Source organism: Thermococcus profundus, assembly GCF_002214585.1.
GTDB classification, from domain to species: Archaea; Methanobacteriota_B; Thermococci; order Thermococcales; family Thermococcaceae; genus Thermococcus; species Thermococcus profundus.
Map to the genome: position 1 here is coordinate 1,376,549 of NZ_CP014862.1, position 54,606 is coordinate 1,431,154.

Below are 54,606 nucleotides of genomic sequence, written 5' to 3' on the forward strand. Positions count from 1 at the left end.
CATGAACACTAGAGATATTGTGATTATAACGTTTGCTAAAACGTTGAGGGTGGCGGTCAGGTACTCCCTCTCGCGGAGGAGCGAGAAGGTTTCATAGGAGAACGTTGAAAACGTACTCAAAGCGCCGCAGAAGCCGGTTCCGAAGAATGCCCTCCAGTCCGAGGGAACATCAAAGCCCCAGAAAAGGAGGCCGTAGAGGTAGCCGAGGATGAGACTGGCTATGCTGTTAACGAGCAAAGTTCCCACGGGAAGATCTCTGTAAACCGGCAGTATCCCCGAAAGGTAAAAACGTGCCAATGCTCCCAGTGCGCCACCAAAAGCTACTGCCATCGCGATCCTGCCGTTCATCCCATCACCACCGAAGCCCCTTTTGAATCCTTTTTAATCCTTACCCCCAAAGGAGAGGTAGTAGTGGATCAGTCCCTCAACCTCTGAGAAGTCCCGCTCAGGTTTCCCGAGCATTTTTCTTAAACGTCTGTTCTCAGCTATCATTCCCGAAAGCTGGATTGCGAGGTTCTGGTTGTCCATTGCCAGGTAGTAGGTCTTAAACTTCAGGGGCGACCATTTCCCCTCAAGCTCATAGAGCTCTCTTTCCAGCTCAGATATTTCTTCCTCAAGCTCCCTAAATACCCCTTCATTCCCCTCGCCCCTCTCAACGTAGCCGTGGAGGAGGATTATTCTGAGGGCTTCATCAGTACGAAAACCATAACGCTTTGAGAGCCGTTCGATCCTCTCAAACGTTTTGTCGGATATTTTGAACACCACCTTCCTCCAGCCCCTGCTCGGCCTGACGGTTATTTTCATCTCCTCTCCTCCAGCTCTTTTCTAAGCCTTTTGTTCTCTTCACTGAGTTCCATTCTGAAGGCCATCAAAAGCTCCTTGTCACGTTTGGCCTTCCCCTCGAACTCAACAAGCTCCTTGTATAAGCTTCTCATTTCCTCCAGCTTCTCTCTCAGCCTGTCCCTGTGCTCCCGAAGGTATTCGAGCCTGAGTGTTCTCAGCGTTCTCTCCAGCCCTTCTAGGTCGTTGAACCTCTTCTCAATTTCGCGCTTGTTTCTCCGCACCGCTTCAAGCTCCTCCGGAGACAGGACTACTTCCAATGCAACAGCCCCCTCTTCTTTTCCCGGTGATTCCCAACGGTTGTTCCCATTTCAAGACCTTTCAGGACTTCTATTGTCAGGGGGAGGGAAGACACCTCCTCTCTCGTGTGCTCCCCCTCAGCCCTGTAGTCAAACTTGTCTATGAAAGAGTTTATCCGTCTCCGAAGCTCTTTCAGCTTTTCTACTTGGATTTCCCGGAGCCTGTCCGCAGTTTTGGGACTCCTCTGGCTGACCTCCCGGAGAAGCATCTCGTAGTGCCTCTTGCAGAGGATTGAGTTTGAGTTCTCGTAATCTGGGAGCAGTTCTTCAATTCTCTCTGCAAACGCTTCTACCGTGTCCCTTTCCTTTCGTTGAATGAGTTCACAGAGGAAGCACTCCCCCTCATCCAGAGGTTTTTTCTCCTCCAGTGCGGCGATGTAAATGGAAAGGACGCCCTCGTAGATTATTGCCACCCCAAGGGGGCCCAGTAGAGGCTCCGAGTATGCTTTTTTGAGCGTCTTCCAGGCGTGGTACGTGCAGAGTCCAAAGCTCTCATGGAACTTTTTCCGAACCTCCGGATCGTTCACGTGCTCGTAGAGGATGGTGTCTATCTGCGACTCCTCGTAGGAGCGGAGGATCCTGCATACTGGGCAGCCCTCGTCCATAGCCTCGCGGAGGTAGACGCCGATTAGGTCCATTGGAATCACTCAGATGTGCTTCATCATTGAATCAACCACTGCAAGCGCCCTGTACGTGTTCTGGAAATTTGATATGCCCAGCTCAAGGCTCCTCCTGAAGCCGCCGTTGGAGTTCTGGAGCTGGCGAATGAACCAGATGTGCCTCCGGGGACAGGTGGGGATTTCACCCTGGAGCTCAAGCCCCCTAGTGGCATAAAACGTCGGCTCAAGGTATGGCGGAAGACTGTAGGGAACCTCAGTGAAGCCGCCCCAGTCGCCGCAGAGCTCACAATTTCTGAAATGGGGGCTCTTGGGTGGCCGGTAACCGAGGGAGTAGAGGGTGTAGAGGGCTTGGTAGGTCATCGTGGTCGTTGGTTGCTTTACTCCAAAGCCGCTACCCATCCTAAAGCGCATTACGAAGGTCCTTATTTTGTCCCTCTCCTCATCGCTGATCGGCTGTCCTATTGCCTTGAATGCCTTGACGACCCAGTATGTAGCCTCCAGCGGTGTTGCTGTCCCGAACTCCTCGCTCCCCCCGAGACCGACGGCGAACTTGTCTTCTAGGGGGTTGTACTTTGTGTAGACGATCTCCACATGCTCTCTGGCAACGTCCCCTGCACCCAGTATCGCAAGGGCCTCAAGGGCCATCGCTATGGCAACAACGGCAGTCTGCGGCTGAATTGCCTTTTCCAAGAACTCTATCGTCTGCTCCTTTTCGGGTACTTCAAAGCCTAGCAGGTCGTACATCTTGACGGCATAGTATGTGTCGTTGACGTTGGTATCATTGAGAACGCTGACGAAGCAGTACCCACCGTCCTCGTGGCGGCGTTTCTCCACGTAATCTAGAACCTTCTCTATGTTCACAAAGCGACCGAATTCCCCAAGCTTCGAGCCCATTCTACCGCCTCCCAATACCGGTAGAACAGGCGTCATCAGCCCATTAGGGCGGTTCGGGCCCGAAGCCCCGGGCGGACGCCATCGCCCGAGTTTTATCAAGGGGCATAGCTTTAAAAGGTTTCCGTTCGAGGGGTTTAACTTTAAAAATACCGAGCCGAAATCCCGTGGGGGAAGCAAGGATGGTGACTTTCATTCCATTTGGGGAAAAGCCAAATCGAGAGGGAGTGGAATACGCCCTCAGGCTCCTTCTCAGGGAGGGTCTAATCGATGAAGGAGAAGTCAGAAAACTAGAAGCCAGGAACGTTGCCCAGCTTAAGGACAAGCTGGAGCGGGACTGCTGCTACATCGTAGGAGAACATCTAGCAACCTACGCCGTGGTGGAAAAGCTCAGACCAGAGGCCGTACTCAGTGTGGATGCCCACACTGATCTCCTCCACGATTATCTCGATCACGGTTCGTGGCTGGCTTATGCTCTCGAGGAGAGGATCTTAGAGAGAGCGGGAGTTGTGGGACCTGTTCTCATGATCCCCACGAGCAGGAGGACCGACCTCTGGACAAGGAGAGTCAGGATCTATCCTGCTCTGCCGAGAACCAAGAAGGTCAGAGGAAAATGGAAGACTTACATCAACCTTACAAACCACGGGGTAGATGGAGTTCTGGACGATGCCAGAAGATACCTTGGGGAGGAAATCTACCTTACAGTGGATCTTGACGTTCTCAGACCGGAATATCGGATAGCGAGATTCCAGCACGGCGAACTGACCTTAGACGAGCTTCTTGAGGTAGTAGAGGGAATACGGAAGAGATTCAGGATAACGGCCTTCGACCTCGCGGAAGTCTCAGATAGGATAAAAAGATCAAAGCTGGGCAGAGAGGCCCTCATTGAAGTTTTCTCTGTACTAAGGGGGTGAAGGGTATGACGGGGCCAACTGACGAAGAGATCAGAAACGTTATAATGCCTCTGATGCTCTCAGGGGCCAAGATGCTGGATAAACACTGCCCAAAATGCGGTTCTCCTCTATTTGAGAAGAATGGAAAGGTTTTCTGTCCCGTCTGTGAGTATCGGGCCAAGAAGAGAATGGAGCGGGCCAAGGGCGTGGAGGAGAGGCTCCTGGAAAAACTCAACGAACTTGCCGGCTCACTCCCCTCGGACGTTGAAGTTCTTGAGAAACACTTAAGTGCCATGGAAAAGATAATAGATCTGATTAGGAAGTATCGTGAGCTGGAGGGAGAGAAATGAAGAACCGTAAAGTTCTGAAGGCTCTGGAAGGTGGGGCAAAGACCCTCAGGGAGATAAGTGAGGAAACGGGTATTCCCGAGATGGAAGTCAGGAGATACCTCCTCAGGTTTGCCGAGCAGGGGAAAGTGGAGAGCTTTGAAAAAGATGGCAACATATACTGGAAGCTGAAGGAGAAAAAACCCGAGGAAGAGGAATTTAAGTACGTCTGACTTCTCTTTTTTAAAACTCTGCCTAATTTTACAGAGAGAACGTGCGGAATCTATTGAGGTACCACAAAAATGCGATTAAAGAGTGAAGAAGGAAGAATCAGGCCTTTTTGGCCTTCTCCCAGTACTCGTTGAACTTGGCCTCGAAGAGCGCCCTGACGCGGAAGTCCTTGATCCATATCTGGGTCTCGTAGTTGAAGTACCTGGCCGCCATGTCCTCAAGGGCGAAGAAGACCTCGTCATCGCAGATGAGCATCGGGAGCTCAAACTTATCGAGAACCTTGAGCTCGATCTTCCCTTTCTTGGCGTAGTCCATGAGCTTTGAGGTCTTAAGCCTCGGAAGGAGGTTCTCGGCAACGAGTATCTGGGCCTTAACACCCCTGTCAACCGCGGCAATGATGTCCTTCTCAAGGTTAACGGCTATGTAACCGTCATCCGCCAGGAGGAGCTTCTCCTGAACCGTTTCAAACATCTCCTTGGTCTTAAGGGTGGCGTTCCTTATGCCCCTGACAACCCAGACCCTCTCAACGCCGTACTTCGGTATCTCGGTCTCGATAAGCGGGTTCATGAGCTCAAGGAGCTCCTCCTTGGCTTTCTTCTTAGCCTCAAGCTCTTCCTTGACGCGCTCCTGCCACTCCTCGATGAACTTCTCAAGGATGTTCTCTGGGTGAACTGGCCTGTACTTGTTGACCTTGCCGGGCTGGCTTATGGCAAAACCCTTCTTCTCAAGGCTCCTCAGAACGTCGTAGGTTCTCGGAGCGGGAACTTCAGAGACGCTGGCAAGCTCTGCTGGAGTCAGTACTCCAAACCCAACGAGGGCCACGTACGCCCTAGCCTCGTAGAGGTTCAACTCAAAGTGCTCCTGGAGGAGCTCTACCATCCTGTCCTTCACCACTTTTACCACCACCTGAAACTGTATGTTTATATATCCGATCTTGGAACATATAAGTTTTTTCCTAATCCCCTGCAGTGTTCACATCAATGAGCCATTTAATAATATCAATAACTTAGCTAGATCCTATCAAAGTTGCATGTATATGCAACACTATTACTACTGGGCTTACACTCCTTTTAAAGGTTTTCGGTTAGGAGGATATATCCACCAGAAAACTATACGCGACACAAAATCGAATGGAAGAAGAAACGAGCGGGTTCAGCATCCGATTCCCTTGACTCCGCAGAGTATCTCGTTATAAAGATCGTATAGAACCTTAAGGTAGTCTAGCTTACCTTCCTCAATGAGATCCATCTTCTCCTCCAGTGATCTCGTCTTCTCCTCGCTGACAAGATCCTTGTACTTTGTGACCAGATAGTGGTAGACCTTGATTCCCTTGTCCGTCGGGACGAGCTTCTTCCTCCCACGGGTCTCGAAAACGTAGTAGCGCTGGAGTAGCGTCTGGACTATCTTGGCGTAGGTGGAGGGCCGCCCTATCTTGCGCTCCTTCATCATCGCTATAATGTCCCCCTGGCTGTACAGCTGAACCTTTGGTGCCTTCCACTTCTTTGCTTCAACGACCTTAAGTTTAGCCCCTTCTTTGAGCCTCGGTAACTGCCTGAAGTTCGGCGAGCGGAGCTTCGTCCAGCCGTCCTCGATTATCTCCACGTAACCTTCAAGCTCGGCCTTTCCAACGCCTGCATCGATGACGGCCCGCTCCATGAGGAGCTTTGCCGCCTTCATCTGGCTCGTCATGAACCTTCTGAATATCATGTCGTAGAGCCTGTAGTGGTTCCTGGTGAGGTTCTTGGGGAGTTGGATTATCCCATCGCGGACGAGCTGCATCAAGCGGCCGGTGTCTATTGGCCTAGTCGGTCTTATGGCCTCATGGGTGCCTTCCTCGCCCCAGTGCCGCGGTTTGAAGTACTCCTCTCCTACTTCCTGGGTTATGTACTCCTTGGCGACCTCTATACCGGTGTTGCTGACGTGGGTGCTGTCTGTTCTGTGGTAGGTACAGTTGTGGGAGACTGCACCGTTGGAAAGGAAGTTCTCAGTAGTTGTCGTGAAGTCGTAGAGTTTTCCCGTGTAGTGCTCTTCTTCAACTTCCTTCACTTTAACCCAGGTAACACCCGCCTCGACGAGTGACTTGAGAAACTCTTTTTCCGGTCCTTCCTCTGCGTATTCAAGCACCTTAGCGAGTTTGCTCCGTGGGATCTCTCCCTCCAAACGCTTGAGCCAGTTCCAAATGTCAATTCCGGTTTCTTTTAGAATTCTGTTCTTAACGCCGTTTCTGAACTTCAGCTTCCTAAAGATTGAGGCGACCGGGAGCAGATCCTCCTCAAAGGCTCTCCGCGATGACCTGTAAACGGAATACGCCTCCTCAAACTGCCTTCTTCTAATTCTGAGGTATGGGTAAATTTTCTCTCTGAATTTCTCAAGACTTCTGTTGCTTATTATCAAGTCCCAGACTCCGGTGCGCTCATCCCGTCTGAGATAGTTCATGATGCCGACCTGGTAGAGGTAAACGCTGAGCATCCTGAGAACGTCGCCCCTCTTCGAGGTCAGAATCGCCCTGAAGTTCGGTCCCTTCCTGCCGTTGAGGATCGAGAAGGTTCCGTCCGTGTCAAAATAGCCAGCAATCATTGCGTTGATGTACTCCTCACGCAGTCCAAACACGAGCGGATGGAGCTTCCCTTCTCTTGCTCCCAGTCTCCTGAAGACCTCAGCGAGGATCGAGTTCGAGAAGCCGACCTGAGTAGTCGTTTCAAAGACGTAGAGGAACGGGAAAACCTCCTTGAGTACAGATTTGACATCCTTCAGAGGAGTCTGCGAGATCAAAACTTTGCTATTTCTTAGAGTCCCATCCCCAAGGACGAGGCCAAAGACGTACCAGAACCTCTCATCGAGTTTGAAGTTGGGTATGGGCTTTGAGCCGGCCCTTTGGCGGTAGAGAGACTTAACATGGGTCTCGTAGTCATCAATTCTCCACTCCTGAAGAAGGTGAAGTGGAAGGACATACCTGCGGAGATATTTGTACTTGGTGCTCGTTGGGATTCTCTCCTTGATTATCGGGGCAACCTTCTCGTTAAAGTACTCCTCATCCACCTCAACCATTACATCGGTTATCCCAAGCTTTATCAGGAGGTTGAGGAGCGTGTATTCCTCCCTTCCACGGTGCCCAGTGTTGTAGGCAAAAGCAACGTAGTCTCCCTCCCTGATGTTCTTAGCGGAGACCCAGCCGAGCTTGCCGTCCCTCATAACGAGGAGACCGTGGTCTGGAGTCGCCTTGATTTCGTGCCCGTTTTTGAGCTTGATGACCTTGAGCGGCCCGTTCCAGTCAATCTCCCAGAACTTAAGGGCTTTTGCTTCCTTCGGCTTGAGGCCGTTAACTGCTAGCAGGTTCCCCTCGGATCCCTCGACTGCCTCCTTTATCTCCATAATCCTTCCATCGGAAAGGCTAACGAGAGTATCAGGAGTGACGCAGAGACCAGCCTCAAACAGATCCTGTGCAAGTCTCATCGTTTCGGGAGCGGAAAGCTTCAGGAAGGTCGAAGCGTCCTTCAGCATGGCGTCCGTAGTGTAAGGCGGCTGGGGGTTGAACTCCTTCTCCTCGAGCTCGACCTTCTCGACGGTGACGTATTCCGGTGGCTCAACCTCTTTGCCATCCTTTCCTATCTCAACCGTAAACTGGAGGCCGTTTTCCAAGGTCAATCCGAGGAAGTAGGTCTCGCTCTCGCTGAACTCTTTATAGCGTTCGATTATCCAGCCTAGGACCGGAGTCTGAACCCTTCCGGCGGAGAGGTTGCGGTTCTCAAAGACGCGCTGGAGCTCCTGGCTCAGCTCGAAGCCTATCCAGCGATCCTCTATCCTTCTGACGATCTGGGCGTTAACCCTGCCCTCGTTTACGTCTCTGGCCTCTTGGATAGCCTTCATTATTGCCGGCCTCGTGACCTCGTGGAACTCTATCCTCTTGATGTTGGGGGTGTAGGGGCTGAGAACGTTCCTTATGTCCCAGGCTATCTTCTCACCCTCGGTATCGGGGTCCGTTGCGATGAGAATCTCGTCGACCTCCTGGGCCAGCTCGCGCATCGCCTTAACGTTGTCGAGGGCATCACGGACGTTAGTTGAACCACAGCGCGGACAGACACCTTTCTGTTCCCAGTCGACGAACTGGTGGCCGCAGTCACGGCACCGCTTTATGGTGTCGTAGACGGGGATGAACTTGAGCATGTTGCCATCGTTCTGGATGATGACACCGTGGTAGCCCTCGTTCGTCACGAGGTCAAACATGTGGCCTCCGCTCGCCAGAATCGTCAGCATCATGTTGCCTATGCTGACTTCATAGGCAACCAGATCGCCTATTCTTGTCTTGCTAGGCTGGCCGAAGAAGTTGGCTATGGTTCTGGCCTTGTTCGGACTCTCCACTATCATGAGGGCTGATTTGACGAGGTCTTTGACCTTGGCGCTTATCTTGCCCTCCATGACCAGGCGAACCTTCTCCCTGTCCTCGTCTATCTGCTTCAGAATCTCATCGAGGTCAAGCTCCTCGAAGGGCACCATCTTGAACTCCTGGAAGCGCCACCGCATCTGTCTGACGAGGCCGTTGAAGACCTTCTCGTTGTCCACTATGAGAACGCTTAAACCCTTGGTGATTCCGCCCGCGAAGAGCCTGCTCGTTCTCCCCGTTGCTTGGATGTACGTCCTCACATCGGGAATCTCGATGTACCACTTTCCTTCCTCTTCGGTCAGGCTGACGAACGGATCCTCGGCGAGCTTTTTGAGAACTTCCTCATCGTGAAGGGCCTTACGCAGGAATTCGACCAGCTCGCGGAAGACACCGAGGACGTGATTGTGGAACTCGTTCTCTATTGGCAGACCTTCAGCAAGGGCCTCCTCTATCTTGAGGAGCTCGAACTGCGGAATGTTCCTTATTAGTCTCCTCAAGCGGGCGTGTAATTTTTCAGCCTGCTTTCTATCTTCATCGCTCAGGAAGTCCATTATCTCACTGAGAAGACCCAGTGCGCGGTATATGGTGGGTCTCTCAAGGTCTATCGAAAACCTGAACTTCGGGACGCCGGTGAAGACGGCGTAGCGTATGAGGTGCGGCAGATCAAGCCCCCTGACGAGGGAGCCGTAGTAGGTGGCGGAGCCGACGAGGTAGTCAGCCTCGCCGTTCTCAAAGCGCTCTATCGCCTTTTTGTTCTTCGAACTTACCAGCTCGACCCTGAAGCCCCTCTCGCGGAGGTAGTTCACCAGCTCCTCAGCGTAGCCGAGTCCCTGGTCGATGGGGGTGAATATTATTCCACCCTTCCCTAGCATCGTGAGTAGCTCTTCCACGTGCCCCTTGATGTCCCTGGTGGGCTTGAGATAGCTGTCGACGACGTTCCTCAGCGCGCTCCTTCCTGAACCGACCTCGAAGCCGAGGAGCTCGCGGTAGAGCTTTATCCTGTCGCCCCTCGCGCTCCCTGTGGCGGAGGCGATTATCATTATCCCTATCTTGTTCTCGCGCTTGAACTCCTCTATCTCGCGCTGGAGCCTCGAGATCTCGGAGTTGAGCTCCTTTAACTTCTCCTCCCTGTCCTGGGCGCGGCCGTTCAGATACTTCGACATCTGCTTCTTGAGCTTGATTATCTCCCACGCCTTGCCTATGATATCGTCGTTGAATCCTAGGAGGTAGAGGGAGCGGTCTATGTTCTTGCTAGCCTTGAGGAAGGCATCAACATCATCGACGAAGATGAAGTCGAAGTGCCTGCCCTTTAGAACCTCGTCGAACTTCCTCGCCATCCACTGGGCGCTGGTAACGAGGATATCGTAGTCCTCGCCCTGGATTTTGGCAAGCATCTCCTCCTTCTCCTTCTTCCGGAGGTTGCCGTGATAGTAGGCGAGGTTGATCTCTATTCCAGCCCTCTCGGCTACCGCCTGAATCTTCCTGACGGTCTGGATAACGAGGGGCGTTGTAGGAACCACTATGTAGCTCTTCTTTCCTTTAGTGGCGTGCCAGACCGCCATGAAAGCTCCAAAGGTGCTCTTGCCCATCCCGGTTGGGGCTATGATCGAGAAGCTCCTCCCCTTGAGGAGTCGTTTCACCCACGTCCTCTGGGCGCTCCAGAAGGTAAAGCCGGTTGCTCTCTCAAAGAATCCCTCTATCTCGCGGAGGTTCTTCTCCAAGCTGTAAATCCGCTCCCACTCCTTGAGCGTGCCCTTCACCTTGAGGGCGTTTCTCACCGCGGTAATGAGTTCAAAATAAGAATCGGCGTGAACGGGCTCGTCAAGACACTCATCGCAGGGGTTCTTGTTGATGAGCCTTTCATCGGAGATTCTACCGAGGCAGTTCGGGCACATTTCCCGATAGATCGCCTTCATTTTCCCACCCTCTGGCTAAATCAAGTGTTTAAATCTCACTGCATCTCAACTCTCAAACGTTCAAACTCAGATTTAAGCCTTTCTGTGAGCTGGTAATCAGGAAACACTGAGGAGTATTCATCGAGAAGAGACTCAACAACGGCCAGTTTTCTAGGATTTCCAACCTTTTCTAAGAGCTTAAAGGCCTTAAAGAAAAGTTCGGCACTGAGGCTTCCGCTCTCGTCGGTTTCAAGCGAGTGTCGGAGTTCCTTTATAACAACTTCAAGGGCTAGAGATGGCACGGATTCAAGCATTGAGAGGGCACAAGCTTCGGGGAAGACAGAAGCACCTTCGGGGCAGTCAAAGTAGAAGCCCCGTTCATACGCTAGCTCTAAAGCCTCGACATGCTCACATGCGCCACCTTTAGGACAAGTACACCGGTTCTCGCCAGTCTCAAGATTGATTTCAACGGTGTATGGATAATCATCCAGAACTCTCCCGTACAGGGTTTTACCACTTCTAACCACCCAGAGAACCTTTCCGGCGTAGTACAGCCCCTCACCGTCCATAGATCAAGTCTCCTCGAGAGCTCAGGAGAATAGTAAAGAAAATCAGAGGCCGCTGAGCTTTCTAACTATCGGATTCTCGGCCTCTTCGGGCTTTATCTCCTCGACGGTCTCGATCCATATCTTGTTCCTCGGAACGCGGTGCTTGCTTCCTATCTCGGAGTAGAGTATCTCAACGACGTCATCCTTCTTAAGCCCGCGGTACTCCCTGGTGAACTTCTCCTTCTTTCCGTTCCTCTCAAAGACACCCTTAACGCGGAAGACCTTAACCTCCATTTCTCACACCTCCATCATCAGTCAAGGAAACCCAGAGCTTCCTCAATCTTCACAATCTCGGGTCCAGTGGTGAGGTGCCCAACGACGACACCGTGAGAGTTCGCCAGCAGACACGAGCCGACGAACGGAACTCCCATGTTGGCGGTTCCCACGTAAATATCGACCTTGAACAGGTCGCGGAGCCACTCGAGCTCCTCGTCGGTCGCCTCCGGGTGGACGAGGCCACCCCTGTTGGTAACCACACCGGCGCTTCCAACGGCATGGTAGTCCGCTATAATCCCCCGCTCAACCTCAACACCCAGGATGTCCTCGAGCTCCTTCGCCTCCTCCCTGCTGAATTTAGCGCTTACAAGAGCGGCCCTGTCATTGGCCAGGATCAGGTTGCCGAAAGCGGTGAGGGTGCTTTTGAACGGGACGACCTTCATGTCAATCCCGTACTCCTTGAGCTTTTGGTTTATGTTGTCGAGCTCGGCGTCCCAGGCGTACCAGGGGAGGACTATCGCGTTCGAGTTCCCGGCGGCAAATATTCCAACTATGCGAGACTTCATTACGCTGGTCTCGATGATCGGAACCTTGAGAACTTCCCTGAGAACCTCAAGCTTCTTTTCGCCGAGGCCCTCCCTAATCAGGACTACCTTATCGGTTGCAAGACCGTAAACGCCCAGATACGGTGAGTTCTCAAAATCGAGTCTTTCTATGTGCATGCTCAATCCCTCGCAAAAGGAAAGGATCATGCGAGGGAGACCTTAGCCACCCTCTTGCCGTCCTCCTCCTCAACGACGACCTTAACCCTGAGCTTGCTCGGGGGCTTCTCTATTCCCCTCTCCCAGATCTTCTCGTTGACGTCGGTGCCGATGATGACCTCCTCAGCCTTGGCGTGCCTGGCTATCCACTCGCGGACGAAGCGAGCAGCCCTCGGAGCCCTCTTCCACCTGGGGACCCTCTTCTTGACCTTCCTTATGGGAACGACGAATATAACTTCCTGACCGGGCTTGATCGGCATCTACATCACCTCACTCTTTAAGCTTGGTCCTTCTCCACATTCTCCTCTTTGGATGGGTCATGACCTTCCTGTTGGTCTTAACGATGACCCAGACCGGAACACGCCTGTTCTGCTTCGCGGCCTTGGCAAGCCTGAGCTTCTTTGCAAGCGGCTTGTTTCTCGCCATAACAACACCTCCCGGTTTAGTCATGTTATCGTGAATGCCTAACGTTCCTTCCGCCACCCGTTTTTAAGCTTTTTTGTGGGGGAACGATTGAAAAGAAGAGGTAGAAATCAGAATATCAGGGGAGCGCGGTACTCGCCCCAAACCTCGCGGAGCACGTTGGTAACCTCGCCGAGCGTGGCGAGGTGCCTGTGGGCCTCGATGATGTAGGGCATGAGGTTCTCATCCTCTGTGTCCGCCGCGTTCCTGAGCTTGTCGAGTGCCTCCTCGACCTTCTTACTATCCCTCTCGCTCCTGAGCTTCTTAAGGCGCTCAATCTGCTTCTCCCTGATGCTCGGGTCGACCTTGAGTATCTCGACGTCGAGCGGCTCATCAACGATGAACTCGTTGACGCCGACGATTATGCGCTTCTTCTCTTCGACTTCCTTCTGGTACTTGTAGGCGGAATCGGCTATCTCCTTCTGGATGTAGCCGCGCTCGATGGCCCTCATCATGCCGCCCATCTTCTCTATCTTCTCGATGTACTTCAGGGCTTCATCGTAGATGTGATCGGTGAGCCACTCGATGTAGTAGCTTCCTCCAAGCGGGTCAACGGTGTCAACGACGCCGCTCTCGTAGGCTATTATCTGCTGTGTCCTCAGAGCGATCCTCACGCTCTTCTCGGTCGGGAGTGAGAGAGCCTCGTCGTAGGAGTTGGTGTGGAGGCTCTGCGTTCCGCCGAGGACAGCAGCTAAAGCCTGGATTGCCACGCGGACGATGTTGTTCTCGGGCTGCTGCGCGGTGAGTGTTGAACCCGCGGTTTGCGTGTGGAAGCGGAGCATCATGGAGCGCGGGTTCTTGGCGTTGAACTTCTCCTTCATGATGTAGGCCCAGAGCTTTCTGGCTGCCCTAAACTTGGCTATCTCCTCAAGGAAGTTGTTGTGGGCGTTGAAGAAGAAGCTCAGCCTCGGAGCGAACTTGTCAACGTCCATGCCCCTCTCTATGACCGCCTTAACGTACTCGATACCGTCAGCTAGGGTGAAAGCTACCTCCTGGACGGCGTTTGCTCCCGCTTCCCTGATGTGGTAGCCGCTTATGCTTATCGAGTTCCACTTTGGAATGTTCTCGGCGCAGTACATTATGATATCAGTGGTAAGCCTCATGCTCGGCTGGGGAGGGAATATGTAAGTTCCCCTCGCTATGTACTCCTTCAGGATGTCGTTTTGAACTGTACCGCGGAGCTGCTCGGGCTTTACTCCCTGCTCCTCCGCAACGAGGATGTACATTGCCAGAAGGTTGGCGGCGGTTGAGTTTATGGTCATCGAAGTGGAGACCTTATCGAGCGGGATTCCGTCAAAGAGAACGCGCATGTCCCAGAGGGAATCGATGGCAACACCAACCTTACCGACCTCGCCCTCGGCCATCGGGTCATCTGAGTCGTAGCCTATCTGGGTCGGCAGGTCGAAGGCAACGCTCAAACCGGTCTGCCCCTGGCTGAGGAGGTATTTGTAGCGCTTGTTGCTTTCCTCCGCCGTTCCAAAGCCCGCATACTGCCTCATCGTCCAAAAGCGACCGCGATACATGGTGGCGTAAACGCCGCGGGTGAAGGGATACTCACCCGGAAAGCCGAGCTTTTCGAGGTAGTCCCACCCCTCACCGAGGTCCGAGGGGGTGTAAACGCGCTTTATCTCGAAGCCATCGTCCGTCATGAACTTCTCCTTTCTCTCCGGCCTCTTTTCGATGAACTTTTTAACGGTCGTCTCCTCCCAGCGCTTCTCTTCCTCCCGAATCTTCTTGAGTTTCTCCTTATCGAACGTCATGCCTATCACCTGCCCCTATTTGGGCACCGGAGTATAAAAACCTTTTACATACCTCAAGGATGCCCTTGATGTTGGATAAATTGTCCATCAGTTTCGGAGTTTTATCATTTCCTCTGGATAGCATCGGATAGGAACAGGACTCGGGGCTCTAGAGGAAGATTATTATTGGGAGGCACCTATGTCATTATAATGATAATCCAAAACGTCGGCCTCGACAGCTCCGCTCGCTTTGCCTTCCAGAGCCACGCCCACACAGATCACTTCGTCAGCGGGGAGGTTATCTTCGCCACCAAAGCTACAAAATACCTCAGCCACCTAAGAAAGGGGGGATTCTACCGGGAGGTGGAGTTTGGAAAGACATTCTACATAGGTGATTTCAAGGCAAAGCTCTACCCAGCTGGCCACATGCTCGGTTCAACCGGGATAAAACTCTGGCTCGAAAACGGCACGCTCTTTTACACGGGAGATACGAAATGGTTCAAGCTGAGAACTGCAGAGAAAAGTCGCTTCCCGCGGGCTGACTTTCTCATAATCGAGGCGACCTTTGGCGTTCCAAGCTTCACGTTTCCGTCGCCTAGGGAAGCCGAGAAGAAACTGGTCGCCTTCGTCGAGGAGGCCCTGGAAAGGGGAAAGCGGCCGACCCTCTACGTCAACCAGATGGGAAAGGCCCAGGAGGTTATGAAGATCCTCGACGTTCACGGAATTACTGTAAGGCCCAGCAGGGAGATGTTAAAGGTTGCAAGGGTTTATTCAAAGTTCGGCGTGAGCTTTGGGAACATATCCAAAGAGGGGGACGTGGTTCTACGCTCCTACCGTTCGCCGAGGATCGGGGACTCCCTTTCCCCCTGGGAGCTCACCGTTTCTGGGTTTGGAGGGCTCAAGTTGAGCAACCACGCAGATTTCTGGGAGCTGATGAAAATAGTCGAAAGGGTGAAGCCGGAAAAAATTTTCACAGTTTACGGCTTCGCCTGGGAGTTTGCGAGAATCCTTAGGGGGTTAGGTTACGATGCCCTCCCCATAGAAAGAGCAACCGATCTCGATTTGTTGGGAATTTTATGACCTAACCTATTCTTTACTGGATATCTTGCACCAAACATCAGCCTTGAGTATTGAATGTCCAACAATGGCCGCGAAAACTTAATATACCATTAACGCACTAATTATAACTAGGAAGCACGTATAGGTTCGTCCCAACCCGTATGATTGGAGTGGTGTTGCGGGCCGCGGCAGTGACGCCCGCCGCCCACGAGTCGCAGGTGGCCTTCCAAACAGCTGGATGGAGGTGGTGCGTCAAGCACCTGTTAGCTCTTTGCTTCTGTATTCTTGTGTTCTCTTCTTTCTCGCTGGTCGTCTGTAGTGTGTTTTTAATTGTCAACATCCCCAGGGCGCAAAATTTTTAAACCCTTCTTTTTTTAGTTACTAATGGTGAGAAAATAAGGGGGTGAGAAAATGGTCTGGAGGAGGGACCGCTACTGGGATCCATTCGACATAATGAGAGAAATACAGGAGGAGATCGACGCGATATTCCGCGACGTCATGAGAGGCCCGAGGCTCTGGAGCACCCGTGAGCCAAGGGAAGGCATCACCGAGATAAGCGAGACCTGGAGAGAGCCCTTTGCCGACATCTTCGATAGGGGCGACCGCTTTGTGATCACCGTTGAGCTTCCAGGTGTCAGAAAGGAGGACATAAAGCTCCGCGTTACCGAGGACGCAGTGTACATCGAAGCCCAGATGAAGCGCGAGAAGGAGCTTGAGAGGGAGGGTGCAATAAGGATAGAGCGCTACTACAGCGGCTACAGAAGAGTCATCCAGCTCCCGGAGGAGGTTATTCCAGAGAAGGCCAAGGCCCGCTACAACAACGGCGTTCTAGAGATCGAGATCCCCAAGAAGAAGCCCACCAAGCCTGAGAAGGAGGGCTTTGAGGTCAAGATCGAGTGATTTTGGATTTTTTCCAATTCTTCTGCCAGTATTTAGGAGGTTTTCTTAACTATTCTGCTGTGTCCCCATATGAATCCATTTTGATAACCTTGCTTAAGAAAAACCGAAAGATTTATAAAGGGTTAACCTTTTAGTAACAACAGGTAATCAAAAAGTACGAGGTGATGCTCATGAGTGAGAGAAAGGAGATCAAGCTCAAGGTTGCCTCTGCCTACCAGAGGGACGTGGGCAGGGGAATCGTTAGGATTGATAGAAAGGCCATGCGCGAACTCGGCGTTCAGTCAGGTGACATAGTCGAGGTCATAGGCACAAAGAACACAGCGGCAGTTGTATGGCCCGCTTATCCCGAGGACGAGGGACTCGGGATCATCAGAATGGACGGTACAATCAGGAAGAACTCGGGAGTAGGCCTTGGTGACGAGGTAACGGTGAGGAAAGCAGAGGTGAAGGAGGCAAGGAAGGTCATCGTGGCACCGACGGAGCCAATCAGATTTGGAGGAGACTTCGTCGAATGGCTTCACAGCAGGCTCGTCGGGAGGCCGGTTGTCAGGGGGGACTACATAAAGGTCGGGATCCTCGGCCAGGAGCTGACCTTCGTAGTAACTGCCACCACCCCCGCTGGAATAGTCCAGGTGACGGAATTCACAGACTTCCAGGTTAGCGAAAAGCCCGTTAAGGAAGTCAGTAAGACCGCGGCGCTCGGCGTCACATACGAGGACATCGGCGGCCTCAAGGACGTTATCCAGAAGGTCAGGGAGATGATAGAGCTCCCGCTCAAGCATCCGGAGATATTTGAGAAGCTCGGCATCGAGCCGCCGAAGGGAGTGCTCCTCTACGGTCCGCCTGGAACTGGTAAGACTCTCCTCGCTAAGGCAGTAGCAAACGAAGCCAACGCCCACTTCATAGCCATCAACGGTCCAGAGATAATGAGCAAGTACTACGGCGAAAGCGAGGAAAGACTTAGAGAGGTATTCAAGGAAGCTGAGGAGAACGCCCCGGCGATAATCTTCATTGACGAGATTGACGCAATAGCCCCCAAGAGGGAGGAGACCCACGGTGAGGTCGAGAAGAGGGTTGTCAGCCAGCTGCTCACCCTAATGGACGGCCTGAAGAGCAGGGGTAAGGTCATCGTAATCGGTGCGACCAACAGACCGGATGCAATTGATCCGGCCCTGAGGAGACCAGGAAGGTTCGACCGCGAGCTCGAGGTAGGCGTCCCTGACAAGCAAGGCAGAAAGGAGATACTCCAGATTCACACAAGGGGAATGCCGATTGAGCCAGAGTTCAGAAAGAGCAGGGTCATTGAGATACTCGAGGAGCTTGAGAAGAACGATGCCTACCGCGAGGCTGCCGAGAGGGCCGTCATGAAGGTCAAGAACGCCAAGGACGAGGAGGAGATCAAGGACATCCTCAGGGAGGTCGACGAGAGACTCTACGAGGAGGTCAGACACAGGCTCATCGACGGCCTGCTTGAGGAGCTGGCAGAGATAACCCACGGCTTCGTCGGTGCCGACTTAGCAGCGCTCGCCAGGGAGGCGGCCATGGCTGCACTCAGGAGACTCATCAAAGACGGCAAGATAGACTTCGAGGCCGAGCACATACCCAAGGAAGTCCTTGAGGAGCTCAAGGTCACCAGGAAAGACTTCTACGAGGCGCTGAAGATGATTGAACCAAGCGCGCTCAGGGAAGTTCTGCTGGAGGTACCAAACGTCCACTGGGACGACGTCGGCGGACTTGATGACGTTAAGGAGGAGCTCAGAGAGGCAGTTGAGTGGCCGCTCAAGTATCCGGAGGCCTTCATGGGTCTCGGCATAACTCCACCAAAGGGGATCCTGCTCTACGGCCCGCCCGGAACTGGTAAGACTCTACTAGCCAAGGCGGTCGCCAACGAGAGCGAAGCCAACTTCATAGCAATCAAGGGCCCAGAAGTCCTCTCAAAGTGGGTGGGTGAGAGCGAGAAGAACATCCGTGAGATCTTCAGGAAGGCCAGGCAAGCTGCTCCGACGGTGATATTCATCGACGAGATTGACGCAATCGCCCCGAGAAGGGGAACCGACGTGAACAGGGTCACCGACAGACTCATCAACCAGCTCCTCACCGAGATGGACGGAATCCAGGAGAACAGCGGTGTGGTCGTCATAGCGGCGACCAACAGGCCGGACATCATTGACCCTGCACTCCTCAGGCCCGGAAGGTTCGACAGGCTGATACTGGTTCCAGCGCCGGACGAGAAGGCGAGACTGGAGATATTCAAGGTGCACACCAGAAACGTCCCGCTGGCGGAAGATGTGAACCTCGAGGAGCTGGCAAAGAGGACTGAAGGTTACACCGGTGCCGACATAGAGGCGGTCGTCAGGGAGGCCGCGATGCTCGCCATGAGAAGGGCCCTGCAGGAGGGCATCATAAGGCCGGGCATGAAGGCCGACGAAGTCAGGCAGAAGGTCAAAGTAAAGATGAAGGACTTCGAGGAGGCCCTCAAGAAGATCGGCCCGAGCGTGGGCAAGGAGACCATGGAGTACTACAGGAAGATTCAGGAGCAGTTCAAGCAATCACGCGGCTGATTCCATTCTTTCTTTGTTTTCTATCCGAGCACAAATGGGGGTGGAAAAATGATCTACGGTGTTCTGCTGAGCATTCCGGAGAAGCTCGTTCCGAAGTACGAGGAGGAAGTTAGAAAATCTATCGGCCTTGGAATAGCTAGAGGAGATGTTATAACCTTCACAGAGGCCAAATACAAGGGCGATGTTGCCTTTGTGATGCTGGTAAGGTCCAGAAGGGCCGCGGAGAGAATGCTGTCCGAGCTCCAAAGCATGCCAATCTATGTGAAGGTAATTGAGATAGAAGGGGAGTCGTAACTCCCTCTTATTTAATTTGAGGAGGGGAGGAGCGTCAGGCTATAAGTTCCACTTCGTAGTAAATAGCTCTAAATTCCCTCATTTTTTCTCTCGCAAGCTCTTCAGCTCTCCTAATGTCGTTTGCCGGAACAACGATCTCCCACGGCATCTCTTTCTCGCGGTAGTACAGTATCCTGGCGAGCATCAGATCACCCCCAATGTATCACTTCGAGTGAAAGGCAATGTGGATCCCTTTAAAACCCTTACTGTACAAAAATAATCCTCAATGTACAAGATTTTTGAGGATTAAGTGGAGAAGAATGCACACAGAGGGCCCAATGAAAATAAGTGTCCATCGAAGCAGGGGCGAGGAAATTGATGAGAGGAAAGCAAACCCAGAAAGAACGACATTATTCAAGCTTCTCAAGCTCAAAAACCCTGGCGTTCTTGTCCCTGAGCTCCATCAGGGCTATCCTTCTTGCCGCATCGGCGTTTTCAGCCTCGAAAGTTATCCTCTTTCCGTGGTGTTCCCCACCGTGCAGGGTAACTGCCCACTTCATAGGATCACCGCAGACTTTGTCATTCTGTCAAACCTTAAAAGTTTAACGGGGCCAATTCTGGACCATAAAGCTGTCAATACGACAAGAAGAATTGGATCAGAGCATTGGGAGGACAACCTCAAACACTGAAAACTGGGCTTTCTGCCGAGAAAGGCCATCCGATACACGTCCACAAGACCAAGTGAAACTCTTTTCAGTCCTCCTTTATCACAATCTCTATCTTCCTTCCCTCCCGGTAGCCCTTCATCGCCGAGAGCATTCCTTTTATCGTCTTCTCGACCAGCTCCTGAACCCAGTCTTTCATGGGAAGAACTTGGCCGTCTATCTTAACCGTGACCTTGGGTTTCTGGCTTAGCACGACGCAGTCCTTCACCGTTTTCTCGCCGCTAACTATCATTCTCGCCATCTCTGCGCAGTTGAAACCACAGAGGCCGCAGTCTATATTTGGGAGCATGAAGGCGCGCTTCTCAACGATGTCCGCCAGCTTCTCGGGCTCTTTGGTGGCGTCAACCACTGGAAGGCCGTCGATTTCAGCTGTTCCCTTGGACGCTATAACCCCGCTCACCGCTATTGCAAGGCCGTCGTTCAGCTCTCTAACCTCCTCCTCACTCCTCGCGCAGATTACCTTGGGGACGTGCTTGATGCTCTTAAAGCCCTCTAGAAGGAGGAAGTCGGCGTTCACCATCGAGAGGAGTGCGTTTACGTCCTTCGCCCTAAAGAGAAGTGCGTCGGTATCGCTGGCACGCACCAGCACGGAATCCGCCACCTGGGAAAAGCGCCACGTGTCGCTTCCATCCCTGTCGAAGTTCGCGTGCATGCTCTTGGCCACCGCAACCCGGTAGTTCCTCTCCTTCAGGATTCTGGCAACAGCCTCGACCGTTGTGGTCTTCCCGCTCTTTTTGTATCCGACGAAGGCCACTGCCCTCATGGGCTCACCTCATAGCAGGGTTATCCAGTTAATATCGTCAATCTTAGCTATAAGCTCCCTCGCCCTGTTGCCCGTGTAGTCCGTGACGTCCTTAAGGAGGATGACCTCCTCGTCGAAGTCCACCAGAGTCCCCGAAAAGCTCGTCTCGCTTCCTATACCTATGGCCACCCTCCGGTTCTTCCACTTCTCCAGCGTCCTGTCAAGGAGGTACTGCTTTCCATCGTCGCCCATTCTCTCACCCCCAAATCCAAAAGTCTATAAGGCTTTTTAGCCTTTACCGCACGGTGATAGCATGAGGCTGGTAACAAAGAGCCCGTCAATCAAAGAAGCACTCACAGGCGAGCTCAGAAAGGAAGGGATAAAATTTGAGCTCACGGAGAGATCCTCCTACGAGACCTTCGTCGGCTACACTATCGAGGGCACGCTCGACGAGATACGGGCCAAGATAGAGACCATGGAGAGCGCCGAGAGGGAGGCCATAATGGAGGGCTTCACCTCGTTCAAGGAAAGCATAATGCACGTTCTTGACCATCTAAAAGCGGGTGCCCAGGCAGAGAAGCTCCTGGCTGAGGGGCCGTGGGTTGTGGACATACTGGATCAGCTCTACACATCTGGGGTTGTTGATTACAATCCAGAAGACGGAAGTCTGAAGCTCAAGGAGGGTGTGGACACGGCAGCTATTCCGTTCCAGTTCAAGTTCCCCTTCGATCTGGTGACGAACCCCGAAGGAGTAGAGAAAATCGCAAAGCAGTTCGTCTTCACGGATCTCGTTCAGGAGTGGGAGTTCGAGATACACGAGCTTGACATCGGTAAGATAAACGCCCTCGGAAGGATAGCGAGCAGGTACTTCCCGGAGGATTACGTCCTCAAAGTCTACTTCGCACTCATCGGAAGGGCGATTTTGGCCGGGGAGATACTCAAGGCCCTGGGAAGCGGAAAGGCGGATCTAAACGAGCTGAGAAAGGCTTTCCTATCCTCAATGCCGATACAGATCCCCACTGAGAAAGGAACGCTCGTGATAAACTCATCAAAAGAAGCCTTTGACGCCGTCATCCGCTTCCTTGAGAAGCAGGGCTACGTGGACGTGAAGGCGGGAAAGGTCAGAAAGCTGAGGGATATTGCTTGATCCCCTTGGAACTCCCCTTTTAAGAATTTTTACGACCCTGCCAAAAGTCCCAGGACTCCGTACTGTTCCTACAAAATTCGCTATTCTTTTAAGTTCCATGCAATACAAGCGTGTACCATGTCCCTCTTCGAAGCCCTCAAACCGATGAAGTCTGAGATCGCGAGAGTCCACGTTTTTCCACCAAGGGAGGGCGAGTTCAGAGAGTTTGACTTCCACAACCCTGAGATAAACGCCCTCCTTGAAGAGCTGGGATTCAGGCTCTACCGCCATCAGGTCGAAGCCCTTGAAAAGCTCTACTCCGGCAAGAACATCGTCGTAACGACGCCCACGGCCAGCGGAAAGAGCGAGATTTTTCGGCTGGCTATTTTCGATTCCTACCTATCTGACCCCAGAAAGACATACCTGCTGGTCTATCCCACGCGGGCGCTCATAAACAACCAGATCGAGAAGTTCCAGCTGGCAAACTTGATCTTTTACCACATTACTGGAAAGCCAGTCTCCGCGAGGATCCTAACGGGAGACGTTCCATGGGAAGAGCGGAGAAGGCTCCTTAGAGAGAAGCCGAGGGTTGTTTTCACCACTCCGGACATGCTCCACTACAACATACTGAGGAGGTGGAGGGAATACGAATGGCTCCTCAGGAATCTGCGCTACCTCGTTGTCGATGAGCTCCACGTCTACCGCGGGGTCTTCGGGAGCAATGCGGCGTGGCTCTTCAGGCGTTTGTCCTTCAGGCTCAAGCGCCTTGGAGTGAAGCCCCAGATCATAGCCCTCTCCGCCACGCTGAGAAATCCCAAGGAGTTCGCGGAGAAGTTGTTCAGAGCGGAGTTTGAGCCTATAGCTCGAGCTACAAACCCGTTCCCGAGGAGGTATCTAATCCTTTTCGAGCCTAAGAACCTCGACGACAGACAGCTTTTGAGAGCGGTAATCGAGAGGCTCGTGAGTAAGGGCATAAAGACCCTCGTCTTCTTCGACAGCAGGAAGGGCACCGAGAAGGCCTTACGCTTCCTCCTCAACTCTCCAGTCTTCTCAAAGGTGACGACCTACAAGGGCACCCTTCCCAAAAACGTCCGCTGGGAAGTTGAGAGGGACTTCAGGGACGGGAAGCTATTGGCTCTCCTCACTACCAACGCCCTCGAGCTTGGAATAGACATAGGGGACTTGGATGCCGTGATAAACTACGGCATCCCCCCTGACGGGCTGTTCTCTCTAATCCAGCGCTTTGGAAGGGCGGGAAGGAGCGCCGACAGGGAAGCTTTGAACGGAGTGGTTTTAAGGAAGAACGGCCTCGATTACTACTACCGCGAGCACTTCGACGAGCTCGTTGAGAGGCTTGAGAGGGGCATCATCGAGTACATGCCGGTCAAAGTTGACAACGAGCGCATAGCGGAGAAGCACCTCCACTACCTCCTCACCGAGCTTGGAATACTCGACTGGGACGAGCTGGATGGGTTTGAGAGGAAAATAGCGGAAAAACTCGCCATCGAGAGAAAGGCCGACCTCAAGAAGAACCCGCTCACGGGGAAGCTTGAGGTAAGGGTTAGAAGACCGGCTTTCGAGTACTCCTCGCTGAGGACTGCCAGCGACGAGAGCTTCTTTCTCGTAAAGGACGAGCCGTGGATACGGGGGAAGCTAATGGAGAAGGCTTCTCTGAGGGAGCTCCTAAACTTCATCAACTGGCTCAAGCTGAAGGGATACATCATCGAGGAAGTTGACGAGGACGAGTACCACCGCTCCCTCCTGCCGGGGATGGCGTACTTCTCGAGGGGAGAGCTCTACATGACGAAGGAGCGCCTCAGCCTCGGTAAGTTCCACTTCGTCTTTGCGAAACAGCTCAACCGCCTCTGGGACGTTGAAACCTTCGCGAGGAAGCTGGAAGAAGTTGAGATACTCTGGGAGAGGGCGAAAAAGAGCTATAAGGGAGTAGAGATAGGCCTCGGGAGGCTCCGCGTCAGGCATGTTTACACTGGTTTTGCAGTCAAGGGGCTCGACACCGGGAACTACGTTGAAGAATTGATAAAGCTGAGGGAAGAGGGGATACTCAAGGGCGAAATCTCCTCCCCAGCAACGGGCGAGAGAGTTGAGACTGAAGAAGACTTCTCGATACTCAACTGGGAGCGCTTTGCCAAGGTCGAGTTCGAGGAGCCCTACGTTAGGGAGTTCGAGACCGAGGGAATATGGCTCGTCTTCCCAGAGGATATACGGGAGGTCTCCAGCGAGGAGTTCAGGGAGTTCTTTGGAAAAGTGACTGAGAAGGGGTTTGGGAGCATCGCTTTCCAGCTCTACGAGAACCTCGACAGGAGAAAGCTCTTCCCACTTTACCTCGGCGCCACGAGCTTCGTCATAAGGAAGGTCATAGACGATGCCCTCCAAAAGGCCGAAATCCAGGATGAAGAGTTCGCCTTCTCCATAAAGAAGATGGTGGACAGCAAGGACGGAATCGGGAGCGCTCTCCACGCGATAGAGCACAACCTCATCAAGATAGCACCGATTTTTACCTATGTGGATTCCAGAGAGCTTGGAGGCTACAGCTACGAGAGCTTTCCAGGGATGCCCTACTCTGGAAAGCCGGTTGTTTTCATCTACGACGGCAATGAGGGCGGAGCAGGTTTGGCAGAGATAATCTATGAGAACGCCGAAAGACTAATGGAGAAGAGCCTCGAGCATCTAACTTCCTGCAAATGCAGGGACGGCTGTCCCGTCTGCGTCCTCTCTCCCAAGTGCGGCACATTCAACGAGTTTCTCGACAAGTGGGCCGCGATTAGGGTGTGGGAGAGGATTCTTGAAGATGGCAATCACACAGAGTAATCTCATTAATGATCATCCATCAAATTTTTAAACTTGTTCTTGATTGGGTAAAAAACATGGATGTCAAAAATCCCGTTGAATCAGCCAAGCGTCTTATCCAGAGGGGAATGCTGGATGATGCCTACGAGTTCTTCAAGATCCTGCCAGAGGATCTGCTGAACGGAGAACTGGAGCCCTACGTGGTGGAGACGGCAGAACACTTCGCCAAGACTGGGGACATTGGAAAGGCCCTGAATGTGGCGTACCTCCTCGATGGCGAACACTTCGAATGGGCGGTTTACAGGGCATTCTCGGCTTACCTCTGGGAGGGTAAGAGCACCGAGAGAGCAAGGAGGGCCCTTGAACTTCACTACATTATTCCCGATCCAGAGGACAAGGTGGGGATCCTAAGAAGAATAGCAGGCATACTTGGAAAGGAAGAACCCGAGCTGGCTAGGATGTCGCTTAGACTTGGGATCGGGTGGGCGCGGAGAATCAACAAGCGCGCTGACAGGTATGATGCCTTCGAGGGGCTTTACTGGAGGGCGGAAGAGTTAGAGGACTGGGAGTCGGTCAGAAGGATATGCAAACTCCTCGACGATAGGGGAAGGCGGGAGCTCGTGATGGATGTGCTCGACCTGGACGAGGGAGATCCCGTTCCCGACTGCGAGGAGTTCATTGAGATCAGGAGAAACAGGTCTGAGGATGAAGACGCCCTGGGTATCCTAATACGGGTGTACAAGGAGCACGAAAGGGAGCTCCTGCGCTCCAGGGGCGTTAACCCATACCTCTACAAGCTGAAAGCCCGAAAGACCGAGGACGGTGTCCAGTTCTACGCTGTGAGGAGGCCAATAACGGTGGCAGTTCTGCTCTATCTGCTCGATAAGGGGAGGAAAATTCTAACTAGAGGCTCCTCATGAAAAGAGGTCTTAATCGTACTCTCCCCCTCGTCTTCTCAGTTAACAGCTCCATCAGCGGCTCGGCCTCGCCCTTTCTTGTCTCGACAGTGAACTTCACAAGTTCTCCATACTCCTCACCAACAACCCTGCCGCCGTTTTCCTCTATCGTGCTTCTGACCTTATGAAAGAGGTTGTAAGGAAAAGCTACCTCAAAGCGTTCCGTTTCGTGGACCTCAACTATTCCAGCGTTTTCTATGGCCAAACTGGCGGCATCGCTGTAGGCTTTCACCAAACCGCCGTAGCCGAGCTTTATCCCACCGAAGTAGCGCGTAACCACCACCACGACGTTGCTCAGCCCTCTGTTTTGGATGACCTTGAGGACAGGCTTTCCAGCGGAACCTTTAGGTTCTCCGTCGTCATCATACCTGACCGCGAAGTTCTTGCCATCATTGATGAGATAAGCCGAAACGTTGTGCGTCGCGTCGCTGTGGTGGGCTTTTATCTTTCCTATGAACCCCCTCGCTTCCTCCTCGGTGTTTGCCGGGGAGGCATAACCTATGAAGACGGACTTCTTAACTATCAGCTGGGCTGTGCCAACGCCCCTGATGGTTTTGTAGCCCAAATCCTCCACCTCATCCCCTCAGAGTGGCTATCAGCTTCTTCTCGTCGAGTAGCATTGCTATGGCGTCTTTGACGTCCGTAACAACGATGTCGCTAGCTAGGAGGGCATCGACGGTGGCCCCTTCCTTCCCGATGACGCAGAAAGCAAGCTCCGCTCCCTCCAGCATAGCAACGTCGTTGTTTCCGTTGCCAACTGCTGCGTAGGGGGCGTATCCCTTAGCGATCTCTGCCTTCCCCATCCCGCTGGAGACACGCTCTATCCTCAGGGAAAGGCCGGCCAGCTCTTCTTCAAGGGTCCCGAAGGTGTCCGAGCTGAGAACGACGACGGTGTATTTATCTGCCAATCTCTCAAGGAGGTGTTTCACCTCTTCGCTTACTCTCCCGCTCTCCCCAAGGGTGCCGTTGAGGTCGAAGAGAACCACATCAAACCTGAGCTCACCGAAGTTTGGAACCGAAACTTCCATCCCGCTCACCACTGGTACTAAGCGGCAGACATAAAAACATTGTCGATCCGCGTACCTTAACCGCCGTGAATGGGGCTCTGAAAACAGGGAAGAACGCCAAACCTCGCACCAGTTTTCTAAAGATATACAACTCGGTAAAGTCAAAAAGTTTAAATACTCCTATGGTCTACTGGGGGTAGTCACCGTCAGAACGGAGGGGAAGCCATGGGGTATGGGCCGCTGGATCGTATAATAAGATCTCTCAACGACCATGATGTCCTCGTCAGGCTCAATACATTTCTCATGCTGTACTTCGGATGGATCGGATTCACGGTCGTGTACGACCACTTCTTGAAGTACCACAGCCGGAACGTCGTTGAGGCCTTTCTGAGGCTGCCCTTTACGTCCTATGACTTCATAGTCTCCGTAGTGGACTTCTCAAAAAGCGCCCCCCCGTTCTATCTCCTGATGAAGGCCGTTTATTACATAGGCTTCTCCGGCTCGATTGCACTAACGGTCTTCTTCATCCTGATATACTGGAGGGACCTTGAGAAAGCCGATGAACTCGCCTTTGGCTACCTGCTTGCCTACGGGTTCTGCGGGCTTACTTATTCCCTCTTCCATGTCTATGCCCCCCCACTACGTCTACAACCTTCCGGGATTCTACCCCGACAGAACGTACCTCACCCAGCAGGAGTTCGTCCTTCCGTCGCTCCACAACACGGTGGCGGCGATTAACATACTGGTTCTCTGGAAATACCGGGAGAAAACGTGGGGCAAGCTTCTCATAGGCCTCAACTCCCTCGTCCCCTTTGCCACGATTTTTCTCGGGCACCACTGGATCTACGACGCGCTGGCTGGGATATTCCTGGCAATGGTGATAGGAAAGCTCTCCCAGGGAAAGAGAATAGAGATACCCTCCTCACTAAAGAGGACCCACATATCCCACATTCAAAGGGTCACGGTCCTGGGCTTTCTGGCAGGAGGGTTTATCCTCTTCCTGGCCGTTACATTGCCCAAACCCTAGCGGGAAAAACTTATAAACCCCCTTCCCATCTTTCCATCGGTTGTGCCGGGGTAGCCTAGCTCGGCAGGGCGGCGGACTCGTAATCCGCAGGTCCCGGGTTCAAATCCCGGTCCCGGCTCCACAACTTCTCCGCCACGTTTTTATACCTCCCAATCCAAAATTCTTTAGGTGATCCCGTGCACCCCATCAAGAGCGCGGTTACCGTTAAGGGAAGCGGGGAGTTCTCAAGGAGCGAGTTAGTTGGGATTCTAGCCTTCAAGCTGAGGCTCATGAGTGTAAGCGAGGCAAAACGCTCTATTGAGGAATGGCTGAATAAGGGACTCCTTGAGGCGGACGGGGACACATTGAAGGTCAGATTGGAGTTCCTCAACAGAACAAAGGAGAGCGAGGATCTCTTTGAGGAGATGGTATCCCACGTGGCCTCTGCCCTTGAATGGGAAAGGGCCGATCTCTTGGAGGCTCTGGATGAGTTCTCAAAGAGGTATGGAAACCTGGACAAAAAGCTTGTTCTCTACCTCTTCGGCCTTGAGAAAGGAGTCAACATGGAGAAGTTCAAGGACAGGCTGGAGCTTGAATGAGGGCAAACCTAATTAATTTTCGTGAGTACATCCCCCGGTGAGACCATGCCGGAGGAGGCTCTTATAGTTGTTGACATGCAGAGGGATTTTATGCCCGGGGGCGCGCTTCCAGTTCCCGAAGGGGACAGAATAATACCTATCGTGAACGGCTGCATAAGGAAGTTCCGTGAAAGGGGAGCCCTCATTGTGGCAACAAGGGACTGGCACCCGGAGAACCACGTCAGCTTTAAAGAGCGGGGAGGCCCATGGCCAGCCCACTGCGTTCGGAATACGCCGGGGGCAGAGTTCGTCGTCGAACTTCCGGCGGACGCGGTGATAATTTCCAAGGCGACTGAACCTGATAAAGAGGCCTACTCTGGATTCGAGGGCACGGAACTGGAGAAAATACTAAAGGAAAACGGCATCAAGCGGGTTTACGTCTGCGGCGTTGCGACCGAGTACTGCGTTAGGGCAACGGCCCTTGACGCGGTCAGACTGGGCTTTGAAACATTTCTCCTGCGCGATGCAGTGAGGGGCATAACCCCAGAGGGCGAGAGGAGAGCGCTTAAAGAGATGGAGAGTGCGGGGATAAAGATAGTGAGATGTGACTCAGTTTAAACCCCTATGGACCTCCTTCCATTCCTTGAGGAGAACAAGGGCCACACTGAGTATCACCGGACCCAGTATGAGGCCCTTAAGTCCGAAGGCCCACGTTCCGCCGAGCATTCCTATGAAAACCAGGGTCTCATCGAGATCCGCATCCCTCGCAACGAGCATCGGTCTGATCGTGTAATCTGGAAGGGGAGAGACGAGGGCCGCGCCGTATATCGATATCCCCACTGCCCCGAGTATTGAGCCCTCCTGGTAGAGGTAGATAGCGCCGGCCACCCAGAGCATCCAGCCTTCGAGGAGGGGAACGAAGCTGAAGATGAAGGTCAAAAGCCCAGCTATGACCGCGGTGTAAAAATCCCCCACCCCGAATATTACGTACCCCACTGTCATCAGGACGCTCTTGGCCACGTTAAGAAGGAGCCAAGCCCTAACAAGGGCATTGAGGGTTTTATCAACCCTCTCAATTATCTCGGTCATGAGAGCCCGCTGACTGGGGGGAACGAGAGACAGAACGAACTCCGTGGTGTATTCCCCGTAAACGAGGGAGTAGTAGAAGGTGAAGAGAAAGATCGTCATTTGAAGCGCATACCCCGGAACGGAGAAAGTAAAGGACGATACGTAGCCCGCTAGTTTGGGAACTATCTGTGATCTAAGGCCCTCCACAAAGTTCTGGAGAGTTCCAGAGAGGGGCAGTGACGTCAGCCATGAAAAAACGTCTTGAACGCTGGTGTAGAAGCTCCGTATGAGGTTCAGGGAAACGAGGGTCAGGAAGGCCAGAAAGCCCGCACCTATACCTATCATAACTATCGTCAGGAGCAGGGCCGAGGCCTCAGGGGATAAGCGCCTTTTCAGCCTGTCGTGGACGGGGTAGAAGATGTAAGCTAGCAAAACACCAAAGAAGAGGGAGGTAAGGAGAGGACTAACCGTCCTCCAGGACAGGTACAGAACCAGCAGGCTGACGGCGCTCCAGATGATCATCTCGGTTTTCCCGTTCATGGCACCCTTTAATCTTACCCGCACGCGGTTATAAAGTTTGATGCTGGGGGATCGAACTTTTCCCAGTCTTTTTAAGTAACCTAATCCCTAAGGGGACCCTCCATAACACCCAACCTAGGTAAGAGACCCTCGAGAGAAAAAGATAAAGGGCGGTAGATGAAACTACAACAGGTAGACGGTGCCCTCAGGATGATGACTTTGCCGAGTTCTGACCGAGTGATGACTCAAACCGGCTGACTGGGGGCCAGATCTATCAGCGCGGTATCTTCATTCTTACCCTTTCCCATACTCGACGCCTCAACGGCGGCAGTTATTACGGGCTCCATGCCCCTAGCACCTACGAGGAAAACCCCAATGACGCCGCTGATCCCCCGATACCTCCCATGCGGCTTTATCAGAAGGTAGAGATCCTCCCCATCCGTGACCGTTGAAACCATCTGGGCGTCGGCTACGATTCTTACGGCGTTTTTTCCTCCCCTTCCCCAGATTGAGTACACCTCCAGAAAACCATCGGAGTAGAACACCGACACATACTCCGTGCATTCTCCCGGACTGAGAAGGTGAACCCTACCATTGTGTTCGATGAAAACAAAGCCCTGGCCGAACCTATGTATGATGCCCCCGACAGACTGTCCAGGTAGCGGCCCAAAATTTCATAAGCCTTGCCTCCCATACGTATCACTGGATAAACTACGGTACCCGCGAATATGGGTAATTGGTCGTTATTGTAAAGGAGGGGCTGAAATGAGGATAGTCGCAGCAGATACAGGTGGTGCCCTGCTTGATGAAGCTTACAATCCCCTCGGCCTTGTAGCCACGGCCGCGGTTCTCGTGGAAAAGCCGTATAAAACGGCATCAGTCAGCCTCGTCCGCTACGCCGACCCGTTCAGCTACGACATGAGCGGGAGGCAGGCCATAAGGGACGAGACTTATCTGGCCGTTGAACTCGCCAGAGAGGTTATGCCGGATGTGGTGCACCTCGACTCCACTATAGGAGGTATCGAGGTCAGAAAACTGGACGAGGCCACTATAGATGCCCTGAGCATAACCGACCGGGGAAAGGAAGTGTGGAAGGATCTGGCCAAAGATCTCCAGCCGTTGGCAAGAAGATTTTGGGAGGAAACGGGGATAGAGATCGTCGCGGTGGGAAAATCCAGCGTTCCGGTAAGAATAGCCGAGATCTACTCAGGGATTTATACGGCGAAGTGGGCTGTAGAGTACGCCAAGGAGCACGGAAGGGCTAGGGTGGGACTTCCCAGATACATGAAAGTCGAGATAATGCCCGGAAGGATACACGGGGAGAGCCTCGACCCCCGAGAGGGAGGACTCTACGGAGAAGTCGATGCCCAAGCAGATGGTATCGGCTGGGAGCTCTACCCGAACCCTTTCGTGAGGCGTTTTATGGTCTTGGAGGTCTGGAGGGCTTGAGAACGAATTTTAGTTCTTCCCTCAGTTTTTAAGGAGTGATACCCTCGATGCAGCGGATCAAAGATTATGCCCCTTTGCCGTTCTGATGCTGATTCCAGTGCCCACTCGACTCCAGGGAGGCCAAAAGAAAGAGGAAAGAAAGGGATAGTTGGCATTACGAGTGGTTTTGGCTCTCTGGGTCTTGTATATGTTGCTTCTGACCTGTTGGAACCTCGCACTCCGGCCCATCCCTAATCTCAATGCCCGGTATCTTCCCTATCCTCGATATTATCACTTCACCCTCGTAGTTTTTCACTCCGGAGATTGAATACAAGATGAGCTTGTCCTCCCCGGGACATGTTCTAATCCTTGCCCGTATGACATAGTCTCTGCCAAGATATATGCTCATTGTATATTCATGTGTCAGGTAATCAAAGTGTAAATCAACAGGACGTGTTGCATATGGTCCCATGGCAGCATGTACTAACTGGAAAAGCAATTTATTTGCATGTTCAATGTCTATGTGAGCGGTTAAATTGGAAGCATCCTCACGATTGGATGTAACAACGAGGAGACTACTTCGGACGTATGACTGATTTGTACCCTCTGGCCCCTCTTCGTCGCTGTCTGCGTAATACTCATCCAGATATATTTTTATACGGGTCTCAAAACCAATATAACCAAAAACAGAGGATAACCCTGTTAAATCACTCCCAAACAGACCGCAGGGAAACACAAGCTTGGAAATCTTCTTAATGGCCTCCGTTGCAGAACGCTCGAGGCTTCTCCCGAGTTCCATGTGTATTATGTCATCAAGTCTAATGCAACCGTCATGCACGTACATATAGGTCCATAGAAACTTCCCCCAATCCACTACTGCATACCACTGCCAGCTGTGCAAGTTTTCAGCGATGACTACCGGTGTTATTCTGGTACTCCTAAATTTCTCCGCATTCCTCCTTAATACTATTAGGCCCCAAATTAGTTCACCCTCCGCTCGAAGAAGCCTAATGAAGGCTTCAGCCAGCTTCATGTTCTTCAACAATCTGCACTCGTTATTAAGGACGAACAGCATATTGCCATCCTTTATGACCCTGCCCTTGAATGACCTAACCCAGTGATAGAATTTCCCATCCCCTCGTATCACTGAGACCTCTATTTCACCAATTTCTGGTTCCGCTCCCTGGATGACACTCCTCAGCTTTTTAAAATCTAAGATGTAGCGTTCCATCCTCACTCGCCCCCCCAATAAGCTTCATCAATAGGATAACCAACGGAATGTCCGGAATCCAAATCAAAAATGTCAGTTGCTATTTTCCAGGTAATTGCCTCAAGCATTTTCCTTAAACGGTTCTCGTTGGCACGTATTAAGTCCTCAAGACCCAGCTCACGGGTCATACGCATTAACTCCCACTCATCAATTGCCATTGTTACCAGGGTTTCAATATCCAGATAGTCCTCTTCTAAAGCCTTCAACTTAAGCTTCAGAGATGAAAGGGCAAGCTCGATATCTCTACTGGGCAACCCAAAAACCCTTGCAGGGATGAGAAAACCTATGTACGGCTTTCTCCCGATGACAGGGACACCCACAACCAGTACATCGGTGTCGCCTATGGTTGCCTCAACATCAGTAACGTCCTCAACAAAGCCAATTTTGAACTTTCTATCGTCCCCTGTGTAGAACACCACCTGTTTAAGCACAAGGGGTGACGTTAGCGTCAAAAACTCTACAACCGGCTTTCCATTGAAGAAAAGCCCGGTGAATTTTAGCCTCGCTTCGAAAAGTTCAACACCGTTAAAGTAAAAGCTGAAGTCCCTGATAATCAGCTCCCTCGGAACAATGTCGATGTCCCCAACCTCATCGTCATCGATAAGGAAAAGAACTGTATCCCCCTCAATTTTGAAGAGGGGCAAACCATCCGTTAGACCTTCTCGAACGCTCAATGCGCTCCTGTCTACCGTAAACTCCATTCCTTCAACAATAATGTTGAACCTTGCTGGGAGCGCCTCGCCAAAGGCAACGAACTTTGCGACTTCGCTACCTGCTTCATCGCCTAGAAGGGTACTGAACTTCTCCATAAACCTCCGGTACATATCTATCTTCTTAAGCACCGTTTTAGGTGCATCAACAACAACCTTATTACCTACTTCCATTTTTACTACCTCCACGTCCTGCAAACAAATATTTGGATTGTCAATTTTAAAAACTTTATCAAATTCTTATCTATACTATACATCATAGTATTTTTATTCATTGCATAAACGTCATCAATACCAAGGTCTTAAATCTAGGCTTACCCCCGATGAGGCATCTCAAAACAGCTCACCATGTCCACAATGAAGGCTCACTGTGAAAAGAAAGAAACGAACAGAAATACTCATCCCTTCTTCAGCTCGCTCGGGAACTTTATGGCGTCGAATGGGCACGTCTGGTTGCAGACACCACAACCGGTGCAGAGGAGTTCGTCTATCCTGACCTTCTTCGTCTCCGGGTCGTAGACGAGCGCCGGACAGCCGGTCAGGAGTATGCAGGCCTTGCAACCTGTACACTTGTCCTCGATGACTATAGGCTTCTCCCCGATTTCGCCGCGCCTTATCACAGGGATGACGCACTCGCGCTTCGCTATTATCACGGCCGGTCCGTCAATCTGCATCGCTTCCTTTATGGCTTCCCTCGTTGCCTTGAGGTCGTAGGGGTCAACGGTCTTGACGTATTTGACTCCCAAAGCTTTCACGAGAGCCTCTATATCGATCTCGTTGAACTTCCTACCGGTCTCGCTTCCGCCGGTTCCCGGGTGCGGCTGGTGGCCAGTCATGGCCGTCGTCCTGTTGTCGAGTATCATCACTAGAACGTTCAGGTTCTTGTAAACGGCATCGATGAGCGGCTGGATTCCGTTGTGGAAGAACGTTGAGTCGCCAATGGTAGCGATTATCTTCTTGCCCATGACGACGCTCTGGCCGTTGGCGAGGCTTATACTAGCGCCCATGACGTACTCCGTCCAGATGGCCTCGAGCGGCGGAAGGAGCGATAGGGCGTAGCAACCTATGTCGCCGTGTATCGGGACCTTGTAGCGGCCGAGCTTGAGGTCTCTCAATGCATCGAGGGCAGCACGGTAGGAGCCTCTATGTGGACAGCCGGGACACATGACCGGCGGCCTCTTGGGTGCGAGGCTCTCGGCGTAGGCAACCTCCTCCGGCCTGGTGTACTCCTCTCCCTCCTCGCCGATAAAGCCAAGAAGGGCGTTCCTTACGAGGGATGGAGTGAGCTCACCCTCAAGCGGCAGATGACCGCTCCTCTTTCCATATATCGGCACATTAAGCGCCTCTTCGTAGGCCGCTATTTTCACTTCTTCTTCAAGGAAAGGTGCGCCGTCTTCGATGACTATGGCCTCATCAACGGTCTTCAGGAACTCGACGACGAGCTTCTTCGGGAGCGGGTGAGGAGTTGAGAGCTTGAGGATTTTGAAGTCGGCGTTTATCTTTGGAAGGACCTCCTTCACGTAGTTGTAGGGGGCGCCTTCGACGATTATTCCAATCCTGGCGTCTTCCTTGCCCTCCACCCAGTTGAAGGGCATTTCATTGAACTCCTCCTCGATCTTCTTGAGAGTCTCATTCAGCCACTTGTGCCTCTTCCTGTTCCCCTCCATGCTCGCCCTGACGTATCTTTCAATGTCCTTCTTGAAGACGGGCTTCCTGTCGAGATCAACGAACTCCCCAACCTCAACGTCTGCCGTTGTGTGATTAACCCTAGTTGTCGTTCTGAAGATTATCGGGACTTTATATTTCTCGCTCAGCTCGTAGGCGTACTTTATGAGGTCGTGGGCCTCCTGCGGGTCGGCGGGCTCGAGAACGGGGAGGAGCGAAATCTTGCCGTAGTAGCGGTCGTCCTGCTCGGTCTGGCTCGTGTGTGGGCCAGGGTCATCGGCGACGAGAACTACCAAACCTCCTTCAACGCCCGAATATGCGAGGCTCATGAGAGGGTCAGCGGCGACGTTGAGACCAACGCATTTCATTGTAACGAGGGCCCTAAGGCCAGTGTAGGCAACTCCAGCGGCCTCCTCAAGGGCCACCTTCTCGTTCGGCGCCCACTCCGCGAATACTTCCGGTTTGAGGTGTGCTATTGTCTCCACGACCTCCGTCGAGGGAGTTCCTGGATAGCCAGTGGCAAAGGCCACGCCGCTCTCAAGTGCGCCGTATGCTATAGCCTCGTTCCCCATGAGAAGGAGCCTCTTTTTTCTCTCCGCAGGTTTGAACTCGGAGGAAGTGTTTCCAGACTTAACGGCCTCCACGATGACCACCGGTTAAATATGGGGCGTGGAGTATAAAACTTGTGGCTCGAAAAGTTGGGGAAAGACCCGAAAAATATTCGAAAAACGTCACCTCTTCTTGCCGTAGTTGGGGTCGTAGAAGTACTTACCGTGGGCCTCCGCCGTAGCGTCAAGGACCCTTCTCTGGACAAGGAAGGCATGGATTGCGTAGCCGAGTATCACCACTGCCGCGATCCCTCCGAAGAACTTGAACATCGAGTAGACCCAGAGGCCGAGGAAGGCAAAGAAGCCGAGGAGGACGAGGGCAAACAGCCCGAGGAGGATTTTGTAACCGTACCGCTCCATAAAAAGGGAGAAGTCCATGGGATCACCCTGTATCATTATCGCAGGGGAAGATATAAACGTTTCGCCAGCCCGCTCGCCCAAGCGGAATTCACCCTCAGGAAGGTATATAAAAGCCGGTGAGAACTTCCCCTGATGAAGGTTCGAGAACTGCTTGAGATGGTGGACGAAACCATAGCGGAGCTGAAGGTTGCCCTTGTTGCCAATCAGAGCAGGGCCTTTGAAACGCCGTACACAAGCCTTGAATTCACGCAGAGGGCCATAGAAATCCAGGAGGATTTAGACGATCTCATCAAGGTAAGGGAAAGACTCTCAGCTCTCGACCCCGATACGGAGGCCGAGGAGTACTTTGGAGAGGAAGAGATAGAGAAGCTTAAAGAGCTCCTTGAGCTCCTGAAGGAAAGCAAGAGCCACGTTTACTGAGGTGTCCCAATGAGGTTCGGGGAGCTGAAGGTAACCGCCGCGGTCCTTGCCATTCAGGGGCTTTTGGCCCTCTACACTGCCCAGAGTTATCCCAGGGTGTACCTCCCCTTTGCGGCCCTGGACTTCCTCCTGGCATACTTGGTTTACACAAAGAGCAACACGGCGGTCAAGGTAGCCCTGATATACCTCGGGATCGACCTATTCCTCGCAATATTCTACCTCATCGCGGGGGTTCTCCTTAAGGGCGTCGTCGCGTTTCTCGACTTCCTCGCGATCCACGATATGGTCTCCTACATCGAACTGACCTTTGGGGAGGAAGAGGCGTCCGAAGGGAACGGGTGAGCCCACCGACCCAATGGATTTCTGGCCCACGGAGCAAACTTTATAAGGATGTAAAGGAAGCTTTACGTAAAGGAAACTTTACATCGGTGGTGAGAGTGTGGGGGGAATCATGCAAAACATTCTGATTTGGACGGCCCTCATCATTCTGTCTGGACTTACTCTTGCTATCACATCGAGAGGGGCCGAAAACAGCGGGCGTAGAAAGGCTCTGATTCCGGCGGTCCTCGTGATCCTGAGCATGGGATACTTCCTCGGATGGGGGGTGAGCGAGGGGAACCTTGCAGCGGCATTTTCGGCCTTCGTAATGGGTGCCGTTCTTCTCAACATCTACTACAGGGAACTCGAAAAAAGAGGATATGTCCTGGGGGACGAGAGAACGCTGAGAATAGAAGAAACTGCCTCCAGGAGAACGCTCCAGGCCACGATGCTTTTCCTGGCCGTTCTAATGGTTTACCTTTCAGTGGAAAAGACGACAAACTCGGAGCTTGATCTGGCCTTCAAAACTGTTTCAGGGATCTTGGTTTTTGTCTTCATAACACACTGGACACTATTCCACTACTACTCGAGGGTGATGTGATGAAGAACCGCCTCCGCGAGCTGAGGGAGGAAAGGGGCCTAACACAGGAGGAGCTCGCAAAGGCCCTCGGCGTCACGAGGCAGACAATAATAGCGATAGAAAAGGGCAAGTACGATCCATCTCTCAGATTGGCCTTCAAAATAGCGAGGTTTTTTGGGGTTAAAATCGAGGACGTATTCGTGTACGAGGGAGAGTAAGGTGGTGGATTATGCCCGCTGCTAAGGTCGAAAACCTTGAGAAGGACTACGGGAAGGTTAAGGCCCTGAAGGGGATAAGTTTTGAGATCAAAGAGGGGGAGATATTCGGTCTCATCGGGCCGAACGGCGCTGGTAAGAGCACGACGCTCAAGATACTATCCACGCTCCTCAAGCCAACAGGGGGAAAGGCTGAGGTCTTCGGAAGGGACGTGGTGGAGGAGGCCGAGGAGGTCAGATCCCTGATAAGCTACCTCCCGGAGGAAGCTGGGGCCTACAAGAACCTGACCGGGATGGAGTACCTCACGTTCATGGCGAGGCTATACGCGAAGGACGAGAGGAAGGCTAGAGAAATGGCGGAGCTGGGGGTTAAGCTATCCGGTCTTGGCGAGAGGCTCAAGGACAAGGTCTCGACGTACTCAAAGGGAATGACCAGAAAGCTCCTCCTCGCGAGGGCGCTCATGGTGATGCCGAAGCTGGCCATCCTGGACGAGCCAGCGAGCGGCCTGGATATAGTAAACGCCTACACTATAAGGAAGACGATAAAGGCCTTTGCAAGAGAGAAGGGCGTCACCTTCCTCGTTTCAAGCCACAACATGCTGGAAGTCGAGTTCCTCTGCGACAGGGTGGCGCTGATAAACGAGGGAAGGATCGTCGAGTCTGGCACACCTGCGGAGCTGAAGGAGAAGTACGGCGCCGAGAATCTAGAGGAGGTCTTCATGAGGGCCGTGGGAGTCGAGATCCCCGAGCCCGTTGGAGGTGAAGGTTCATGAGCGACTTCTGGGTGCTGGCTAGGAAGGAGATAATGAACCTCGTCAGGGACAAGAAGCTTCTCTTCGGCCTGATAATAGTCCCGCTCATCCTCTACCCAGCGATGGGAAAGATGATACAGGTTGGCTTCCAGCAGGCGCAGGAGGAGACCCACGTTGCCATAGTGAACTTCGACGAAGGGAAGTACGGCGGGGTTCTGATAGACGCGCTGAACGTGACCCCCAACGTGACCGTGACGGTGATAAACGCGAAATCGCTCCAAGATGCACTGGAAGAGGCTTCCAAAGAAAAACAGAACGTTCTGGTCATAATCCCACCCAACTTCAGCCGGGCAATAGAGGGCAACCTCAAAGCGGAGGTAGAGGTCTACGGAATATTCAGGTCAGTGGGGACGGGTATAAAGGAGAGCGTGAGCGAGAGCAGAATAAAAGGCGTCGTAGAAGTCCTCTCAAAGGAGCTGGCCAGGATAAAGGTAAAGAAGGCCGGTTTTGAGGATCCCGATGCAGTCCTTGAACCCGTTGGTGCCGTCAGCAGGTCAGTCATAAGGGGCAGGATAGTCGACATACCGCCATCGGTCGTTTCGTCGGTTCTCGCCTCCCAATCCATGAGCCTGCCCCTGATAGTGTTCCTGATGGTCACAATAACCGCCCAGATGTCCGCAGGAGCAGTGGCGGCGGAGAAGGAGAACAAGACCCTTGAGACGCTCCTAACCCTTCCAGTGAAGAGAACAACTATAGTGGCCTCCAAAATAGCGGGGACGGCCCTCATGGGCCTGGTGGCCGCCCTAGCCTACATGATCGGCCTCAAGAGCTACATGGGCACTTTCCAGACCGACACCGGGGTGAGTCTTTCAGATCTAGGGCTCGGTGTAACCCCAGAGGGAATGATCCTCTTCTCTATCGTGGTCTTCCTGACGATAGTGTTCGCCCTGGCCCTGGCCATGCTCCTGGCGATCTACGCGGAGGACGTTCAGAGCGCCAACACCGTCGTCAGCTCGGTCATACTGCCGCTCGCCTTTCCGGCCTTCCTGCTGATGTTCGTTGACCTCTCCCAGCTACCGGCACTCGCCCGCTACTTCCTCCTCGCCATACCCTTCACGCACCCGATAGCGGCCTACAGGTACGCGGTAACCGGTGAATACTATCCCATGATCCTCAGCGTGGGCTACCTCACTTTTATAGCGGCTGTAACCCTCTACCTGACTGCGAGGATATTCTCGAGCGAGAAGGTTCTGACGGCAAAGATAAGCTGGGGCAAAAAGAAGAGGTGAGGGCTTCTTTTTGTTTTTTCATTACTTACGGTTAAATCTAACTCAAGATCAAGCACTATGCCAGCCTTAACCGCAGTCCAGGATCACTGGATAAAAAAGTTTAAAAATTACAATCCAAAATAGTTCTTATGAGGGTTCTCCGCGAGCTGTCGCAGGAAGAGACGGAAGAAGTACAGAAATCAGCCCTGGAACTCAGAGAGCAGGGATTGAGCTACTCACAGATCACTGAGAGGATCGCAGAGGAGTTCAACGTAAAGGTCTCCAAGGCCACAGTTCTCCGCTGGTGCAGAGGAACCCACAACACTTTCAACAAGATGAGAAAGGTCAACCTGAAGCCCTCACCGGCACTGGCGTACATAATCGGGGCCTATTTTGGAGACGGGACGGCAACTAAGGGGTCAAGATACAAGTACAACGTCAAATTGAAGGTCGTGGACAGAGAGTTTGCAGAGACATTCGCCAGTGCCCTAAAAGCGATAGGTCTCAACCCACGAACGGGATTCGAGAACAACGGGACAAGAACCGGTCGCTGGTACGTTGAAACATCAAGTAAAAGTCTCTACCTGTACTTAAAGAGCCCAAAAGAGCGTCTTTTTAATGTGGCAATGGAGTATCCAAGGGAGTTCCTGAGGGGGTTCTTTGACAGCGAGGGGAGCGTTATCTTCACGAGGAACAGGATTAGGGTGGAGGCCTGCAACTACGATGGAGAAGTTTTAGAGTTCTGTCAGGAACTGCTAAACGGACTCGGTATATATTCCAGGATATATAAAACAAAAAGAAAAGGGCAACCTGTAGTGATAAGAGGGAAACAGTACCGTTACACCTCTGACTTATTCACGCTTAAAATATACCGAGTTGAAAGCGTTTACAGATATATGCATGAGGTCGGATTCAGTATTTCTAGAAAACAGAACAAGCTGATTGACTTTTTTGGATTACCACAACAGAAATCACAAAATTTAGAAGAAAACAGAACAAAACGCGCTTTATAGCGGGGGGTGGATTTGAACCACCGACCTCCGGGTTATGAGCCCGGCGGGCACTCCTAGCTGCCCCACCCCGCTGCTCGACCCGTTAGTTAGTGAACCGGGCAGGGTTTATAAATCTTGCGGAAGCGGGTTTATAACTTTCAATGCCAGAAATAGGGCAGGTGGTAAGATGTATCTGACGAAAGAGGAGGAGCTTATTCTTGCCGGCGAATACGGCTACGCGCTCCAGAAGGCGATGGAGATACTGGTTGCACTCGGCGACATCTACGGTGCCGATAGACTCATTCCAATCAAAAGCGCCCAGGTGGCTGGGGTTTCATACAAAAACATAGGCGAAGCCGGTGTTGAGTTCCTGAGGGACTTCGTGGAGGCGGGGGCGAAGGTGAGCGTTTACACCACACTCAATCCAGCGGGGATAGGCGACGATGAGTTTATGGAGAAGCAGAGGGAGGTACTTGAACTGTACCGCGCGATGGGAATAGAAACCACATCAACCTGTACCCCATACTACGGCGCCAATCTTCCCAAGTTCGGCGACCATATAGCGTGGAGCGAGAGCTCGGCCGTTATCTTTGCCAACTCGATCATTGGAGCTAGGACAAACCGCGAGGGAGGGCCCTCAAGCCTCGCGGCCGCCATAGTGGGGAAGACACCCAACTACGGCCTTCACCTCGATGAGAACAGAAAGGCAACGGTGATTGTGGACGTTCAGGCTAAAGTAAAAACCTTCGCGGACTATGCCGCTTTGGGCTACCACCTCGGCAGAACCCTCGGAAACGACGTGCCCTACGTCAAGGGAATAAAACCGGAGAGCCTCGACTTCCTCAAGGAGATGGGGGCCGCTATGGCCGCGAGCGGCTCAATAGCACTCTACCACGTTGAGGGTGAGACACCCGAGTACAGAGAAGCCATAGCAGATAAAGTAGAGACAATAACCGTCGAGGACTCGGACATAAAGGCGGTGAAGGAGCAGTTCTCCGACGACTGGAGCGAGATAGACATGATACTGATCGGCTGTCCCCACGCCTCCCTGCCCGAGGTGAAAGAGATAGCGGAACTCCTGAGGATGCGCGGAAGACCGCTCAAAATCCCGCTCTTCATAACCGCCAGCAGGGCCGTTAAGGCTTTAGCGGACGCCCTCGGATACACGGAAACCATAGAGCGCTACAACGGGAGGATTATTCCGGATTCCTGCTTCGTGGTGTCGCCGATAAAGGGATGGTACAATGGGATAGCCACCAACAGCGGCAAGTCAGCTTTCTACTTCCGCTCCTTCGGGTTCAGCGTCAGACTCGACGACGCGGAGAACCTGATAAAGGAGGCCCCGTGAGGTGGGAGAATGAAGCTCAAGGGAAGGAAAGTTGTTGGTGGGAAAGCTGAGGGGGAGCTGGTCGTGTCCCAAAAACCACTCTCATTCCTCGGCGGTGTGGATCCAGATACCGGGATCGTTACAGACGCGGAGAGCGACATCAGGGGGCAGAGTATAGCTGGAAAGATTCTCGCCTTCCCCCGAGGCAAAGGGTCAACAGTTGGCTCCTACGTCATCTACGCCCTTAAAAAGAACGGTAAGGCCCCAAAAGCAATAATCGTCGAGGAGGCGGAGACAATAGTAGCGACCGGTGCTATAATCGCCGGAATTCCGATGGTGCAGGGGATAGACGTCTCAAAGCTGAAGAGCGGGAGAAAGGCCAGGATTGACGCGGATTCGGGCGAGGTCGAAGTCCTCGAATCGGGGGAGTAGATTTTTAACCCTTCTTTCAGTTTTTTAGCAGGGGGAAGACATGCCAAAGGGTATCTACGAGTGCGTCAACTGCGGCCACCGCGAGGTTCTTGATTCCAACGAGCCCCTCCTCGAGGGAGCCTGTCCCAAGTGCGGGGGGGACATGGTATTAGTGGGCTTTAGCGGGGAAACCTCGGGAATCCTACCCGGCACGGGGGGAAAGCTGGAGGAGATCGAGGATCTCATTGCCCGCTTTTATAGGGCTGAATTCTTGGAGAGCAGGGGAGGAGTTTTCGTCTTCCGGGTCAGCGAGATCTACGAGAGAAACTTTGAGGTCGTTCTGAAGGAGCTTGAGGCCTGCGGCTACTGGGGGGCGCTGAAAAAGGCCAATGAGGAGGTTCTCCTCTACGTTTTCCCCGCCGGAGAGGTCAAACCGGACAACCCGAAGATAGGGATAGTGCTCTTTCTCCTCACCCTCCTCTCGACCCTGTGGGCGGGTTATGTTCTTGCCATCGGTCACATAGCTACTCTCGACCACTACGGCATCCCAGGCTACAAGAACCCATACGTCACGGCCGTGGCGTTCTCGCTCAGTGTTCTGGCCATCCTCGGAACCCACGAGATGGGGCACAAGATAGCCGCGACGCTCCACAACGTTAAGTCCACGTTCCCCTACTTCATTCCATTTCCGAACCTCCTCGGAACCCTCGGGGCGGTGATACGGGTAAAGTCGCCGGTCCCAACGAAGAACGCGGCCATAGATCTGGGAGTCAGCGGGCCCCTGGCGGGGATAATCGTGGCGATCCCGGTGACGGCGATCGGGCTGAGGCTTTCAGTTGTAGTGCCGAGCTCCGCGGTTCCACAGACCGGCAAGGGACTGTACATGGGCACCAACTTGCTGTTCACCCTCATAGAGCGGCTGGTACTCGGCCTCAACGGATCAAGCGGCGACTACGTGGTGTTCCTCCATCCGGTTGCGATAGCCGGGTGGGTGGGCATACTGGTGACATTCCTCAACCTGATCCCCGCGGTGCAGCTCGACGGAGGACACATAGCCCGGGCGTTCCTGGGGGAGAAAACCCACAGGTACTTCACCTTCGCCATAGCGCTGGGGCTCATATTACTGAGCTACCTCTGGAGCGGGTGGCTTATATGGGGCCTCCTCGTGCTGTTCATAGGTAGTGCGGGCAACCCCGGGGCGCTGGATGAAGTAACGCCGGCCTCGCCGGGCAGAAAAGTCCTGGCCATCCTGGCGGCCCTGCTCTTCATCCTGTGCGCAACTCCTGTTCCCCTGGTCGTGAAGTGAGCTATTCTTTCTTTTCCCTTTCTTCCAAGATGCGCTGGATGTCGTAGTATATAGTGTCCCTCGATACCCCAAACACCCTCGCAAGCTCGGAGATGTTCAGGACTTTGGGGTTGTAGTCAAAGAGGGAAAGGACGTGAGCGAGAAGCGTTCTCCGATCAGGTTTTTCTGCAAAGGGGCCCGCTTTCCGCGGGGTCGAGTTGTAGGCGACGATGCCAACCGCGTACGTCCTCCTCGTCACTGGCGTTGTGTAAGTTCCGATCCTGAAGGCCACCACGTCCACACTGCTGAGATAGGGATTGATTTTTTCCAGTACGTTCCGGATCGCCACCTCCCTGTTCCGCCCCGTGGAATACTCCACAATGACGTTCCCGCCGGGCTTCGATGCGTCGGTCAGGAGAACGGCAGAAAGGTGCATAAACGCACCGAACGTAAGGTTAAGTTCCGCTGATTTTATATAACAGCTGGAAGGAGAAAGCACTTCCTTCAGCTTCCTTTTGAAATCGTTTATGCAGTCCTCGACGCTGGCAGACTCACAGGAAACGTGGAGCAGCTTCATTCCTCCCCCTCGGACTTTTTAAGAGCAAAAAATATATAAAGCTTGCCTGGCAACTGTCGGAGACTGGTGGTAAAATAACCTTACTCAGAAGGCATCAAACTTGACTGTATAAAATCCAAGCGCCTAGTTGTTAGTTTGTGGTTTCTCCAACATATTTACAGAACAGTTAAGGGAAATTTCGCAATCCGCAATTTTGGTGGCAGATCCGACAAAAATGGGGAGAAAGGTATTTAAGGTCGGATTTTGCTAGGTAATACGAAGAACCCTTTGGAGGTGATGTGAAATGAAGAGGAAGGCCCAGGGTGCAATTGAGTACCTGTTCATGATCGCAGCGGCGCTAGTCATCGTCCTAATAGTTGTCAAGCAGCTCAGCAACAAGGGAAGCAGCGCTAAGAGCACCGCCAACACCGCAGAGGAGTCTGCTAACAGCGAGCTCAACAGCATGATTAGCAATGCATGATGTAGAGACGTGTTGTTTGAGTTTAATATCTTTCTCACTTTTAATATATCAGTCGGTTGTATCTCGGTTTAAAATTATAGTCAGCTGGAGGTATGGATATTGAGGTACAGGGGTCAAGGATCGTTGGAATATCTGTTCATGGTGGCCGCGGCGCTGGTCATAGTAGCGATCTTAATGACAAAATTCTTCAATCCAAGAACTGGAACTGTTCACAAGCTCGGAAACACTGCATCCAACGTTGAACAGGACATAGATTCCAGTTTAAACAGCATGATCAGCTCCTCCTAGTTACCAGATGTATTTCGATTTTATTTCCAGAAGCGACTAAAAAGCCCTTTTCTTTGAGCTCCAATCTGCGCCCAGTTAGAGAAACACATACTCTCTGTGTGCACACACGGATCACATTTTGAGATACATTATAAGGCAAAAGTTCCCCATCCTCGCTAAAAGCAATTCCATCGTAAACAATTCCAAGGCTGGTGTTGTTCAAGGGAGTAATCCGAATACCGTCATCATTCATGTACCATACAACTGCCGAGTACATGCCTCCATCGGAACCTGCCCAAGTAGCCAGATAGGAATCCCCTTCCAGAAAAATCTTCAAACGGTGATCAATGGTGGTGTTATCCCTTAATACGAAGATCTCCAAGATCTCAGAGAGATTGTATAGAACACTGAGCCGGCCCCCTTGAGGGACAATCTTAAGCTTGGAGGGTGTCATGTTGGCTCCAAAAGAGAACATCTCAATGACCTCATTGTCTTCATAACTCTCCCCAAAGAGTAGGGTTCCATGTTGGAGAGTCTGATTGACTAGTTTGGAGTAACCTTCTTCAAGTCTTTTGCTCTTGGGCATTATCGCATACATCCAAGTGCTGAATAAAACACAGCTCGTATTGGTTTTTTCCATGCGCTTGATAATAGAGTCCGAATTTTCTTTTTTTAGATATATCCATCCAAAGGTATCAATGGAATAAGGATCTACTTTGAGGCCAAGATAATATGCATTCATTGGGTTAACAGACAGACAAAGACCTGGGTTAATTTTATGCTCCTCTAAGTACAACTTAAGATCGTCCCTCAATTCTTTTGTATGGGGTCCAAATGCAAGCTTCAACCGCCCAGAGGGGTAATTTACAAGAAGCCCATAGTCAACAGCAGATATGAAAAGTAGAGTTATTAAAACTGCCGTAAACATCTTTTTTGGGGATATCCTAAGCGACATCAAGGAGTAAAGCAACATCAGGTACGTGACAAGAAAAAGAGGATATATAAAGCGCTCGTCGGGGATTACAGGCATTAAAAAGAGGAACATAAATAGATTGACCACAAAAAGGCCCGCTAGTGGCTTTTCTACCTTGATTTCATGACCCCTGCTAACTACCAAAATAACCCACGCCAAGAGGCTTATTAAAGGAACCCAGTGCAGAAGAACCTCCGGGGAATTCCTACCGAGATCCCTAAGAATCTTGTTAATTATAGAAAAGAATCCTGTAAAGAGAGTATATCTTCCACCCTGGGGAAGATATGTCTGCAAAATGTAATCTCTGGAAACAACAACTCCTAAGGGCACCTCAACCAGTGCTTTGGCCAATACAACAACAAACCCCAACTTCAGCTCGATCTTCCAATTTTTGAGAAGTATCACCAAAGTCTCCAAAACTTTGTGGGAATATTTGATATCGAGAATATAAACCGTTAGTCCCATCCACAATAGTAGAAAGAGGGCAGCGAAGTACTTGTGTCCCACTAGATTCACGGGGTGAACTCCCGGAAGTATTATTAAAAGTCGAACTATCCTGTCAGGATATACGGTGACTATTGAGATAACAGCAAGTGCGCCCAGGAGATATGCAAACAAGACTATAAAAATCTGCCTTGAGGTCAAAATTGAGTTCACCATTCCCTCAAAGTGATTCCAACTCTTTTTATTGAGAGATAGCACAATAACTAGATACAAGGAGATCAAAAATGGTATTATCGTGAACTTTGCAGTGCTCCCCAGCCCAGCCCAAAAGAGGGACAAATATGCATATTTCATGACTTTTTTCTTGAAATATTTAACGAAATAGTACATGGATAAGAGAGTGAAAAATTCTATAATCGTCTCATGGAGAACCAGGGAATTCATACGTATAAGCAGGGGATCCAGAGCCAACAGCGAAGCAAATGCAATACCAAGTTTATCATCCTTGAGTTCCCTTCCGATCAGGTAAGCAAGGAATATTGAGATCAAACCCACAAAGACAGAGAGAGTTCTTCCAACAATGTAACTGTCCCCGAAGAACCGGAGCCACAGAGCGAGAAGGTAATAATAGAGCGGTGGATGGACGGCATAGATATCCCTATATGGAAGATAACCGTGGTTTATCATACGAGCTATTAGAAGGTAAGTGCCCTCGTCATAGTCGGTGTATTCGTTCATTGTATAGAGGATCCCCCAAAGGCGGATTATCAGATAGCAAATCGTTATGATAGAGAAAAGTGCAAACTTCTTTTTCACGTTCCTCCCTCCAGTTTCATTCTGATAAATGCATAACCTGGATCTCCTTCAAGTTCAATTATGTAAAGGTTACCCTTCTTTAAGGGACATTCAAACCTCCAATATCCACCCTCCCTAATTTCACCTACCAGGTTTCCATTGATAAATACCTCGATTATTTGATTACCTTGTGGATAAAGTTCAACACCTATCCCTACATAATCCCTGTTAGGGACTACTGCTATAACAGCTCTCTTGGAACGCGTTAAGACGATATCCCATTTTTCAAATTTTATTCCATGTATGATCACAGGATGCCTAAGCAAAAACCCATAAGAGAGATATCTCCAGTCGTTTATGTTCGAAGCCTGTATTTCATCTTTGTTTATTGTATAGTACTGATAAAGAGAAAGGGGATACATTCCAACTTTATCGGATCTATTTGAAAGATTGAAAATCCATATGTTATCATTGAAATAAATCACCTGATATTTCTGGGCGATCTCCCACGGATTAATTGGATTTATCCGAATGTCCCCGTATCCACGAGAGTCCACGTAGAGAATCCCATCCTTATATTCTTGTATCTCACTCATATTCTCAACCATGATAAGATTTTTTTCTGGGAGATATACTTTAATCCAAGTTCCGGAATCATAGAATTTTGGCACAACTATTGTTTCAGGATCAGTCTGCTCTATAAATTCATAAGCTTTTATTGTGTCACTGGTTATCTCTGTTGCCATTTCAAAGGAGAAGTTCCATAGATTTACATAGAAAGCAGGGAGAATGAGAAGAAGCGCGAGTGATACCATCACGATTTTTGGGTGCATGAACAGGCGTTCTATATATTTTAAGGTGAAATAAAGTCCAGTACCCCCAATTATTGGGATTATGGGAGTTATGAGAACATATACCCGCTCGGAACTCCAAATTCCAGAATAAAAGGGGATTGGAATGTGGAATGCTATTTTATTGAACACAAGAAACAGGAGATAGAACACTGTTGCAATTAATGCTTGAAGGGAATAAGTGCCATGTTTTATTCCATAAATCATTCCCACGACAAAAAACAATCCAAGAATAACCTGCCATTCATCAAAGAACGTATACTTGAGAATTCCAGCAACCCAAGAGATGCTATCTTTAAATGCATACTGGGAAGCGTTAAAGAACGCAACGTGCCGCATGGGGTTTACTCTAATAGGATATTCAAGGGTGTAATACGCCAAGAAACTTCCCACGACCTGCAAAATAGAAATCTCCAGAACTCTCGTATCTATCTTCTTTCGTTTTAAAGAGGTCAACAGAACTACAAATGTAGCATATGCCACAAATGCAAGGTACACGTAGGGGTGGATCATCAAAACAGCTGAGATAACCACCAGAGACAAAAGTATATTCCTTCTCTCTGGGGTTTCAATTGTCATATTGTACAAGGAAACTGCTGCAAGGAACATGTAATAGTTCAAGAACTGGTGAAAAAGGGAATAATTGAGATAGTAGTAGTAAAGAGACGAGATGGGAGCTAAAATTGAAGAGAACACTGCTATTTTAGTGTCCTTAAAGACACTCCACGCAGCAGCGTATGTTCCAAGTGGGATGAAGATCCATGTGTAAATTTTCAGTATTAACATAGCCTTTGCTACTGTTATGCCCGTAGCCCCACTTAGGAAAGCTACGATTGAATGATATCCCGATGGATATGCAATTATGTCATCAAACCCTGAGGGCACATTTTTTATGAAAAGGGTGTTTTCCATCAGAATTTCCAGAGATTTATACGCATGAAATACTGCATCCGGACGAGAAACTCCCGCAGGGTATGTCGGAACTTCAAAAAATGGGATTTTGATCCCAAATGATAAAAGCAAGGATATACCCACCCCGCTGATCGCAAATATAGATACATCCCTCCTTACCTTAACAGGATGTACCAGAAGAGATATAACGATCACTAAAAATGCTAGAATTGGATAAGCAAGGCGTAATGATAATCTGAGCCAACTAAGGATATGTATTAGAAATATTGTAACTCCAAGACCAACAGCAGGTGAAATGGAAAATTTGGAAATGGAATCTAAATCTTTTATATTTCTCACGAGCATAAAGCCCAGATAGCAGGGGAGTAGTAAAGTCAAATGAGGTTCAAGCTTGGATATAACAACTACAGATAGTGCCAGTACTACATTCAGCGCCTTTGTTCTTCGCTCCTTCATATAACCAGCACCTCTTATTGATCTCCCCTCCCGTGGTGAGTCTATCGATGCTTATAACTTTGACTTTCACCAAAACAAGAAAAGGCTTTTATTATTGAGAACAACATTTTAAAGGGTGATCCACATGGGCTTCCTGTCATTTGGATCGAAGAGCGGCAAGGTCAAAAAGATGCTCGAGGGCAACCAGTTCCAGCTCGTTGTTGAGGAAGCATTGAAGGACAAGAAAACCAGAAACGCCCTGTTTGAACTTCTGGACGATGTCAACCCGGGTGTTGTTGGCGACGCCCTTTTGGCAATAACTACCATCCTCGATACAAAAAAGGACGTTCTGAAGAATCATCTAAAAGAAGAGGAGTTCAAACGTCTCATCAAATTGATAGAATCCAGCAACCCGTACGTTAGGGAGAACGCGATGATACTCGCCTACTCAATAGTCAGGCATTACCCCTCGTTTGTATCAAGGTACAGGAAGATGATACAGGAAGAGATACGCAAGCTCCTCGCCGAAGGAGATAAAAACCAGAAGGGCTTCGTACTAGTTATAATCGGCGAGCTGGGATTGAAAGAACTCGAACCGGACGTTAAGTCTCTCGTAGGCGTTGAGGACAAGGTTATCCTTCCCTTTGAGGGCAAGAAGTGGGTCAAGCTGGGCGACATCGCCAGCGAAACCCTCGAAAAGCTCTCCGGTGTTTAGCGATGCTTAACCTTCTGATATTTTTACTCCTTCTAGTACTCGTCGGATACGCGGTAGTGAAGCTGACCTTCATGATCCTCAAATGGCTGGCGGTGAACACGCTAACCGGCCTTCTGCTCATAGGGATCCTCAACTACCTCCACATCACCCACGTTCAGGTCAACCTTTTGAACATCCTCATAATCGCCGTCGGCGGAATCCCGGGCGTCTTTATAGTCATCCTGCTTTCCCTTCTCTAGCTCCAAACCTTTATAAATCCCCTTTTCGTGCCTATCTCAGCGAGAGAAGTTAGGGGTGATGTTCATGTCTCACAAGTCAGCAGAAATGTACGAGCTCAAGAAAAAGGTCGAGGAGCTGAAGGGCTATCGAGGTCGTGCAACCGAGCTTGTGAGCCTCTACATCCCGGACGGCTACGACATCAACAAGGTCATGCAGCAGCTTCGAGAGGAGTACGGGACGGCGCAGAACATCAAGAGCAAGTCCACGCGAAAGAACGTTTTGGGTGCTCTAGAAAGGGCCATGCAGCACCTCAAACTCTACAGACAGACCCCAAAGAACGGTCTGGCCCTCTTCGTTGGAAACGTCAGCGAGCAGGAGGGTGTGAGCGATATAAGGCTCTGGGCTATAGTCCCGCCGGAGCCGCTTAAGGTTCGCCTCTACCGATGCGACCAGACATTCGTCACCGAGCCCCTCGAGGAGATGCTTCGAGTTAAGGACGCCTACGGCCTGATAACAGTAGAGAAGAACGACGCCACCATAGGACTCCTCCGAGGGAAGAGAATAGAACTCATAGACGAGCTCCACTCCACCGTTCCAGGTAAGACAAGGGCCGGTGGTCAGTCTGCGAGACGTTACGAGCGCATTAGGGAGCAGGAGACCCACGAGTTCATGAAGAGGATAGCCGAACACGCGAACAACGCTTTCCTCCCGCTCCTTGAGAAGGGAGAACTCAGGGGCATAATCATCGGCGGTCCCGGGCCAACAAAAGAAGAGTTCGTCGAGAAGGGCTACCTCCACCACGAGCTCCAGAAGAAGATAATCGGCGTCGTCGATATAAGCTACAGCGGCGAGTACGGCCTCAAGGAGCTGGTGGAGAAGGCGAGCGACATACTCAAGGATCACGAGGCCATCAAGGAGCGCCACCTCATCCAGGAGTTCTTCAGGCACCTCGTTAAAGACACCGGAATGATAACCTACGGTGAGAAAGAAGTTAGAAACGCCCTCGAGCTCGGGGCGGTTGATACCCTTCTCATCAGCGAGGGCTACGACAGGGTTCGCGTAAGAGCGAAATGCAACAACTGCGGTTGGGAAGAGGTAAAGACCATGAGCGAGCAGGAGTTCCACATTTACAAGAAGAGGCTTACGCACTGCCCGAAGTGCGGCAGCCAGAACATCAGCTTCGAGAAGTGGGACGTGGCAGAGGAGCTCATAAAGATGGCAGAGGAAGCCGGTTCAAACGTCGAGATAATATCCCTCGACACGGAAGAGGGCCAGCAGTTCTACAAGGCCTTTGGAGGAATAGCCGCCTTCCTGAGGTACAAGATAAGGTGACGCCTTTCGTTTTATTTATACGCGTCTTCCCTCTTCTTCAACCGGTGTATTAAAATCAGACGCTTATTCCAGTTTACAGAGTATACGACGCGGTACTCGCCCAATCTAGCCCTGTAAATGTCCAGGTCACCAGTTCCCTTGAGCTTTGCGATGTCGAACCTATCCCTCGGAACTGCCTCATATCTCAAGGCATCCCTGAGTTCCAAAAATTTCCGACGGTAGGACGTGGGAAGTGATCTTAAAGCCTTAACAACATCTTTTTTGACCTTTGACATCAAACGTCATTCGCCGTCCTCCAGAAGGGCATCGAGTTCGTCAGCGTCGACCCACTCCTCCTCGTTGAATTCCCGTGCCTCTACCTCGATTTCTTCCAGTTCTTTTCCAGAGAGCTCATCCTTGACAATGGGAACCAAAAGATCCTCTAATCGTTGAATTTCCCTCTTGAGGCGCTCAAGCTCACTAAGGACGTAGTCAATGCTCACTTTCTCAGCGTTCTCCATCTTCTCACCATGTCAAAATTTGGAAATGGCCTATTTGTAGTTTTCGATTACTGGTCTAGCATTCAGCCCAGCACCTCCTCAATGAGTCTCCTTATCTCCTCTTTCGTTTCTTCTCCATCTACAACGTAGGGGGGCCTGAGGACGGGCTTTATTGAAAAGCCCCTTATGCTCATGGCGAGCTTTATGGCGGAGCCGAAGGAGGAGGCCAGGTCGTAGACCTTTGAAAGCTTCGCGAGCTTCTTCGCGTACTCAAAGGCCTCCTCAAAGCGCTTCTCGTTGAAGGCCCTGTAGAGGCGGACGTGGAGCTCAGGGGCAAAGTTAGCGCACGCCATTATTCCGCCGTCGCCGCCGAGGATCAGCGTGTTGAGGAAGTGCTGGTCGAGGCCGGTAAAGACTTTGAAGTCCTTTCTTTCGCCCTTGATCTCAAGAACAACGTCTCTGACGTGGTTTATGCTGTCTATCGTCTCTTTCACACCTGCGATGTTTGGATACTCCAGAGCCAGGTTCCTTATGAGGGAGACGCTCAGCGGGTTTGCGCATGAGGGGATGTTGTAGAGTATAATAGGAATATCGGTTTTCTCGGCCACCATCGAGTAGTGCTTGAAGAGGGCCTCCTCTTTGAGCGGGCAGTAATAGGGCGGTGCTATGACCGCGTAGTCCGCTCCGATGTCCTGGGCGTGCTTTGTGAGTTCGATCACTTCGAACGTGTTCGATGAGGCGGTGCCGACGAGGTAGAAAGTGGAGCTTACAAGCTCACGGCCTTTTTCGGCCAAAAACTTTCTCTCCTCTTTGCTGAGGCTCGTGAACTCTCCGGTCGTCGCGTTTATGAATATTCCGTGGACTCCGACCTTTTGAAGGTAGTCGACGTGCTCTTCAAGGGCTGGCAGGTCTATCGAGTAGTCCTCGTTGAAAGGAGTTACGAGAGGCACAATTACACCGCGCATGAAATCACCAGTGGGAATACGTCAAAGGAGTATTTTAGGGTTAGGATGGGAAAATACCTTACAGAAAACCTTAAGTATCGGTACCGATACTTGGTATCGGGGGCGATACTTAATGCTGTTTGATCCAAGGCCGAAAGAGAGGCGGGAGGAAATCTTTGATAGGGAGAAGGAACTGGAGAAAATACTCAACGGAATGAATGAGTATCCGATAAGCCTCATCATTGGAATCAGACGTGTGGGGAAAAGTTCCCTGTTAAAAGTTGCCCTGAACGAGTATTCTGGTGTTGGAATCTACATAGACACCCGTCGCCTCTATTCCTCCGGTAGCGGCAGCATAAGCTCAGCCACGCTCGTTGACGAGATAACTAGGATACTCCTCGGGAAGGGCAGGGTTGGTTTCCTTAGGGGCATCAAGGTTGAGGGGGTAAGCTTTGCCGGTCTCCACTTAAAACCCCGCGAATCAAGCTGGATTGACGTTCTGGACGGGCTTGAGCAGCTTGGGAGAAAAACTGGAGAGAAAGTGGTTATCGCCTTTGATGAGGCCCAGTACCTCCGCTTTTTTGGCTCTAGAGGGGGTAAAGACTTCCTCGCTGGAGTGGCTTATGCATACGATTCGCTTCCAAACGTTAGCTTTATATTCACGGGTTCCGAGGTGGGGCTCCTCCACGACTTCGTTGGAATCGACGACTATTCCAGCCCCCTCTACGGCAGAATATCAGAGGAAGTTGAGATAAAACCGTTCTCCAGGGAGCTCTCAGAGGAGTTCCTGAGGAGGGGATTCGAGGAGGTTGGACTTAAAGTCCCTGAAGAAGAGATAATACTGGCAGTAGACAGCCTCGATGGTATCCCAGGATGGCTTGTGGAATTCGGCTTCAATTACTGGAAGAAGGGGAGCTTCAAGGCGGCTATGGAAGCGACCATGAATAGGGCAAAGGCAATGATAAAGGAGGAACTCTTTGAGCTGGAGAAGCGCTCTCCCCGCTACGCTTTGATTCTAAAGGCAATCTCAATTGGGCTTTCAAGGTGGTCTCAGATAAAAGACTACGTGGAAGCTAAAGGCGGTCCCGTGACCAATGCGCGCCTCAACAGCCTTCTCGTGAACCTGGAGAAAATGGGCTGGATAAAGAAGGAGAAAGGCCGCTACCTGATGGTAGACCCCGTTGTGGAAAAAGTGGTTAGAGAGGACTGATCACATCCTCTCCGGGGCCTCAATGCCGAGAACCTCAAGCCCGTTCCTGAGGACCTGCTTGACAGCCAGGACAAGGAGCAGGCGCTCCTCCCTGATTCCCTCCTCCGCCTTCAGTACTGGGTGATCCATGTAGAACTTGTTGAAGAAGCTCGCGAGGTCGTTGAGGTACGCTGGAATAAGGTGCGGCTTAACGTCCTTCCCAGCATTCTGAAGAACCTCCGGGAACTTCGCGAGGAGCTTGATGAGCTCCTTCTCCCTGCTGGTCAGCTTTGAGAAGTCCGCCCTCTCAAGCAGGGCCTTCCAGTCCGTTTCTATCCCGCTCTCTCCTGCCTTTCTGAGTATTGAGGCGCAACGGGCGTGAGCGTACTGGAGGTACGGTGCACTGTCGCCCTCGAAGTTCAGCACATCATCCCAACGGAAGGTGATTATCTTGTCCGGACTGTACTTGACGAGGTTGTAGCGGACGGCTCCGACGCCAACGGCCTCGGCTATCTCGTTCTTCTCCTCGTCGCTTAAGCTGGGGTTCTTCTGCTCAACGAGCTCCCTCGCCCTCTGGACGGCCTCGTTGAGGACCTCATCGACGGTGAAGCCGACCCACGTTCCCTTCCTTCCTGAGAATGAGCCTTCAGGCCTAACAACGTGCTCGTAGGCAAGATGGTGGAAGTTCTCGGCGGCATCTTCAAATCCCAAGAGCTGGAGAGCATATTTTATCGCCATCTGCGGGTGCTTCTGCTCGGCACCGATGACATTGATGACTATATCTGCCCTCCCGAACTTACCAGGCATCTCCTTCCCATCTGGAGCAGTCGTCCAGGTCTCGTGGTCCTCTTTCTTGTCCCAGGGTTTGTAGAGCATATCGGCACTCACCTTACCAAACTTCCAGAGGTGGTAGGC

Annotated in this window: 62 protein-coding genes, 2 tRNA genes and 1 riboswitch (2 of these 65 only partly in view); of the genes, 31 read left to right on the forward strand and 33 right to left on the reverse strand. The window is 51.6% G+C overall.

The genetic code is table 11. From position 1 onward, the window contains the following. The 5 genes in view from crcB to A3L09_RS07450 are tightly spaced (at most 33 nt apart) and all read right to left on the reverse strand, a layout consistent with a single transcriptional unit that may run on beyond the window. On the reverse strand, window positions 1-348 hold the 5' portion of the coding sequence (gene crcB / locus A3L09_RS07430; RefSeq protein WP_088858345.1) for a fluoride efflux transporter CrcB. It extends 24 nt beyond the left edge of the window; only the first 348 of its 372 coding nucleotides appear in the window; it begins with the start codon at window positions 346-348; its stop codon lies beyond the left edge, outside the window. Window positions 349-381: 33 nt separating this feature from the next. Further along, a complete protein-coding gene (locus tag A3L09_RS07435; protein WP_088858346.1) occupies window positions 382-804 on the reverse strand; it encodes a hypothetical protein in 423 nt (140 codons plus the stop codon). Next, window positions 801-1,100 (reverse strand): hypothetical protein, encoded by a 300-nt coding sequence (locus A3L09_RS07440; RefSeq protein ID WP_088858347.1) that lies wholly within the window; start codon window positions 1,098-1,100, stop codon window positions 801-803. The genes A3L09_RS07435 and A3L09_RS07440 overlap by 4 nt, the downstream gene beginning before the upstream one ends. Beyond that, complete coding sequence (locus A3L09_RS07445; protein WP_088858348.1) at window positions 1,091-1,777, reverse strand: DUF6062 family protein; 687 nt, start codon at window positions 1,775-1,777, stop codon at window positions 1,091-1,093. Before A3L09_RS07445 ends, A3L09_RS07440 begins: the two co-directional genes overlap by 10 nt. Before the next feature lie 9 nt (window positions 1,778-1,786). Continuing rightward, complete coding sequence (locus A3L09_RS07450) at window positions 1,787-2,653, reverse strand: prenyltransferase/squalene oxidase repeat-containing protein (protein ID WP_088858349.1); 867 nt, start codon at window positions 2,651-2,653, stop codon at window positions 1,787-1,789. A gap of 19 nt (window positions 2,654-2,672) precedes the next feature. After that, window positions 2,673-2,748, reverse strand: a riboswitch (Fluoride riboswitch). A gap of 84 nt (window positions 2,749-2,832) precedes the next feature. On the opposite strand from A3L09_RS07450, the gene A3L09_RS07455 reads away from it, so the two are divergent. Genes A3L09_RS07455 through A3L09_RS07465 form a run of 3 tightly spaced genes read left to right on the forward strand, consistent with a single transcriptional unit; the run spans window position 2,833 to window position 4,102 of the window. Then, complete coding sequence (locus A3L09_RS07455) at window positions 2,833-3,564, forward strand: arginase family protein (protein WP_088858350.1); 732 nt, start codon at window positions 2,833-2,835, stop codon at window positions 3,562-3,564. A 5-nt stretch (window positions 3,565-3,569) separates the two neighbouring features. Beyond that, window positions 3,570-3,893, forward strand: coding sequence for an Sjogren's syndrome/scleroderma autoantigen 1 family protein (locus A3L09_RS07460; RefSeq protein ID WP_088858351.1), 324 nt, complete (start codon window positions 3,570-3,572; stop codon window positions 3,891-3,893). Then, window positions 3,890-4,102: a helix-turn-helix domain-containing protein gene (locus A3L09_RS07465; RefSeq protein WP_088858352.1), complete on the forward strand. Its 213-nt coding sequence runs from the start codon at window positions 3,890-3,892 to the stop codon at window positions 4,100-4,102. The genes A3L09_RS07460 and A3L09_RS07465 overlap by 4 nt, the downstream gene beginning before the upstream one ends. Before the next feature lie 97 nt (window positions 4,103-4,199). On the opposite strand, the gene trmBL2 is transcribed toward A3L09_RS07465, so the two are convergent. The 8 genes from trmBL2 to A3L09_RS07505 all read right to left on the reverse strand — a co-directional run bounded on the left by trmBL2 (window position 4,200) and on the right by A3L09_RS07505 (window position 14,183). After that, on the reverse strand, window positions 4,200-4,994 hold the full coding sequence (gene trmBL2, locus A3L09_RS07470; RefSeq protein WP_088858353.1) for an HTH-type transcriptional regulator TrmBL2: 795 nt from the start codon (window positions 4,992-4,994) through the stop codon (window positions 4,200-4,202). A 258-nt stretch (window positions 4,995-5,252) separates the two neighbouring features. After that, window positions 5,253-10,397 (reverse strand): reverse gyrase, encoded by a 5,145-nt coding sequence (gene rgy / locus A3L09_RS07475; protein ID WP_088858354.1) that lies wholly within the window; start codon window positions 10,395-10,397, stop codon window positions 5,253-5,255. Window positions 10,398-10,432: 35 nt separating this feature from the next. Further along, on the reverse strand, window positions 10,433-10,945 hold the full coding sequence (locus tag A3L09_RS07480) for an SWIM zinc finger family protein (protein ID WP_088858355.1): 513 nt from the start codon (window positions 10,943-10,945) through the stop codon (window positions 10,433-10,435). Between the two features lie 42 nt (window positions 10,946-10,987). Beyond that, a complete protein-coding gene (rpl18a, locus tag A3L09_RS07485) occupies window positions 10,988-11,218 on the reverse strand; it encodes a 50S ribosomal protein L18Ae (RefSeq protein ID WP_088858356.1) in 231 nt (76 codons plus the stop codon). A 17-nt stretch (window positions 11,219-11,235) separates the two neighbouring features. Next, window positions 11,236-11,922, reverse strand: coding sequence for a translation initiation factor IF-6 (locus A3L09_RS07490; protein WP_088858357.1), 687 nt, complete (start codon window positions 11,920-11,922; stop codon window positions 11,236-11,238). A gap of 26 nt (window positions 11,923-11,948) precedes the next feature. Beyond that, complete coding sequence (locus tag A3L09_RS07495) at window positions 11,949-12,221, reverse strand: 50S ribosomal protein L31e (RefSeq protein ID WP_088858358.1); 273 nt, start codon at window positions 12,219-12,221, stop codon at window positions 11,949-11,951. Between the two features lie 10 nt (window positions 12,222-12,231). Further along, window positions 12,232-12,387 (reverse strand): 50S ribosomal protein L39e, encoded by a 156-nt coding sequence (locus tag A3L09_RS07500; protein ID WP_012572069.1) that lies wholly within the window; start codon window positions 12,385-12,387, stop codon window positions 12,232-12,234. A 107-nt stretch (window positions 12,388-12,494) separates the two neighbouring features. Next, window positions 12,495-14,183: an acyl-CoA mutase large subunit family protein gene (locus tag A3L09_RS07505; RefSeq protein ID WP_088858359.1), complete on the reverse strand. Its 1,689-nt coding sequence runs from the start codon at window positions 14,181-14,183 to the stop codon at window positions 12,495-12,497. 189 nt (window positions 14,184-14,372) lie between these two features. Here A3L09_RS07505 and A3L09_RS07510 point away from each other — a divergent pair, with 189 nt between their 5' ends. From A3L09_RS07510 to A3L09_RS07525, 4 genes are all read left to right on the forward strand, one after another. Continuing rightward, window positions 14,373-15,242, forward strand: a complete 870-nt coding sequence (locus A3L09_RS07510) for an MBL fold metallo-hydrolase (RefSeq protein WP_088859028.1) — start codon at window positions 14,373-14,375, stop codon at window positions 15,240-15,242. 390 nt (window positions 15,243-15,632) lie between these two features. Then, the gene (locus tag A3L09_RS07515; RefSeq protein ID WP_088858360.1) at window positions 15,633-16,121 is read left to right on the forward strand and encodes an Hsp20/alpha crystallin family protein; all 489 of its coding nucleotides are present in this window, start codon (window positions 15,633-15,635) and stop codon (window positions 16,119-16,121) included. 170 nt (window positions 16,122-16,291) lie between these two features. Beyond that, window positions 16,292-18,682 (forward strand): CDC48 family AAA ATPase, encoded by a 2,391-nt coding sequence (locus A3L09_RS07520; protein WP_088858361.1) that lies wholly within the window; start codon window positions 16,292-16,294, stop codon window positions 18,680-18,682. A gap of 48 nt (window positions 18,683-18,730) precedes the next feature. Then, complete coding sequence (locus A3L09_RS07525) at window positions 18,731-18,976, forward strand: hypothetical protein (RefSeq protein ID WP_088858362.1); 246 nt, start codon at window positions 18,731-18,733, stop codon at window positions 18,974-18,976. Window positions 18,977-19,010: 34 nt separating this feature from the next. On the opposite strand, the gene A3L09_RS10955 is transcribed toward A3L09_RS07525, so the two are convergent. From A3L09_RS10955 to A3L09_RS07535, 4 genes are all read right to left on the reverse strand, one after another. Beyond that, window positions 19,011-19,160: a hypothetical protein gene (locus A3L09_RS10955; RefSeq protein WP_198362263.1), complete on the reverse strand. Its 150-nt coding sequence runs from the start codon at window positions 19,158-19,160 to the stop codon at window positions 19,011-19,013. A 205-nt stretch (window positions 19,161-19,365) separates the two neighbouring features. Beyond that, a complete protein-coding gene (locus A3L09_RS10960) occupies window positions 19,366-19,515 on the reverse strand; it encodes a hypothetical protein (protein WP_198362264.1) in 150 nt (49 codons plus the stop codon). 193 nt (window positions 19,516-19,708) lie between these two features. Then, window positions 19,709-20,443, reverse strand: coding sequence for a molybdopterin-guanine dinucleotide biosynthesis protein B (mobB, locus tag A3L09_RS07530; protein ID WP_088858363.1), 735 nt, complete (start codon window positions 20,441-20,443; stop codon window positions 19,709-19,711). Between the two features lie 9 nt (window positions 20,444-20,452). Continuing rightward, entirely contained in the window at window positions 20,453-20,674 is a 222-nt protein-coding gene (locus A3L09_RS07535; protein ID WP_088858364.1) for an LSm family protein, read from the reverse strand. A gap of 61 nt (window positions 20,675-20,735) precedes the next feature. Between A3L09_RS07535 and A3L09_RS07540 the strand changes: the two genes are divergently transcribed. The 3 genes from A3L09_RS07540 to A3L09_RS07550 all read left to right on the forward strand — a co-directional run bounded on the left by A3L09_RS07540 (window position 20,736) and on the right by A3L09_RS07550 (window position 25,276). Continuing rightward, a complete protein-coding gene (locus A3L09_RS07540; protein WP_088858365.1) occupies window positions 20,736-21,569 on the forward strand; it encodes a hypothetical protein in 834 nt (277 codons plus the stop codon). Window positions 21,570-21,686: 117 nt separating this feature from the next. After that, window positions 21,687-24,377, forward strand: coding sequence for a DEAD/DEAH box helicase (locus A3L09_RS07545; RefSeq protein ID WP_088858366.1), 2,691 nt, complete (start codon window positions 21,687-21,689; stop codon window positions 24,375-24,377). 56 nt (window positions 24,378-24,433) lie between these two features. After that, window positions 24,434-25,276, forward strand: a complete 843-nt coding sequence (locus A3L09_RS07550) for a hypothetical protein (RefSeq protein WP_088858367.1) — start codon at window positions 24,434-24,436, stop codon at window positions 25,274-25,276. Here the strand turns inward: A3L09_RS07550 and A3L09_RS07555 are convergent. Together A3L09_RS07555 and A3L09_RS07560 are read right to left on the reverse strand one after the other, a co-directional pair. Further along, entirely contained in the window at window positions 25,260-25,877 is a 618-nt protein-coding gene (locus A3L09_RS07555) for a YigZ family protein (RefSeq protein WP_088859029.1), read from the reverse strand. The two genes, A3L09_RS07550 and A3L09_RS07555, sit on opposite strands and share 17 nt — an antisense overlap. Before the next feature lie 10 nt (window positions 25,878-25,887). Next, a complete protein-coding gene (locus tag A3L09_RS07560; RefSeq protein WP_088858368.1) occupies window positions 25,888-26,340 on the reverse strand; it encodes an HAD family hydrolase in 453 nt (150 codons plus the stop codon). 601 nt (window positions 26,341-26,941) lie between these two features. Between A3L09_RS07560 and A3L09_RS11035 the strand changes: the two genes are divergently transcribed. From A3L09_RS11035 to A3L09_RS07580, 4 genes are all read left to right on the forward strand, one after another. Then, the gene (locus A3L09_RS11035) at window positions 26,942-27,346 is read left to right on the forward strand and encodes a phosphatase PAP2 family protein (protein ID WP_232473503.1); all 405 of its coding nucleotides are present in this window, start codon (window positions 26,942-26,944) and stop codon (window positions 27,344-27,346) included. 44 nt (window positions 27,347-27,390) lie between these two features. Next, window positions 27,391-27,467: transfer RNA gene (locus tag A3L09_RS07570), tRNA-Thr, on the forward strand. Window positions 27,468-27,522: 55 nt separating this feature from the next. Next, the gene (locus A3L09_RS07575) at window positions 27,523-27,924 is read left to right on the forward strand and encodes a DUF2240 family protein (RefSeq protein ID WP_088858369.1); all 402 of its coding nucleotides are present in this window, start codon (window positions 27,523-27,525) and stop codon (window positions 27,922-27,924) included. Window positions 27,925-27,969: 45 nt separating this feature from the next. Continuing rightward, window positions 27,970-28,521, forward strand: a complete 552-nt coding sequence (locus tag A3L09_RS07580) for a nicotinamidase (RefSeq protein ID WP_088858370.1) — start codon at window positions 27,970-27,972, stop codon at window positions 28,519-28,521. Here the strand turns inward: A3L09_RS07580 and A3L09_RS07585 are convergent. Both A3L09_RS07585 and A3L09_RS07590 read right to left on the reverse strand, forming a co-directional pair. After that, window positions 28,513-29,511: an AI-2E family transporter gene (locus tag A3L09_RS07585; protein ID WP_088858371.1), complete on the reverse strand. Its 999-nt coding sequence runs from the start codon at window positions 29,509-29,511 to the stop codon at window positions 28,513-28,515. The two genes, A3L09_RS07580 and A3L09_RS07585, sit on opposite strands and share 9 nt — an antisense overlap. 224 nt (window positions 29,512-29,735) lie before the next feature. Continuing rightward, window positions 29,736-30,035: a hypothetical protein gene (locus tag A3L09_RS07590; RefSeq protein ID WP_088858372.1), complete on the reverse strand. Its 300-nt coding sequence runs from the start codon at window positions 30,033-30,035 to the stop codon at window positions 29,736-29,738. Between the two features lie 220 nt (window positions 30,036-30,255). Between A3L09_RS07590 and A3L09_RS07595 the strand changes: the two genes are divergently transcribed. After that, complete coding sequence (locus A3L09_RS07595) at window positions 30,256-30,939, forward strand: DUF4152 family protein (RefSeq protein WP_088858373.1); 684 nt, start codon at window positions 30,256-30,258, stop codon at window positions 30,937-30,939. A gap of 154 nt (window positions 30,940-31,093) precedes the next feature. On the opposite strand, the gene A3L09_RS07600 is transcribed toward A3L09_RS07595, so the two are convergent. The 4 genes from A3L09_RS07600 to A3L09_RS07615 all read right to left on the reverse strand — a co-directional run bounded on the left by A3L09_RS07600 (window position 31,094) and on the right by A3L09_RS07615 (window position 35,567). Beyond that, on the reverse strand, window positions 31,094-32,155 hold the full coding sequence (locus A3L09_RS07600; RefSeq protein ID WP_088858374.1) for a hypothetical protein: 1,062 nt from the start codon (window positions 32,153-32,155) through the stop codon (window positions 31,094-31,096). Continuing rightward, window positions 32,152-33,096, reverse strand: a complete 945-nt coding sequence (locus A3L09_RS07605; protein WP_157727218.1) for a hypothetical protein — start codon at window positions 33,094-33,096, stop codon at window positions 32,152-32,154. Before A3L09_RS07605 ends, A3L09_RS07600 begins: the two co-directional genes overlap by 4 nt. Before the next feature lie 200 nt (window positions 33,097-33,296). Beyond that, the gene (iorA, locus tag A3L09_RS07610; protein ID WP_232473621.1) at window positions 33,297-35,135 is read right to left on the reverse strand and encodes an indolepyruvate ferredoxin oxidoreductase subunit alpha; all 1,839 of its coding nucleotides are present in this window, start codon (window positions 35,133-35,135) and stop codon (window positions 33,297-33,299) included. 159 nt (window positions 35,136-35,294) lie between these two features. After that, window positions 35,295-35,567: a hypothetical protein gene (locus A3L09_RS07615; RefSeq protein WP_335755330.1), complete on the reverse strand. Its 273-nt coding sequence runs from the start codon at window positions 35,565-35,567 to the stop codon at window positions 35,295-35,297. Between the two features lie 96 nt (window positions 35,568-35,663). Here A3L09_RS07615 and A3L09_RS07620 point away from each other — a divergent pair, with 96 nt between their 5' ends. The 7 genes from A3L09_RS07620 (at window position 35,664) to A3L09_RS07650 (ending at window position 40,097) form a co-directional block, all read left to right on the forward strand. Beyond that, on the forward strand, window positions 35,664-35,951 hold the full coding sequence (locus tag A3L09_RS07620) for a hypothetical protein (RefSeq protein ID WP_088858378.1): 288 nt from the start codon (window positions 35,664-35,666) through the stop codon (window positions 35,949-35,951). Between the two features lie 9 nt (window positions 35,952-35,960). Beyond that, the gene (locus A3L09_RS07625) at window positions 35,961-36,293 is read left to right on the forward strand and encodes a hypothetical protein (RefSeq protein ID WP_088858379.1); all 333 of its coding nucleotides are present in this window, start codon (window positions 35,961-35,963) and stop codon (window positions 36,291-36,293) included. 97 nt (window positions 36,294-36,390) lie between these two features. Next, on the forward strand, window positions 36,391-36,870 hold the full coding sequence (locus A3L09_RS07630; RefSeq protein ID WP_232473504.1) for a DUF2178 domain-containing protein: 480 nt from the start codon (window positions 36,391-36,393) through the stop codon (window positions 36,868-36,870). Next, window positions 36,870-37,067: a helix-turn-helix transcriptional regulator gene (locus tag A3L09_RS07635; RefSeq protein WP_088858380.1), complete on the forward strand. Its 198-nt coding sequence runs from the start codon at window positions 36,870-36,872 to the stop codon at window positions 37,065-37,067. The genes A3L09_RS07630 and A3L09_RS07635 overlap by 1 nt, the downstream gene beginning before the upstream one ends. Before the next feature lie 11 nt (window positions 37,068-37,078). Continuing rightward, window positions 37,079-37,837 carry an ABC transporter ATP-binding protein gene (locus tag A3L09_RS07640; protein ID WP_088858381.1) on the forward strand — a complete coding sequence of 253 codons (759 nt, stop codon included), beginning with the start codon at window positions 37,079-37,081 and terminating at the stop codon, window positions 37,835-37,837. Then, window positions 37,834-39,105: an ABC transporter permease gene (locus tag A3L09_RS07645; protein WP_088858382.1), complete on the forward strand. Its 1,272-nt coding sequence runs from the start codon at window positions 37,834-37,836 to the stop codon at window positions 39,103-39,105. The genes A3L09_RS07640 and A3L09_RS07645 overlap by 4 nt, the downstream gene beginning before the upstream one ends. A gap of 128 nt (window positions 39,106-39,233) precedes the next feature. Further along, window positions 39,234-40,097: an LAGLIDADG family homing endonuclease gene (locus A3L09_RS07650; RefSeq protein WP_088858383.1), complete on the forward strand. Its 864-nt coding sequence runs from the start codon at window positions 39,234-39,236 to the stop codon at window positions 40,095-40,097. Here the strand turns inward: A3L09_RS07650 and A3L09_RS07655 are convergent. Further along, window positions 40,095-40,169: transfer RNA gene (locus A3L09_RS07655), tRNA-Met, on the reverse strand. The genes A3L09_RS07650 and A3L09_RS07655 overlap by 3 nt on opposite strands. 94 nt (window positions 40,170-40,263) lie before the next feature. Here A3L09_RS07655 and A3L09_RS07660 point away from each other — a divergent pair. From A3L09_RS07660 to A3L09_RS07670, 3 genes are read left to right on the forward strand one after another with little or no spacing between them, the layout of a single operon-like run. Further along, window positions 40,264-41,424, forward strand: a complete 1,161-nt coding sequence (locus tag A3L09_RS07660; protein WP_088858384.1) for an aconitase X catalytic domain-containing protein — start codon at window positions 40,264-40,266, stop codon at window positions 41,422-41,424. 9 nt (window positions 41,425-41,433) lie between these two features. Next, window positions 41,434-41,835, forward strand: a complete 402-nt coding sequence (locus A3L09_RS07665) for a DUF126 domain-containing protein (RefSeq protein ID WP_088858385.1) — start codon at window positions 41,434-41,436, stop codon at window positions 41,833-41,835. 40 nt (window positions 41,836-41,875) lie between these two features. Further along, window positions 41,876-43,120, forward strand: coding sequence for a site-2 protease family protein (locus A3L09_RS07670; RefSeq protein WP_088858386.1), 1,245 nt, complete (start codon window positions 41,876-41,878; stop codon window positions 43,118-43,120). 1 nt (window position 43,121) lies between these two features. Here A3L09_RS07670 and A3L09_RS07675 read toward each other — a convergent pair whose 3' ends face one another. Next, complete coding sequence (locus A3L09_RS07675) at window positions 43,122-43,676, reverse strand: HTH domain-containing protein (RefSeq protein ID WP_088858387.1); 555 nt, start codon at window positions 43,674-43,676, stop codon at window positions 43,122-43,124. A gap of 283 nt (window positions 43,677-43,959) precedes the next feature. On the opposite strand from A3L09_RS07675, the gene A3L09_RS07680 reads away from it, so the two are divergent. Continuing rightward, the gene (locus A3L09_RS07680) at window positions 43,960-44,136 is read left to right on the forward strand and encodes a class III signal peptide-containing protein (RefSeq protein ID WP_088858388.1); all 177 of its coding nucleotides are present in this window, start codon (window positions 43,960-43,962) and stop codon (window positions 44,134-44,136) included. Window positions 44,137-44,235: 99 nt separating this feature from the next. Further along, on the forward strand, window positions 44,236-44,424 hold the full coding sequence (locus A3L09_RS07685; RefSeq protein WP_157727219.1) for a class III signal peptide-containing protein: 189 nt from the start codon (window positions 44,236-44,238) through the stop codon (window positions 44,422-44,424). Here the strand turns inward: A3L09_RS07685 and A3L09_RS07690 are convergent. Continuing rightward, complete coding sequence (locus tag A3L09_RS07690) at window positions 44,411-46,636, reverse strand: glycosyltransferase family 39 protein (protein WP_088858390.1); 2,226 nt, start codon at window positions 46,634-46,636, stop codon at window positions 44,411-44,413. The two genes, A3L09_RS07685 and A3L09_RS07690, sit on opposite strands and share 14 nt — an antisense overlap. Then, a complete protein-coding gene (locus tag A3L09_RS07695) occupies window positions 46,633-48,834 on the reverse strand; it encodes a hypothetical protein (protein ID WP_088858391.1) in 2,202 nt (733 codons plus the stop codon). The genes A3L09_RS07690 and A3L09_RS07695 overlap by 4 nt, the downstream gene beginning before the upstream one ends. Before the next feature lie 124 nt (window positions 48,835-48,958). Here A3L09_RS07695 and A3L09_RS07700 point away from each other — a divergent pair, with 124 nt between their 5' ends. From A3L09_RS07700 to prf1, 3 genes are all read left to right on the forward strand, one after another. Then, the gene (locus A3L09_RS07700) at window positions 48,959-49,528 is read left to right on the forward strand and encodes a hypothetical protein (RefSeq protein WP_088858392.1); all 570 of its coding nucleotides are present in this window, start codon (window positions 48,959-48,961) and stop codon (window positions 49,526-49,528) included. A gap of 2 nt (window positions 49,529-49,530) precedes the next feature. Continuing rightward, the gene (locus A3L09_RS07705; RefSeq protein ID WP_088858393.1) at window positions 49,531-49,767 is read left to right on the forward strand and encodes a pro-sigmaK processing inhibitor BofA family protein; all 237 of its coding nucleotides are present in this window, start codon (window positions 49,531-49,533) and stop codon (window positions 49,765-49,767) included. Between the two features lie 64 nt (window positions 49,768-49,831). Next, window positions 49,832-51,079, forward strand: coding sequence for a peptide chain release factor aRF-1 (gene prf1, locus A3L09_RS07710; protein ID WP_088858394.1), 1,248 nt, complete (start codon window positions 49,832-49,834; stop codon window positions 51,077-51,079). Between the two features lie 11 nt (window positions 51,080-51,090). On the opposite strand, the gene A3L09_RS07715 is transcribed toward prf1, so the two are convergent. From A3L09_RS07715 to A3L09_RS07725, 3 genes are all read right to left on the reverse strand, one after another. Beyond that, on the reverse strand, window positions 51,091-51,354 hold the full coding sequence (locus A3L09_RS07715) for a type II toxin-antitoxin system RelE family toxin (RefSeq protein ID WP_088858395.1): 264 nt from the start codon (window positions 51,352-51,354) through the stop codon (window positions 51,091-51,093). 6 nt (window positions 51,355-51,360) lie between these two features. Further along, entirely contained in the window at window positions 51,361-51,579 is a 219-nt protein-coding gene (locus A3L09_RS07720) for a DUF5646 family protein (RefSeq protein ID WP_088858396.1), read from the reverse strand. 62 nt (window positions 51,580-51,641) lie between these two features. After that, a complete protein-coding gene (locus A3L09_RS07725) occupies window positions 51,642-52,523 on the reverse strand; it encodes a dihydrodipicolinate synthase family protein (protein WP_088858397.1) in 882 nt (293 codons plus the stop codon). Window positions 52,524-52,635: 112 nt separating this feature from the next. Between A3L09_RS07725 and A3L09_RS07730 the strand changes: the two genes are divergently transcribed. Continuing rightward, window positions 52,636-53,712, forward strand: a complete 1,077-nt coding sequence (locus tag A3L09_RS07730) for an AAA family ATPase (RefSeq protein WP_088858398.1) — start codon at window positions 52,636-52,638, stop codon at window positions 53,710-53,712. On the opposite strand, the gene A3L09_RS07735 is transcribed toward A3L09_RS07730, so the two are convergent. Then, window positions 53,713-54,606 carry the 3' end of an arginine--tRNA ligase gene (locus A3L09_RS07735; RefSeq protein WP_088858399.1) on the reverse strand. 1,035 nt of this gene lie beyond the right edge of the window, so 894 of the gene's 1,929 nt are visible here — the last part of the coding sequence; its start codon lies beyond the right edge, outside the window; the stop codon is at window positions 53,713-53,715.

Bases quoted from the DNA above. Each gene is read 5' to 3' on its own strand.
- A3L09_RS07435 (WP_088858346.1), bottom strand. From the start codon at position 804: ATGAAAATAACCGTCAGGCCGAGCAGGGGCTGGAGGAAGGTGGTGTTC.
- A3L09_RS07445 (WP_088858348.1), bottom strand. From the start codon at position 1,777: ATGGACCTAATCGGCGTCTACCTCCGCGAGGCTATGGACGAGGGCTGC.
- A3L09_RS07450 (WP_088858349.1), bottom strand. From the start codon at position 2,653: ATGGGCTCGAAGCTTGGGGAATTCGGTCGCTTTGTGAACATAGAGAAG.
- A3L09_RS07455 (WP_088858350.1), top strand. From the start codon at position 2,833: ATGGTGACTTTCATTCCATTTGGGGAAAAGCCAAATCGAGAGGGAGTG.
- A3L09_RS07460 (WP_088858351.1), top strand. From the start codon at position 3,570: ATGACGGGGCCAACTGACGAAGAGATCAGAAACGTTATAATGCCTCTG.
- A3L09_RS07465 (WP_088858352.1), top strand. From the start codon at position 3,890: ATGAAGAACCGTAAAGTTCTGAAGGCTCTGGAAGGTGGGGCAAAGACC.
- rgy (WP_088858354.1), bottom strand. From the start codon at position 10,397: ATGAAGGCGATCTATCGGGAAATGTGCCCGAACTGCCTCGGTAGAATC.
- A3L09_RS07480 (WP_088858355.1), bottom strand. From the start codon at position 10,945: ATGGACGGTGAGGGGCTGTACTACGCCGGAAAGGTTCTCTGGGTGGTT.
- rpl18a (WP_088858356.1), bottom strand. From the start codon at position 11,218: ATGGAGGTTAAGGTCTTCCGCGTTAAGGGTGTCTTTGAGAGGAACGGA.
- A3L09_RS07490 (WP_088858357.1), bottom strand. From the start codon at position 11,922: ATGCACATAGAAAGACTCGATTTTGAGAACTCACCGTATCTGGGCGTT.
- A3L09_RS07495 (WP_088858358.1), bottom strand. From the start codon at position 12,221: ATGCCGATCAAGCCCGGTCAGGAAGTTATATTCGTCGTTCCCATAAGG.
- A3L09_RS07500 (WP_012572069.1), bottom strand. From the start codon at position 12,387: ATGGCGAGAAACAAGCCGCTTGCAAAGAAGCTCAGGCTTGCCAAGGCC.
- A3L09_RS07505 (WP_088858359.1), bottom strand. From the start codon at position 14,183: ATGACGTTCGATAAGGAGAAACTCAAGAAGATTCGGGAGGAAGAGAAG.
- A3L09_RS07510 (WP_088859028.1), top strand. From the start codon at position 14,373: ATGATAATCCAAAACGTCGGCCTCGACAGCTCCGCTCGCTTTGCCTTC.
- A3L09_RS07515 (WP_088858360.1), top strand. From the start codon at position 15,633: ATGGTCTGGAGGAGGGACCGCTACTGGGATCCATTCGACATAATGAGA.
- A3L09_RS07520 (WP_088858361.1), top strand. From the start codon at position 16,292: ATGAGTGAGAGAAAGGAGATCAAGCTCAAGGTTGCCTCTGCCTACCAG.
- A3L09_RS07525 (WP_088858362.1), top strand. From the start codon at position 18,731: ATGATCTACGGTGTTCTGCTGAGCATTCCGGAGAAGCTCGTTCCGAAG.
- A3L09_RS10955 (WP_198362263.1), bottom strand. From the start codon at position 19,160: ATGCTCGCCAGGATACTGTACTACCGCGAGAAAGAGATGCCGTGGGAG.
- A3L09_RS10960 (WP_198362264.1), bottom strand. From the start codon at position 19,515: ATGAAGTGGGCAGTTACCCTGCACGGTGGGGAACACCACGGAAAGAGG.
- mobB (WP_088858363.1), bottom strand. From the start codon at position 20,443: ATGAGGGCAGTGGCCTTCGTCGGATACAAAAAGAGCGGGAAGACCACA.
- A3L09_RS07535 (WP_088858364.1), bottom strand. From the start codon at position 20,674: ATGGGCGACGATGGAAAGCAGTACCTCCTTGACAGGACGCTGGAGAAG.
- A3L09_RS07540 (WP_088858365.1), top strand. From the start codon at position 20,736: ATGAGGCTGGTAACAAAGAGCCCGTCAATCAAAGAAGCACTCACAGGC.
- A3L09_RS07545 (WP_088858366.1), top strand. From the start codon at position 21,687: ATGTCCCTCTTCGAAGCCCTCAAACCGATGAAGTCTGAGATCGCGAGA.
- A3L09_RS07550 (WP_088858367.1), top strand. From the start codon at position 24,434: ATGGATGTCAAAAATCCCGTTGAATCAGCCAAGCGTCTTATCCAGAGG.
- A3L09_RS07560 (WP_088858368.1), bottom strand. From the start codon at position 26,340: ATGGAAGTTTCGGTTCCAAACTTCGGTGAGCTCAGGTTTGATGTGGTT.
- A3L09_RS11035 (WP_232473503.1), top strand. From the start codon at position 26,942: ATGTCTATGCCCCCCCACTACGTCTACAACCTTCCGGGATTCTACCCC.
- A3L09_RS07580 (WP_088858370.1), top strand. From the start codon at position 27,970: ATGCCGGAGGAGGCTCTTATAGTTGTTGACATGCAGAGGGATTTTATG.
- A3L09_RS07585 (WP_088858371.1), bottom strand. From the start codon at position 29,511: ATGAACGGGAAAACCGAGATGATCATCTGGAGCGCCGTCAGCCTGCTG.
- A3L09_RS07595 (WP_088858373.1), top strand. From the start codon at position 30,256: ATGAGGATAGTCGCAGCAGATACAGGTGGTGCCCTGCTTGATGAAGCT.
- iorA (WP_232473621.1), bottom strand. From the start codon at position 35,135: ATGGGGAACGAGGCTATAGCATACGGCGCACTTGAGAGCGGCGTGGCC.
- A3L09_RS07615 (WP_335755330.1), bottom strand. From the start codon at position 35,567: ATGATACAGGGTGATCCCATGGACTTCTCCCTTTTTATGGAGCGGTAC.
- A3L09_RS07620 (WP_088858378.1), top strand. From the start codon at position 35,664: ATGAAGGTTCGAGAACTGCTTGAGATGGTGGACGAAACCATAGCGGAG.
- A3L09_RS07625 (WP_088858379.1), top strand. From the start codon at position 35,961: ATGAGGTTCGGGGAGCTGAAGGTAACCGCCGCGGTCCTTGCCATTCAG.
- A3L09_RS07635 (WP_088858380.1), top strand. From the start codon at position 36,870: ATGAAGAACCGCCTCCGCGAGCTGAGGGAGGAAAGGGGCCTAACACAG.
- A3L09_RS07640 (WP_088858381.1), top strand. From the start codon at position 37,079: ATGCCCGCTGCTAAGGTCGAAAACCTTGAGAAGGACTACGGGAAGGTT.
- A3L09_RS07645 (WP_088858382.1), top strand. From the start codon at position 37,834: ATGAGCGACTTCTGGGTGCTGGCTAGGAAGGAGATAATGAACCTCGTC.
- A3L09_RS07650 (WP_088858383.1), top strand. From the start codon at position 39,234: ATGAGGGTTCTCCGCGAGCTGTCGCAGGAAGAGACGGAAGAAGTACAG.
- A3L09_RS07660 (WP_088858384.1), top strand. From the start codon at position 40,264: ATGTATCTGACGAAAGAGGAGGAGCTTATTCTTGCCGGCGAATACGGC.
- A3L09_RS07665 (WP_088858385.1), top strand. From the start codon at position 41,434: ATGAAGCTCAAGGGAAGGAAAGTTGTTGGTGGGAAAGCTGAGGGGGAG.
- A3L09_RS07670 (WP_088858386.1), top strand. From the start codon at position 41,876: ATGCCAAAGGGTATCTACGAGTGCGTCAACTGCGGCCACCGCGAGGTT.
- A3L09_RS07675 (WP_088858387.1), bottom strand. From the start codon at position 43,676: ATGAAGCTGCTCCACGTTTCCTGTGAGTCTGCCAGCGTCGAGGACTGC.
- A3L09_RS07680 (WP_088858388.1), top strand. From the start codon at position 43,960: ATGAAGAGGAAGGCCCAGGGTGCAATTGAGTACCTGTTCATGATCGCA.
- A3L09_RS07695 (WP_088858391.1), bottom strand. From the start codon at position 48,834: ATGAAGGAGCGAAGAACAAAGGCGCTGAATGTAGTACTGGCACTATCT.
- A3L09_RS07700 (WP_088858392.1), top strand. From the start codon at position 48,959: ATGGGCTTCCTGTCATTTGGATCGAAGAGCGGCAAGGTCAAAAAGATG.
- A3L09_RS07705 (WP_088858393.1), top strand. From the start codon at position 49,531: ATGCTTAACCTTCTGATATTTTTACTCCTTCTAGTACTCGTCGGATAC.
- prf1 (WP_088858394.1), top strand. From the start codon at position 49,832: ATGTCTCACAAGTCAGCAGAAATGTACGAGCTCAAGAAAAAGGTCGAG.
- A3L09_RS07715 (WP_088858395.1), bottom strand. From the start codon at position 51,354: ATGTCAAAGGTCAAAAAAGATGTTGTTAAGGCTTTAAGATCACTTCCC.
- A3L09_RS07720 (WP_088858396.1), bottom strand. From the start codon at position 51,579: ATGGAGAACGCTGAGAAAGTGAGCATTGACTACGTCCTTAGTGAGCTT.
- A3L09_RS07725 (WP_088858397.1), bottom strand. From the start codon at position 52,523: ATGCGCGGTGTAATTGTGCCTCTCGTAACTCCTTTCAACGAGGACTAC.
- A3L09_RS07730 (WP_088858398.1), top strand. From the start codon at position 52,636: ATGCTGTTTGATCCAAGGCCGAAAGAGAGGCGGGAGGAAATCTTTGAT.